The organism is Pseudomonas fluorescens (assembly GCF_004683905.1).
Taxonomy (GTDB): Bacteria; Pseudomonadota; Gammaproteobacteria; order Pseudomonadales; family Pseudomonadaceae; genus Aquipseudomonas; species Aquipseudomonas putida_A.
On record NZ_CP038438.1, the window covers coordinates 5,957,933 to 6,014,673 of the forward strand.

A 56,741-nucleotide genomic window follows, 5' to 3' on the forward strand; every position below is an offset into this window, starting at 1 on the left:
CTCACGTCAGCCCATTGCTCGACCGCTGGCTGCGTCACGGGCAGCAATACGGCCAAGTGTGAGCACCGTCGCAGTTTGTGCAGGATCGTTCCTACAGAGCTGGTTATACTCCTGCCATTGTTTCAAAAACGGATACAGACCATGACTGACGCAGCTCTCGCCCCCGAACTCCCGCACGCGCCGTCTGTAATTCGGCTGCTGCTCGGCAAGCTGGGGATCGCCTACGAAGAAGTGCTCGACCACCACGGCCTCAACGCTTCGCGCAAGGTACAAGCCGTGTTGCTGGACGATGCTGTCGGCGCGCTGATGGTGCTGTTTCCGCAGAGCCAGTTGCTGGACCTCAATCGCCTCGCCGAACTCACGGGCCGACGCCTGACCGCCGTGTCCACCGAGCGCCTGGAAAAGATGCTCGGCAAACACAGCCTGAGCCTGCTGCCGGGCCTGCCGGCGCTGACCAGCTCGCCGTGTCTCTACGAAGAAAGCCTGCTGCGCGAACAGAAGCTGCTGATCAACTCCGGCGAGCCGGGCCTGCTGCTGGAAATCACCAGCGAAGCCTTCAAGAGCATGCTGACCAAGGCCAGCGCCGCCAACTTCGGCGAAGCCCTGAGCAGCATCCGCCCGAACCTCGACCGCCCGGACGATGACCGCGAGGAAATCACCCAGGCCGTGCAGGCGTTCACTGCACGCCGGATTCAGCAGCGTCTGGAAGCGACCATCGAGATTCCGCCTCTGGCCGAGACGGCGCAAAAAATCATCAAGCTGCGCGTCGACCCCAACGCCACCATCGACGACATCACCGGCGTGGTCGAAACCGACCCAGCGCTGGCCGCACAGGTTGTGAGCTGGGCGGCGTCGCCGTACTACGCCTCGCCGGGCAAGATCCGCTCGGTGGAAGACGCGATCGTTCGCGTGCTCGGTTTCGATCTGGTGATCAACCTCGCCCTGGGCCTGGCCCTCGGCAAGACCCTGAGTCTGCCGAAAGACCACCCGCAACACACCACGCCTTACTGGCAGCAGTCGATCTACACCGCCGCCGTCATCGAAGGCCTGACCCGCGCCATGCCGCGCGCCCAGCGCCCGGAAGCCGGCCTGACCTACCTCGCCGGTCTGCTGCACAACTTCGGTTACCTGCTGCTGGCTCACGTGTTCCCGCCGCACTTCTCACTGATCTGCCGCCACCTGGAGGTCAACCCGCACCTGTGCCACAGCTACATCGAGCAGCACCTGTTGGGCATCAGCCGCGAACAGATCGGCTCGTGGCTGATGCGCTACTGGGACATGCCCGATGAACTGGCCACCGCCCTGCGCTTCCAGCACGACCCAAGCTACGACGGCGCCTACGCCGAATACCCGAATCTCGTCTGCCTGGCCGTGCGCCTGCTGCGCAGCCGCGGCATCGGCTCCGGCCCCGACGAAGACATCCCCGACGCCCTGCTCGAACGCGTCGGTCTGACCCGCGACAAAGCCAACGACGTGGTCAGCAAAGTCCTCGAAGCCGAAGTCCTGCTGCGCGAACTGGCCTCGCAATTCAGCCAGGCCTGAACCAAAACAGGCCCGCTCCCCCCAGGATTTATACAAATCCCTGTGGGAGCGAGCCTGCTCGCGAAGAATCCAACTCAATTTACCTGCCTGACACAAAACCTGTGGTGAGGGGATTTATCCCCGACCGACTGCGCAGCAGTCGCAAACCCAGCCAACAGGGTGTGTCAGTTATATCGAGGTCTCAGGTTTTGGGGCCGCTGCGCAGCCCATCGGGGATAAATCCCCTCGCCACGACAGCCCATCTTCTCAGGCCTTAGGCTTGGCCTTCCTCGGCTTCAAATACTTCATCAACCCCTGAAACCACATCACCAGCGCCGGATTCCCCTTCAGCTGAATCGACTTGTCCTGAATCCCCTGCATAAACGCCAGCTGCTTGTTCTTCGCCTGCATCGTGGCAAAGGCATAACCCGCATCCTTGAACGCAATCGCAAACGCCGGCTCCGCCACCACACCCGACTTGCTGGTAACGCGCTGATTCTTCACCACGAAATGCCGCGCCACTTTCCCGTCCAGCGTTTGCAGCTGAAACACCAGATCCTTGTCACCCAACTGCTGCTGGAACGCAGGATTTGTCCGGCTGGCCTTACCCATCAACAGACCCAGCATCCACAGAAGAAAACGAAATTTCATGCGCACAGCCTCAAAAGGAAAATGAACGGCCGGGGCAGTGTAAGGGATTCAGACGATAACGCCACTATCGGCCGCTATTGGAAGATGATGCAGACCATTTCCCGCACGATGACCGCCAAGTCACGCTTCTGCATCCCACTTCCTACACCTGTTGAAACACATCCCTGTAGGAGCTGCCGAAGGCTGCGATCTTTTGATCTTCCGGCCTGCAAACCTATGGGAAATTTCCTGCAAGGCGTGGTGTTGTGCGTGAACTAGGCAGGATGAGGGTTCATCGATAGCCTCAATAGGTCACCACGAATTGGTGATACGGACGTGCAAGTCCGGCGGGAGTCCACATTGGTTATGGCAATTCGCCGAGCGTTTTCCTATGCTCGCGGATCGTTATGGCTGCTGTGTATGGGAGGCCTTCGGGTCTGCCGGGTGACTCCACCGGTCTTGCACACCTATGCACAGCTGCCACCACTTTCGAAGTGCGAGCGAAACGGTGTCGGCTCCTGAAACTGGAGTAAGACCGAATGATCAAACCAACACCCAATCCCCCCGAAACCCCAGACATATCGCCCTACGAATCGCTTGAATCCAAGAAATTCCACGAAGCCGCCGAACGCGCCCTCGACCACCACTTCAAACCGCGCACCGAATCCCAACCCAAACGTGAAACCGGCCTCTTCAGCCTCACCCCAGGCACCGATGCCGAAGCCCTGATGGCCAACGCCTCCGAAGACCTCCTGTCCATCAGCGCCATCGCCTGCGACCTCGCCGACGACCTCCACGGCTCCCGCCGCTCGGTAGCACTGGCCCTGAGCAGAATGGCGGATGGGGTGCGATTGATGGTGGAAGGGACGCTCGACCATATTGAAGTGCGGAACCTGGCAGCCAAGTCCTAGCGAAATTTGCGGATGAAAAAAGGGGACGTTAAGTCCCCTTTCTGCACCTATCGGTAAAAAATCCAGACACAAAAAAACTGCCAATCAGGCAGCTTTTTCGAGAATCCGAAACCTTCAGCCGGCCAGTCGACCGACAGGCTCGAAATCACTGCCTTTGGACAGTGCGACATCCAGAAAGCGGCTGTGCTTACCGGAACGTTTGGCCAAAACCTCACGAGCTTCGGCCTGGAACCGGGCAGCCATCATAGGCTTGGGTTCATGTTTGGACTTTTTCATGGAAACCTCTCGGGTCTCGAAATTTGACTGGATAGTATTACCGCTCAACCCCAATAACAAGCCGGCCCGTCGGATCAAAGCCAAACCCTAAACTCTCATACAACGGTATAGCAGCGGCGGCTGGTTCTTGAACTTCAATTTCCGTACAACCTATTAAGATCGCGTAGTTTTCAATCGCGGTTAGCGCCAAAGCAGCCACGGTGCCTCGCAACGGATGAGATCTGTCCGGCTTGCCCTCCAGAATCACAATCTTGATGCACAGCTTGCTCTTGCGAGGTGAGGCATAACACAACCCACATAATTCCCGGTCGAACCAAAGCGAGACATCAAAGCCTCGGATGTCAGCCTGCTTCCATTGATGCACGTCATGCCATGGGTATAGCGTAGCCTCATCCCCCCACAGATCGGCGGCTTCAATGGCAGCAAGAGTAATGGGCTCATATCGAATTTGAGTTGTATCAATACCTCTGGTTATGAGGTTCTGGTTCTCGCGCGCCAGGGCTTCCGCTGCCTTACGCGCCTCAGATCTCCAGATCTGGTAGCGATACCCGTTCCCTCGACTCTTGGACATGGACAACCACTGGCAATTTTCAAGGTCGAGAGAGTAACGGCGTTTGAAAGCTTTTGAACATCAACAGAAATACCCTGACATTGATTATCTGGTCCGAGCAATCCGCGGCCCTTTAGCCTCAGCCCACTTACGCCATCGTTCATCGGCAGGACGGGTGAGATTGGTTACGCCGTAACGAGATTTGTGGATGTAAAAAAGGGGACGTTAGGTCCCCTTTCTTCAAGACTTTATCCCCACTGACAACCCGTCTCTGGGGAGGCCTCGATGCTGAAGTCTTCATCGAACGAATACTGTTTTCCGGATTTGTAATTCGTGTAACGCATTGAGTTCACCCGAGCGCCTTGCGTTGCAATGACATACTGCCCTGTCACTGCACCGTCTGAAACTTCCACCCAAGTCGTCGTGAATTCGTAGGGGCCGTCCTCCGTCATGACGTATTCTTCGGTTCGGTGATGAACCAGAGCAATGGCGTTCTTCGACTTGCTATACCTGACACTTGCGCCGCTCCATTTGGCGGCCGCGTCGTAATAGGTTCTGAATTCAAAATCGATATTTTTGCCTTCCAGCGAGCGGAAGCACCTTACCTGTGTAGAAACTTCACTGTGCGCAGCCAGTGGCATTAGAAGAAGCACAGAAATAAACGCAGGCAAAAATTTCAAACCGAACATTCCTTTAGCGGTTTCATGAGGTATCAGAAAACACATCTACAGCAACTCAACGAGCGTTGATCACGCCTCGGGCGCCAAAGCGCGGCGCTCACCCACCCTCGCCGGGATCTTCGAAGCCTTCCCCGCTTCAGACATTCGCGATGAGTATTGCTTGTATGCCGCCACCGCCCGCTCTTTATCGTTCAGGGCCCAATAACTGTCAGCGAGATTCAGATAAGCAACCGTCCTGTTTGGGTGGTTGGCAATCACTGCATTGAGCAACTCAATCGACTCAGCGTAGTAATCCGCCTCGCCCAGTAAAAACCCAAGGTCGTTGGACCAGCCGGGACGCTGCGGGTAGTAGTACTTTGCGACGATATAGCTTTCCGGGGGACAAGTGTCATGCGAGCCGCCGCCCATCAACGCGTAGCTCATCGTATCCTTGAAGGAAGAGTCATCACCCTTTCGGTAGGCTGCCAGCGCCATATCCAGCAAATCAGCCGAATCGACGGTCATCAATTTCTTTCTCACGCCCTTAATACTGCCAGTACGAGCAACCTGCAGCTTCTGCAGCGCTTCACGCCCATCGAAAGAAGCGAGAGTGATGGGGCCCAATGTCTGCACCGGCAACTCCACTACGCTGACAAGCGACCGGTCACAGGAGTCGTTGTTCGCCACTTCCAGGAGAGCTTTCAGCTCAAACTGCTTTGAACCTCTGTTGAAGGCGAACAACAGGTTGAAGTTATAAACCGCGTTATCTTCTTCGCTGGTTACTAGCGCGATGTAATCCCCAGCCTCAACGAACGGCTGCTTGACCACAGCTTCCTCAGCCTGTGGATCAATGACGGTCATGACGCCAGGGCGACCTTTGAGTACATGGACGCTGAAGACACCCTGAAGCGCAGACGAGTACTGACTCTTGATCAGAGGCAGCGCCTTCGACGTATCGAGCAATATGTCCTCATCACGTGCCTGTACCGGCGCAATCAACAACCGGTTAGAGGCCTCGTCCGCGTCTCCTGCCAGAACGAATATGTTCTGCCGTGATGCATCACCCAGCAAACTCGCAGGAATTTCCTTGAGGACTTGCGGGGTAGAAAATGCGTAGGAAGTGGATAAAAGCCCAAGGCTCAACACGATAAAGCGGAAGAACATATTCACTGTTTCATTCCCTGAATTTCAGATCGCTCAACGACGCGTTGCGAAATCTTCTGCGCTTTGCCGGCGGCACTCATCGCGTCGCGGTACTCGCGGTAATACCGCTGCGCTTCCTCTTGCCGATCAAGTCGCCACAGCGAATCAGCCATGTTCAGCATCAGCACTGTGCGTTTGCCGACAGCTTCAACGCCTCGATAAAACTTCATTGCCAACTCATCGTTACCGCCCTCGGCCAGATAAAAACCGAGGTCGTTGTAAGCCTGAACATTTTGCGCCGGGGGATGACACGCCATATAGGATTCCGGGCTTAAAAAGCTCAGGCTCCATTCGATGGACTCTGCTCGGGACTGCGCAGGCTTAATACTCGAAGAATTTTTCAGAAGGTCCTTTGGTGGCTTAGTCTCCAAGACAGGATTGAGTACCCCGCCCTCTTCAGAAACCCATTGATTACCCACCCATTTACCCTCACAAAACCGTTCGTAAGTCTCAGCAAGTACGCAACCGGTTTCCATCGAGATCACATCGCAATGTCCCTGTGATGTCGCTATTTCCTCGCCGTTCTCACCTATGACAACGCCGTACTCCACCGCAGTCGCCAGTAGAAATTTTTTGTCAGGGCTGAGCCACTCGGGATAGGCCTGAGCACCAATGCCGGCATGGAACAAGGGGAACGTTTGTCCATTCGCGGTGAACCAGGCGGTCGTAGATTCCACGACGGGCGTTGTCCATTTTTTTGCCTGGAACGTAACGGTGTTTCCGGCGGCTCCCACTATTGGCGGGTCAACGGCAAAGACATTGGCAGCGCTGAACAAACTGCCGATCATCAACACCCACTTAAGGCTGGCCATAGCTAATCCTTTTCGCCGTTAGCCGGCCTTTTGTTTTGTCAGGCACTTTGCATAGCCGTCCGCAAACTTGGCATCGAATGACAATGCCACTGGCTCCTCCAACTCCGCCGAGCTATTGAGCAATACACGGGTAGCCGGGGTGTATTTGATCCAGCCAATCGTGCCGGTGCCGTCGGTGTCGAAAAACAGCTGAGCGCGCACTACTTCACCGTCGTCCTCATCGATCAGCAAATTGACCTTGTCCTTGCCGACATAACGAAACGGAAAATCGCTGCTCCTGACAAGCTCAGTAAGGTAGCCGTAGCAACTCCCTTCGCTGGCAGTCGCGGTCAGTGAATGAGGTAATAGCGAAAGCGCAATCAGCACAGGCCGAATGAAAAACCGGTTCATCCACTCACTCCTCATCCATCGGCGGCGATTCCACGTCGGTCATGCTCAGCAGCCGAAACTCATTGTTCACAAACTCGTAGTAACGATCCCGATTACCACTTTCCAACGCATTCCCCTGCGCATCTTCTTCGCCGTCGAGCGTGATGCCGGAGACGATGATCAAGCGGCTATCTGGCTGGTAAACCATGCCAAAAGTGCTGCCGTCGTAAGCATTCGGCAGACCGCCAACTACTTCACCGGTCTGGGCGTCCAGCACTTCGCCGCAAATGGCGCTACCGCCACAGCCGAGCCTGTGCAGGATGTAATGGCCGGCGAAGTTGACCTTGCCTTTCAGGGCTTGTGCCCGCGCTTGGTCCATCATTGGGCTGCTGTTTTCTTGCGGCACCAGATTATGGTTGGGGCCGTTGAAAACTGGCGTGACGGTGTAATCCTTGAAGGTTGGATCTGCAGCGAAGGCCATGGCGGTTGAAATTGCCAAGAGACAGCCCGCTAACAGTGACAGCCAGTTCATACGCAACAACCGTCGTTTCACTTCGTATCCTTCGAATTCATCAATTCCAGTTCACCATCCCGATACAACACCTCACACCCCAACCACGCCGGATCCACCTGCGGCATCACCGCCGACGGCTTGCGCAACTCGCGCAACAACGTCGAACCATGGGACAACCGCCCGCCCATACGCGCAATCACCGCTCGTGCTGCTTGATAGTGCGCATGCCGCCCCGGATCTAGGGTGTCTTCCAACAAAATGTCCACGCCGAGAATGCCTTGCACTTGCCCCGGATAAATCATGAAACCGGTGGCCTGCTCCGCACCTTCGCGACCGTCCTGCCAGAAGCTGCCGTCGCGGGTGCGCACGTCGGGATGCGGCGCGAACCAATGTTCGCGATCCGCCATGGGCATGGCGTGGTGAAGACGGAAGAAGATGCGCATCAGGTTGTCGCGGTACCACTCGCGTACTTGCAGGTAGTAGCCGCGCAGGCCCGGCAGGCCGGTCGAATGCGCGAGGCGGATCAGCCCGGACCATTGCGGGAATGGCTGTAGCGGCAGTTCGCTCGACGCGGGTCGCGGGGTGGCCGGGTCGGTCTCCCACGGCAATCGATGCGGACTGTTTTCCAGATTGTCGTACGCGGTCGGCGGGCGGCCCAGCCAGTCGCCGCCACTGCTGGCCAGCGCCGTGGCGATGCACAGATTGCCTTGCACCACGAACACGTAGAACCGGGTGAACCAGTCCGCGAGTTGTTGGCCATTGGCACTTTGGGCGACCAGTTCGGCCAGCTCCCGATCGAAGCGCTGCAAACCGTTTTCAAGGTTCAGCAAATGCCCGCGAGCCTTGCGTTGCATACGCAAAAACAATGGCAACGAACGCAGTATCTTCAGCGGTTGCCATGGCAGATGTGGTGTCGCGCCACCGACTTCACCAGCGTAGTTACTCGCGCTGATGCCCCAGTCGGCCAACCGGGCGAGAAACAGATCGTTGTTGATGTAGGACGCGCCGCCGAACACAGCAGTGAACGGCTCGTTGTCCTGTAACACTCGCGCATCCCAGCGCGCCATGATCGCCGGGATACTCGCAGCGGCTCGGCGCTGGGCGTACTCGACCAGCACGCTCGGTTGCGGCGGCAGGATCTCGGCGATGTTCGCGGCGGTGAGGTGCCGGCGCCAGCCGTAATCGCTGATCGGCCGGTATTGCAGCAGCCAGAGTTGCGAGCCGTCCCAGGCCCATTCGACGTCGCCGGGCACGTAGTGGAACACGCGCAACACGTCTTGCAGAAAGCGCCACAGCAGGTCTTCGGTCAAGCCGTGGGACGGCGTGAACGTGCCGCTGCGCCACGCATCGCCGAGTCGCGAAAGCGTTGCTCGTGAGGGGCTGACGTGACCGTCGGCCAACGATTCGAGATGACCTTCAACCCATTCCAGTTCTACCGAGAGATGGCGCACGAACGAGATCCCGGAAACTACGGGGGTGATGAAGCGCTGCACCACCACTTCTTCGACGCCTTCGGCCGTCAGTTCGGCGATGCGTTTCGACACATTGGCGGTCGGCTCGCGCAGATAGGTTGTGCTCAAACCGGCATTTGCCGAATCGGCCTGATCCTCGCCATAACTGGAGGAGCGCACCGCCCAGGTCACGTCGGGTTGGGCAGCGAGAAATGCTGGCAGACGCGGATCATTGCAATCGTTGAGCGTCAGCGCCGCCGGCACCGCTTGCCGCGCCAGTTCAGCCAGGCGCAAACGCCCGCCCTTGGTGTGCGCAACAAACCCGCGCTCGCCCGACTCCAGCCATTGCGCGAACTGCGCGGGCGAGTCGATCCACGGGTAATGGCCCCAACCGGGTTTGAGGCTGATAGTCAGATCAGCGCGAGCGAGAATCGCCGACCACGCCGCCGCTTGCTCGATGCCGAGCACAGCGTCCTGATCGCCCCAGACCAGCTCGACCGGATCGGTGATCCACTCCAGCAATGGCAGCGCGGTGTCGGCACGGATCAGATCCCAGTGCGGCACAAACGCACGGCAGCGCGCATAACCGGCGCCCATGCGCTGGTACTGCGCGGGCGTCCAGGTCTGGTTGGAGAACTTGCGGGCGAACAGCGTGGGTTTGTTCGAGAGCAACCAGTGAATGGTCTTGCGAATCGGCAGCGGCGACATCAGTGCAGGCAACCGCCGCTGCCACAGAAACGCACCGACCGGCGCCAACAAAACGCTGCGGGAAAAGTGCCCCGGCCGACGTTGCAACGCATGCAACACCAGCAACGCATTGACCCCGACCGCCATGATCGCGCTGCCCTGCTGTGTCATCGCCAGCAAGGTCTGCGCGTAGTCCGCCAGATCCTCACAGGGCGGCTGCGGATTGGTGCCGAAACCCGGCAACTCCAGCGGCATGACGTCGTAGCGCTGAAAGTGCGGCAGCGCGTCATCCCACCAATCGGCGGCGCTGCCGTTGCCGGCCAACAGGTACATCAAGGGCTTGCTCATGAGCGATCCTCAGGTCAGGTCGCGCAGAGCGGCGTCGAGGGTTGGATAACGGAACGTGTAGCCAGCCTCGGTCAAACGCTGCGGCACCACGCGCTGACCGTCAAAGAACAACTGCGCCATCTCCCCTGCCAGCGCACGCACTGGCGCGGCGGGAATATGGAACCACACCGGACGCTTGAGGACCTTGCCGGCCTGCTCGGCGAACGCTGCCTGACTGACCGTTTCCGGCGCCACCATGTTGTAGGTACCGCGCAGACTGTCGTCATCGAAAGCCCTTGCGATCACCTGAAGCACATCATCGCGATGCACCCAACTCATGATCTGCCGACCATCGCCCATGCGCCCGCCGAAGCCCAAGCGGAACGGCAGCAGCAACGGCGTCAACGCGCCGCCCGGGCCGAAGACCACGCCGAGGCGTAGCACCACCTGACGCACGCCAAACTCAGTGGCCGGTTGCGCGGCGGCTTCCCAACGCGCGCAGAGTTCGGCCATGAAACCGTCGCCCTTGCTGGCGTGTTCATCGAGGCTTTCGCTGGCATCGCGCACGCCGTAGAAGCCGATGGCCGAGGCTTGAATCCACAGCGTTGGTTTTTGCTTGGTGTTCTTCAGCCAGGTCATCAACGCTTCGGTGGTGCCGACTCGGCTGGCGAGCAGTTGCGCCTGACGCTTGGGACTCCAGCGTGGGCCGGCGACGGGTGCTCCGGCGAGATTGATCACTACGTCGAAGGCTTCGTCGCGGCTGAGTTCGCTGAGCGAATGCACGCAGCGGACGCGGCCGTTGAATAGATTGGCCGCGTTCAACGGATCGCGTGTCAGGACGCTGACCGAGTGGCCCGCGTCGAGTAATTGATTGACCAAGGCTTCACCGATAAACCCGGTGCCGCCAGTGATCAGCACACGATTGAAAGCGCCGCCGGCAAACGGGTTGGATTGGCTCGGAGTCTTTACTGAAGGAGATTTTCGGCGGTCATGTCGATACAGCCAGAATAACGGCGGCACCAACACCAGCAATGCAAAACCATCTAGCCATAGATGCGACCAAACCTGTTGTTGCGCTGAGAGCCACATGTCCTGAGGCGCCCATAACAGGATGCCCGCGATCAACCAGCCCCAAACTGCCGGGGCTTTCAAGCGATTGCCCAAGTGCACCAGCGCGAGCATGTACAGCGAATAACTTTGCAGCGTCGCGCCGAACAGCGCGAGCCACCAGACTTGTTGTTCGTGGCCGGCAGCGGGTACTGCGTCGGCGCCCCAGAATGCGAGTTCGAGGGTGTGCAAATAGCCGTCGAGTAAACCGGAGTGACCGGCCCAAGTCAGGGTGAGGCCGGCGAGAATGTGCACGATTGAGGCGGCGTATAGCCAGAGTACTAACGCGGGGCGAAGGGAGATCGAGGGGGCTGGCATTCCGTGTCCTGAGCGCATTCCTTGGGGGTGGGGAGTTTAAAGGAAAATCGCGGTCGTCAGATGCTCAAGTATTAAACGTTCAAGCGCTGCGGATTCTGGCTCAGCGCATATGAAAACGCGTTAGCCATGGTGGTGGAACGCGTTTGATCACATCGAGGTGAAAAGGCGTCGGGCGCTATAAACGCCCTTCTTCACTTAACCGCACTAAAAGCAGCTGCTGGCCACTATCGGTTCGGCCACTTCGGACTGAAGTCGCTTAATCGCATTGATGCCCGAGTCGTTACCTTTGTCGGCAGCAAGCTGATAACAGGCCAAGGCGCGAGGAGTATCTTTCTTTCCTAGATCGCCGCTTTTCCAATAATCGCCTAACGAAACGAATGCGTGCGTTGATCCCATGGTGGTAGCACGAATCAACTCTTTTTCAACGTCCAGCGGGCGCTGGCAGGGTCCTGAACCGGCCAATTCATTGCCAAAACAATAGAAGCCAGCCAACGACTCAGCACCGCTCGGTGAATCAACGGCTGCTGCTTTGAAAAGAGCCTCAACTTTGCCGTATTCCAATTGCGGGGCCATACCCGACAGACTCAGCCCAGCCGCAGCCGAACTGGATATAGGATCGCCTGAAGCGGCCGCGCACAGGTAATTTTCCAAAGTCGCCTCAAAAAGTTCTCCTGTCAGCCGGTATTGCTCAAGGCCGCCCAAGCCAGCAAATCCTTGTCCGCGCTGCCAACAGAAATTCTCCGCACGACTCATTTTCCGCGTACTGGCTACAGAAAGCTCTTTATCAGGAATCGACCAGTCCTCAACCCCATCAAGCGTCCAGCAGGACTTCCGCGAAAAGTTGAAAATCTTGATATTGCTGTTGCCGGCGCGTTTATCCACAACGTTAACGTGGCGGTCATCCACCTTCTCGATCTCTATTCCTTCCACTTTCCCATCGGGCACAGCCACCATTAAGGGAAACGCCATATCGCGTCCCACCTCCGCAGTAACGTAAGTCACAATCCGCCCTATATCCGACGTCCCCTTTAATACCAGCAGCTTCACGGCCTGCGCAGTTAGTCGCTTCTGCGACTCGACATTAGCGGAGAATGCTGGAAGAAACTGTGCAAAGTCTTGCGTAGGGCACGAGCCACGTCCAATTGTCGGGCCACTCCCGGTATCGGACGCGATATTGTCCAAAAACACTGAACGGTCGCGACTCATACTGGCGATGCAATTGTTCACCGCTGACACATGCGCCGAAGAGCCCGGTTCCGTCTCCAACGCATCGACCTGGCAATCGGTATCGCGCAGTTTGATCCAGGCGCGCTGAGCCTCCTGAACCATTGACTTTTGGCTCGCCGCAAGAACTGGATCGGTTTGATACCCACCCTCGAGCCGAACCATCAGTTCTTGATAACTGGTATTCAACTGTTTATCTGCAGCAACCTTGGCACTCACAGAACATCTTTCCCTCTGAGAGTTCGTAGTGATATCGGCACATGCATCGTCAGCAAATGCATGTCCCCCCAACAGAGATAAACCACCAATCAGCACGGTGGGAAGCACCGGAATAAGATATTTACTCAAGGCAAATTCCAACAATATTTTGCGAAAGTGTATTTTAAAGTCGTGCTTATTCTTCAAGGGAGATAGCCATTTTCAGAGTAGATCCATTCAGATAAACGACTGCTTCGCGCCCATTAATATCGACAGGGGTAGGATTCTGGATCATTCCTTCATCACTAGCCTTCGCAATTTTTGTTAACGTCTTATCCGCAACATTGGCACGCCAAATAGTTTCATCACCATTCTTGAAATAAAACGTCGGCCGTGACTTGCTCCAAATCGGAGCATATATATTCCAACCAGCCTCGAGCCGACCAGCCTGCGCTATCGTTTCATACCCTGGGGTGTGCGAGTAGTACGCTTGCAATTTTCCATACTCACCACCCCAACCGAATGTCAAACCACTAACAGCATTTTCATCAGTATTTGGCCACTGCTGGAACAGCAAACTGCTTTCCAATGGCGGAGATTTTGAACCGAGCTTATAGACCATCCCCCGCAGCTGATTCTTGGAGAGCTGCTGTCGATAGTAAAACGCCCCATCCAAGATTCCCGCGAATCTTTTCCCTTCGTCGTTTGAACCCAAACTCAAAGCACCGTCAAAACCGATATCTTTCGCAATCGTGTGCAATACCGGCCTGTCGTTGCGATCAACGTACTCATATAAATTACCCCTGTACGCAATCATCGCCGCATCAAAATGCCCTTCAAACACGATGACATGCAACATGCCTGAAATTGTTTCTGCGGAGATCACAAATCGTTCGACAGCCCCTTTTTCATTGGGAAGCCATGCTAAATCAATGACCTTCCATGAGCGCTCAAACTGTGTGTACGGCTTATCACCCAACATTAACTTAATATCTTTCTGATTTTTCCTAGGCGCAATAGGAACCGGCGACAGAAAGCGTATCTGCCGAACATAAGAGTCCTCTAAACACTCCACTGACTCACAAGAGTTACGCTCTGACTCAAGCCATTCACTTTCGATTATTTGTAAAGCTCGCCGATTTTTTATCGGTTTGAAGACCTCACTGAGCTTTTCGTCCATTGCGGACAAAGAAGGAGAACTACAAATTTTCCTCTCTACGTTCGTCGAAGCTTTGCCACAGTCGAAACTCGCAGAAAATGCGACCGAACTGAATAGCAAAAAGGTTAACGATAAAAAGCAGGGGAGCGAATATAAATTTTTCAATGAATCAGCCATAGGAGAAATTTTCCCACCATCGAAACGGATACGTTTACGCTCCGCCTCAAAATCAAAGAATGTTGGCGCAACAAATAAATCCGCCCCCTCTCACAGTCAAGACATGCTGTCCATCAGCGCCATCGCCGCAAAACTAGCGGACGACATCGAAGGCTCGAAGCGCTCCGTAGCGGTGGTCCTTGCCCGAATTGCCGATGGTGCACAAATTATAGTGGAACGCGCTTTGGATCATTTGGAAAAATTGATAGCGGTGAGGCAGACAGTGAATACGTAAGAGGTACCTGTGGGACGGACTAAAAAATAAATCCGTCCCTTTTTCTTGCGTCCCTTTTCCTTAATAAAAAGATCCGTCCCTTTTATTCGTTTCTCTCACTTTCTCCCATCACAAAGTCTCACTTAAAATCTTCAGCACTTTTCGGGAGGAGAAAATAGGGGACAGACCACGTTTTTCGGATTCTACTAAAAGGTGGTCTGGCCCTATTTCACTACTCTTAACCACCAAGCTCAGCAATCAAAAAATCGGAATCTGAAAACGCATCCTTCCCATGCACCGATCTTTAGCTTCGCCGAATAACCGGGATGTTATCGCGCAGTTTTCTTCTGCATATCCTTTCCAAACCGGTCCAAAATCCTCGTTACCACCGACAAATTTCAAAGCTTCCGAATAATTCATAGCGGTGGCTTTTTCATTAACTAGCGATACGGCTTTATAAAAACCATCTCCTATGACCCCGGTGCGAAGATAAACAAGTTCGGCAACACGAAAACTCGTCAACTGTTTCTTACACGACAATTGCTCAATCGGAGACTCTCCGCCCTCTTCATCATCGTTTTTGCAGTATTCATCCCTAAGGGTTATCCATTTTTTTTGTGTAGAAAGCAGCGCCGCTTTATTTGATGAATCGAGCTCGGCAGACAAAGCTTTGTATTGCTCATTCAGAACTTTATCAATTTTTTCAAACGATTTCTGGGAACAGTTGACAATGTCAGGATTTGTTGAATTGACGGTGTTACAATCAATATCGGCCGACGCAACGCCGGCATAAAGAAATACCGTCGATAAAACAGAAAATATTTTCTTCGTCACTTCCAGCAATTGCATTTCAACGCCTCCTCAAAAAAAACCGCTTCTTTTTCACGTCTCGTGGCTACGCCGGCGGTATTAGGATCATTCTCCCAAAGCCGCTTCATGCTACGTAGCCGGGATGGAATCAGTTCGGGTTTATCGTTATCGAAATCTTCTTTTATCTGTTTCATCTCTAGCCGCTTCAATGCCTTAGCGGGCGTATTCCCTGATAACGAATTGCCTCGATTGACTACAAGAGAAAGTAATACACCCTGACAATCCGGATGCAAATTTATAGCTTTAGGGTATACGTCAACAACTTGTTGCGCATACCGTTTCTTCATAATTACAGCTAACTTTAAAGCGTTATCCTTACTAATGGATATCGAGCTGACGTTGTGCACATAGTCGCGCGCATCCTGACCTTTCTTGCCAAGAGCCCCTTTTAATCTTTCTATTTCTTCAGGGGTATACAGATCTTTAAGCTCTGCATCAACTCTCGCCGCTGTTTGCTGCCCCAGATCGTAACCATAACCTATCGTTATTCCACTGCTGGCATCGGACAAAGCATATGGATGTTCCCGATAAGCTTCGATTGCTAACAGAAATTCAAATAGCTTCTTGGACACCACATATGGCCCGACCGTTGTATCGAGGGTATAGACTTCGGCCTTGCACTTCTCAGGACAGCCGGACAAGAAACCGCCCAACAAACCAAGCAAATGAATATGCTGAACGTTATTATCACTGGTTATGCCATGTTTCCCAACCAGCTTATCCCACCAACTCAAGCGTTCAATTCTAAGTTTTTCTTCCACCCACTGCTGATGAGGATCCGAGACACTATGCCCCATCAGTTCGTCCAGCGAATCCCACTTTTCTCTTTTGAACTGCCACTCGCTTTCGTAACGCGTAACCATTTGAGATATCGGCTGAGAAAACCAAGGTTTGCTTAACACTTCCTTGATTTCTGCGGGTGTAAGTTTGTTGTCGCTGTTTTTATCGAGCATCTTGTACAGACGCTGCTTAGCGGGACCGTCATTGGCGTTTCCAATGTTTGGCAAATATGTCGCTCGCTCTTCCTCGGTCAAATTTTCCTGAGCATGGAGAGATGCCGCGAGGTGGTCCGCATTACTGACAGTTTCTTCGATGAAACTGAAACCTTCCCACTCAAAGGGTGAATGCCGCGATAACTTGGTATCTGGCTCTGCAAACCATCCATTGAGCTCATTCCCGTCGGCATCACCCAATAACCCGTCCAGGCGCCACCACAACGTATAGGTAGTGTTTCCTCCCATGACAACAGGAACCTTTATTTTTTTCTCGGCGGGTAGAGCCTCCAGCATTCCGACGGGAATCAGAAAATCATAGCCAACCGTTTTGTGTGGATCAGTCACTTTAGGTGGATTGGAAGGACCCATTCCTTCCATATGAGTAACCACCACGCTGCCTTTCGGAATTTTCACTAACGTTTTTTCAGCTGCTGGCAGTCCCGCAGCTTTCTCTTTGCTCTGCGCGGTAAAGGCTTTCACGTCTTCACAGCTGAACATCTCTACGTGCAGTAGATTTTTGGGGGCTGAATCGGAGTGATTCTGATACTTCCCTACATGTCCAATCAGACTGCCCGCGGTAATCGGGAATGGAGTCGCCAAGACATGCACGGCGTCCTTTTCGGCTGGCTCACTCTTGGCCTCAAGTAGCCCTTCCCAGACATATCCAAGCACCTCCCCCGCTGCCAGCGGCGGAACAGCGTTCCCACTGACGATCTCCAGCAGTTTCTGGTACTTACCACGCGTCCCGTCGTTTCCGATTTTAACTTGCGTACCGTGCGGCAAAATTGCTTTCACAGCGCCTGACTGGCTAGCAGAGGCGCGTACGACAAGACCTTTCTGTGGTGGAGTCATTGGGTCTTTGGCAGCGGCTCCAATGACATAAGTATTGGGCGTTGAACCTGCGGTCATCTCTCTTTTGAACACCCAGCCTGTACCTGGCGGCAGGGCGCCACTGGCTGGCGTGACGCTGACAACCTTGAGCCAACCATTGTGCTCTTCGCCTGTCTCGACAACCGTGCCGCGATTCAAAACTGTCAAGACCGTTGCATACCCGGGCTTTCCTCGTGGTTCCTGGCGGACACGCAAGCCCAGAAGTTCATCGTTGGCAGTCGCCTTGACCTGCAACGTACCGCCGCTCCAAAAGACCGGCCGCGGCAGTGCCGGGGTTTCTTCGTAGCTTTTCCATTGCAACAAATGCATATACAGGCTGAAAAAGGTAAGACTCGGGCCGGGAACGGGTGCTGCAGGAGGAGATCCCGCAGGTACCGCCGGCGCTGGCGGCATCGACACTTCCAATCGGTGTTTGACCAATACAAAGCCAGTGGAAAAGTCGGACTGGCTTGTACCGAAATTCGACTTGGGATAGATGCTATCGATTCGATAGGCAACCACTTCACCGTCCGCTATGCATCGGACTTCTGTCGAGTCCTGCACCAGACCCGAATCTTCATCGAAATGCACGCCGCCATGCCAAAGCCCATTGGCCCCCAGCGGATAGTAACCATCCTTCGCTTTGGCTAACGCCTTGTAGAACTGTTGCGGATCGGTCGCTTCGGCCGTCCCTACTTTCAAGGGATACGACCATTTTTCTACTTTCTTGGTTGTCTCTGTCATTACCAATTACCTGAATTCTGATCCCTGGTGGCTTGGATTGCCGTCGATGTCTTAGCCAGAAAAATTAAGCATCCGCTTCGGTTTGCGTTTGATCTTCTCTTCAGACGCATTCAACAACGCCTGATCCATCAAACTCCCCGCCTTATCCTTATCCGCCGCCCCCGGCAGTACCGGCGGTTTAATCCCGATCCCAGTCCCACTCCCCGGCGAGCCCCCGGCATTAATCTTCACCACCGGCCCAACCACCGTCACACCACCGCCATCGAGTTTGATAAAGCTCCCACCCCCAAGAATGGTCAGCTCCGTCCCCGCCTCGATAACAATCTTGTCCCCAGCCTTGAGGTGAATCTCTTTGCCCACGCTGGTCAGTTGCGCCGTGCCCAGTTTCACATGCTGGTTCTGCCCAACCGTGAGGTGATCATCCAGCTTCGCTTCAACTTTGCGGTCGGAAATCGTGGTGCGGTGTTCTTCAGCCTTGAGCTCGGTGTAAGTGTTCTTCACCACGGTGTCGTGACGTTCGTTGCCGACACGAATCTTCTGGTCGTGCTCGATGTTCTCGTCCCAGTCGCGCTGGGCGTGGATGTAGATCTGCTCCGCACCTTTCTTGTCTTCGATGCGCAGTTCGTTGTAACCGCCGCCACCCGGGGAGCTGAGGGTTTTGAAGACGCTGCGGGTTTTGTTTGCCGGCAGGGCGTACGGCACCGGGTTTTCCTTGTGGTACAGGCAGCCGGTGACGAGGGGTTGGTCGGGGTCGCCTTCGAGGAAGGTGACGAGGACTTCCATGCCGACGCGCGGAATGCTGATCGCACCGTAGCGGTCGCCGGCCCAGGAGCTGGAGACGCGTAGCCAGCAGCTGGTTTTGTCGTCGGCGAGGCCTTCGCGGTCCCAGTGGAACTGGACTTTGATGCGGCCGTATTGGTCGCAGTGGATTTCTTCGCCTTTGGGGCCGGTGACCATGGCGGTCTGGCTGCCGAGCACGCGTGGTTTCGGGTGTTCGAGGGCTGGACGGTAGAACACGTCCCACGGGGTGGCGAGGAAGGTGTTGCGATAGCCCTGGTGGAAGTCGTCCTTGTTGTCGGTGGTGTCGCTGGTCACGCCTTCTTCGAGGACTTGCGGCTGTTTGCCTTCGTGGAAGATTTCGGTGAGCAGCCACAGGTCGTTCCACTCGCTGCGCGGGTGGTCGGACAGGGCCATGAAGTGGCCGCTGACCAGTTTGGTCTGGTCGCCGCGACCTTCGGCCTGGCGGTAGTCGGCGCGGTGGCGTTCGAGGGCACGCTGGCTGAGGAACTTGCCGCGCGCACGGTCGATGAAGCGGCCCGGGTAGTCGTAGTCTTCGAGATCCGGTTCAGTGCTCTCGCCATCGGGTTTGTACGCGGCTTCCATTTGCAAGCGCGGTTTTTCAAAGTCGTAATCGCGGCGCGTGGTGCGGCTGGTGCGGGTTTCCAGGCGTAGCTTGAAGCCTTTGATCACCGGTTCTTCGGCGACCATGCCGCTGCCCTGTATGTAGGCGGTCGGCTGGCCGAGGTCGGGGAACACCGTCTGGTCGTCGCCGAACACCAGCAGGTGAGCTTTTTCGCTGTGCTGGAAGTGGTAGTGAATACCCTCCTCTTCGCATAGACGCTGGACGAAGTGCAGATCGGTTTCGTCGTACTGCACGCAGTAGTCGCGATCCGGGCACGGCTGGCTCAGCTGGAAGCTGTAGGCGTTGCCCTTGATCCCGTGTTCGTCGAGGATCAGCGCGATGATTTTCGGCGCCGACATCTGCTGGTAGATGCGCTGGTTGGTGCGGTGATGCAGGTATTGCAGTTGCGGCACCAGCGAGACCTTGTAGCGGGTCAGGCGCTTGCCGGCATCGCCCTGGGCGACGCGGTAGATCTGGCCGTGAATGCCCGAGCCCTGTGGATCGAATGCGAGAAACGCCTGTTTGTGCAGGAGCTTTTCCAGATCCAGATCGGGGTTTTCGCTGACCAGTTCGAGGTCGAAACGAAACGGCTGGCTGATGCCTTCAGTGCCGGTGAACGACAGCACTTGCAGGTCGCCCACGTAGTCTTCGACCTTGAGGCTGAAGTGGGTTTCGTTAGCTGGGTTGAACATAAAGCGCTCCCTGTTCGAATGTCGTCCGTTACGCCCGAAGTCGCAACCGTTGCAGCCAGGACGAAGTGGCGCCCAAGGCGTCACGCAATTGTTGGGCAGTGACGGTGCGTTCTGCCGCATTGAAGCTCAGCGCGGTTCGCAGCGCTGGCCAGCCGTGTTTCGGTAAGTTCGCCGGGGCTTGCAGCTCGCGCTCCAGGTGCTCGTCGCGGGCCTGGGTCGAGGGCAAGCGGCGGAACGGGTGTTTGCCGCTCGCCAGTTCATAGATCACGCAGGCCACGCCGTACACGTCCGCGCTGGCCGACAACGGTTGGCCCTCAAGCAGTTCGGGGGCGGCGTAGCCCGGGGTCCAGGCGTTGAAACGCTCGCGGCTCAGGTGCGGCAGGCCGGGCAACACGCCCTCGTCTGCCTGACCGAGACCGAAGTCGAACAGGCGCAGGCCGTCTTCGCTGAGCATGACGTTGCTCGGTTTCATGTCACCGTGCAGCACGCCGCGACGGTGGGCGTAGGCCAGCGTATCGAGCAGCGGCAGCGCGATGTCGCGCGTTTCTTTCCACGGCAGGCCGAGGGGCCGCTCGCAGAGCAATTTGTCCAGGGTCAGGCCACGCATGTATTCCATGGTGATGAAGGCCCGCTGGCAGTCGGTGTCGACTTCAAAAGTATGTGCACGCACGACGTTGTCGTGGCGCAGGCGTCGGGTCAGGGCGAACTCGCTGTAGAGCAAGGCACTGGCGTCCGGCGATTCGGCAAATTCTTCGCTGAGGATTTTCAGCGCAATGTAAGGGTCGGGATCGCCGAACTGTTCGTGCAGCAGATCTCGCGCCCGATAGACCGCGCCCATGCCGCCCGCCCCGAGCAGACGCTCGAGGTGGTAGCGGCCGGCGAGTACGTCCGGCAGTGCACCGATGCTGGCCTTGGTCGGCGCCAGCAGCGGCTCGGCGTTGTTTGCCTTGGCGAAGGCGAAGTAGGTCAGGTTGCTGGCCTGCTCTTCGCTCATCAGCAAATCATCGACTGAGGATTCGATTTCAGTCATTGGCGGATCACCACGGCAGTCAGGTTGTCCCGGGCGGCGCCACGCAGGGCGCCGTCGAACAGACGTTCCAGCGCCACGTGCGGCGCGCTGAGGCTGAGGGCGTTGCCGAGGGCATCGCTGCTCAGGCCCTGATACAAACCATCGCTGCACAACAAAAACGCATCGCCCGGATAGACCTCGAGTTCGAGGACATCCAGGGTCAGCTGTTCGGCCGCACCGACGGCTCGGGTCAAGGCCTGAGCCGCCGGGTGCGCTGCCGCCTGTTCGACGCTCATCTGTTGCTCGTCGATCAGTTGCTGTTGCAGCGAATGATCCTTGGACAGCTGATACAGCCGCTGCCCGCGCCACATATAGCAACGGCTGTCGCCAGCCCAGATGCAGGCCGCGCGATTGCCCTCCACCAGCAGCGCCACGACGGTGCTGCCCATGATGCTGTCGTGGCGTCCGGCGGTGACCGTCAACTCCTGCCCCAAGCGCCGGTTCAACCAGTGCAGGCACTGGCGGATGGCTTTGAGGCGTTCGTCGAAGTCCTCGTGCTGCGGCAGTTCAGCCAGGCTGGCGACGATCAGCTGGCTGGCGATGTCGCCACCCTGATGACCGCCCATGCCGTCCGCGACCACCCACAGCCCCTGCTGTGGCGAGTCGAGGAAGGCATCTTCGTTGCGCGCCCGCACCTTGCCCGGGTCGGTACGCGCCGCGCTGCGCCAGGGACTGGCCACCAGCATCAGAGCTGCACCGGCATACGGAAGGTACGCAGCACGCCCATGTCGAACGGGTTCGGCGTGCGCTGGCTGGTCAGCAGGTAGTTGGCACGCAGGCCACCCACGTCGGCTTTCAGCACCAGCACGTCGCGACCGGTCAGATACTCGGTCTGCATCAGGTCGAACAGACGGAACAGCGACCATGGGCCGGAGTTCTTCTCGATGCCGATCGGACGCCCCGCCATCTTGTCCATCACCAGGCTGGTGCGACCGTCTTCAGCATCGGTCGGCCACTTGAACGTCATTGGCAGGATCGGACCGTGGCGGTACTCCATGGTCTTGTCGCCGAACTTGAACTCGGAACGGCTCACCGCCGGATCGAGGGTGTACGGCTCCAGTTTGAACTGCACGGTCGGCTCGGCCGGGTTGATCGAGAAGAAGCTCTGGCGAATGGTCAGGGCTGCTGCCATCTGGTCGAGGTACATCTTCGACACCGGCAGGCTGTGACCGTCGACGCTGCGCATCCGGTAGTTGCCCGGATCACCGCTGACGAACGGACGCATGTAGCTGTCGAAGAAGCGATCGACGGTGCCTTGAGCGCGGAAGAACTCGCGGAAGTCGCTGATCGCCACGTCGCTGGTGCTGCTGGCGCTGAACGGATAACGCTTGCTGATGGTTTTGCCATACACGCTGTACAGCTCGTTCTGATAACGGCCGTTCAGGTATTGGTAAGCGTCGTTGAGCACCAGGCGCCACGAGTCTTCGGCCAGCACGTTGAACCACACGCTCAGCGGACGCGGCAGGCGACCCGAGGCCGCACGCAGGTTGGTCAGCGCATCACGCTGGCCGCTCATGCGGGTTTTCGCCATTTCGAACGCGGCTTGTTCCGGCGTGCTGGAACGGGCCAGACCGGACAGTTGCAGTTGCAGGTCGTTGAGCGCGCTGATGGCCGGGGTCAGGTCAGCGGCCGGGCCGTTGTTGTCATCGAGCAAACGGTGCAGCGGCTCGAAGCGGCGTTGCAGCGACTTCTTCGCGGTGTCCGGCAGGCTTTTCGCCACGGCCATCGCCGAAGCCTTGTCGGCGACAGCCGAGGCCAGTTTGCCGACCTTGCCCAGTTTGCCCTTCTGCCCGGCCAGTGCATCGGCGGCATCACCGGCCTCATCCACCGGATCGGCAGCGGCCGGGAAGCGCGTGTTCTCGCGCACTTCAGTGAGCAACGCCAGCACCGGCGAGTTGGCCGAAGTCAGGCCCGCCAGTTGCTCGGCGCCTTCACCGGCGTCGCTGATCGGCGGCAAGGCCACCTGGCCAACGGCTTCGCTCCAGTAGTTGGCGTAGTCGCGGAAGTACAGTTGCTCCAGCTCGACCATCAGGCGACGCAAGTCCATGTCGCTGATGCCCGCGCCTTCGCCCAGCACCCAGTTGTCACGCAGGATGTCGGTGACCAGCGCCGAACCCTGCACCGAGAAGTACTGCTGATAACCCTGCTGGGTGTAGAAGCCCGGGATCACGTATTCGGTGCCGATGAACAGCGAGCCTTGCGGGCCGAGGTGTTGGCTGAAACGGTACTCCGGCAGGTTGCGCGCCTGCTCGCGGAGCATGCGGTAAACCACGGTGGCCAGCGATTCGGCGCGCAGCACCTGACGTGCCTGAGTCACCAGTTGATCGTTCAGCGGGTAGATGAACGGCTGCTTCAGCAGGCGCTCAAGGTGAGTGTTCAGACCATTCTGCACCGCGGTGTTGCCGGTGTAGCGCTGCGACCAGTCAGTGGCGACCCAGTCCTTGAGCCACACCGCGTCACGACGGTCTTTCATGTTCAGCATCAGGTACGCACGCAGGCTGTTGAGCAGCTTGTCGCGGTCCTTCATGTTGGCGCGGATCTGCCCTTCGAGCATCGTCGCGACCCGTGGCAGCAATTGCGCTTCGAGCTCATGTTCGTAGGCTTGCTTGACCACCGGATTGACGTCTTCGCCCTGATACAGACCGCCACGCTCGTGGTACGAAACGTCGCCTTTCTTCGGGAACACCTGAGTTGCGGCATAGCTGGTGTCGAGGGTTTTCAGCACGCCCATCGCATCATCACGCGGGGTCAGCGCCGAACGCTGCTGAGTCCAGTTCTGCGCCAGCGTGCGCAGGTTTTCCAGACGCTCATAGTTGGCCGAGAAACCACCGGCCCAGAGCATGCCGAACAGCGCCAGTGCCGCCAGTGCGCCAACGTACAACGCACGCTGACCCCAATGGATACGGCTGCGTTCGCGCTTGTCGAGGCCGGCCAGATCCGACTCGGGGAAAATCACCCGACTGAACAGATGATGGATGAAGCGCGAACGGCCACTGCGCAGGGTTGGCAGCACACCGGCATTCATGCCGAGGTTGGCGCCGATGCCGGCGGTGGTTGCGTCCATTTCCTGCGTCAGGTGCGGAGCGCTGGTCAGGTAGAAACCCCGCAGCAGCGACGCGCGCTGATACCGGTTGCCAGTGAACGCCATGTCGACGAACAGGCACAGGCGCTCACCGATCTGCCCCAGTTGATGCGGGAAGTCGAGGATGCGGCCACGGCGCTGGGTATCGCGCTCGGAGTGCATGCGCATGATCACCTGATTGTTCAGGCGCCGCAGCAGCTCTTCGAATTCGCCGCGCAGTACCGCGACGTCGGTGCCGACCTGATCCTTGCGGAAACTGGTGCCCAGCACCTGATCGCTTTCTTCGCGGGTCAGTTGATCGAAGAACTCGTCGAAACCGAGCAGCTTGTCCGCCTTGCTCAGTACCAGATACACCGGCACATCGACGTGCAGTTTCTGATAGACGTCTTGCAGACGACCGCGCACCTGGCGCGCCAGGGTGTCGATGTCCTGCTCGCTGCCACCGATCAGGGATTCCACCGGAATGGTCACCAGCACACCGTTCAACGGACGCCCGCGACGACGCTTGCGCAGCAGTTCGAGCAGGGTGGTCCAGGCACTGCCGTCGACTTCCGCGTCCGGCTGGGTGGTGTAGCGCCCGGCGGTGTCGATCAGCACACCGTGATCGGCGAAGTACCAGTCGCAATGACGGGTGCCGAGGGTGTCACGGGTCAGCTTGCGGTCGATCTTGTTGATCGGGAATTCCAGCCCGGAGAAGTCCAGCAGACTGGTCTTGCCGGAAGCCTGCGGACCGATCAGCAGGTACCACGGCAAATCGTTGCGCCAGCGTTCGCTGCGGCCGCGATACAGGCTCGAAGTCTTCAGGGTTTTCAGCGCGTCCTTGAAGCGCGCCTTCAACTCTTTCTGCTCTTCTTCGATCAGCTCGTCACGACGGATGCGATCCTGGCCATCTTCGGTTTCTTCGACGGCTTTCTTGCGGATGCCCGCGCGCCAGCTGACGAAGACCATGGTCAGGCCCCAGATCAGGAACAGCACGGCGATGGTCAGCAGACGCGAGGTCGCGCTTTCCCAGAACTTGTAGTCATCCACCGCCAACAATGGGCCGACGAACCACACCAGCAGCGCCACGAACAGCACCAGCAGCAGAGTCCAGACCCAGGTCTGGTGCAGGAAGGCGCCGACTTTCTTGAAAAACTTTTTCATCACACGTCCCTGTTTACGGCTGCGACTGCGGTTGCACCGCGGCCGGATCAAGCGGCTGATAAGGTTGCAGAACGGTGTCGCGCTGCTCGCCCAGGACCCAGGCGAAGCCCGAATACATCACCACCAGGCAGACCAGCGTGAACAGCACCACCATCCACGCCGGCACGATGCGCACCAGGTTGCGGCGCTGGTCGTTGAGGCCTTCCCAGTGCGGCGACAACTCGCGCGGCACGTCGCCACGCAACTGACGGATCTGCCGGTACAGGGCGTCGCGGATGCCTTCAAGCTCAAGCATGCCACGGGCCTGCACGCGGTACTTGCCCTCGAAACCAAGGGACAGGCACAGGTACATCAGCTCGAGCATCGGCAGGTGTTTGACCGGGTTCTTCGACAGCCGATCGAGCAGCTGGAAGAACTTCTCGCCACCGAACGTCTCGTTATGGAAGCTGCTGAGCAGGCTCATCTGCGACCACTCGCTTTCGTTGCCCCACGGCGTGGTCACCACAGCTTCGTCGACCACGGTGCAGAGCACGTAACGCGCGGCCATCACCTGGCTGCTTTCGGCGCCGTTGTGCAACGCGCGCACTTCAAACAGCTTGAGCCCGGCGGTCAGGCGCTCGTTGAGCGCGTAGAGGTCTTCGCGGGTTTCGCTGTGCTTGAGGCGCACCACTTCCGAGAGCAGTTCGGACGACGCCGCCACCAGCGAATTCAGGCTGATGTTGAACGCCTCCGCCGGGCGCAGGCGCGCGGCGTAGATCATCCGTTCTTCCAGTTGCTCGAAGCGCGGCGGCGCGGCGAAGTCGGTCAGCGGACTGGCTGCCGGTCCGTGGCCCTGACGATCGAGCAGGACGGTTTTGTCGTCCTGGTTGTAATCCGTTTCCTTGATCATGTCGGTCAGTTCCTGATGGCCCAGAATTTCAGTTCAAGCTCGGCGAATTCGCCGGACACGTGGAACGCGAAGCCGCCGGAGCGCTCGAGTTGCGCCAGGTCTTCGGAACTGAGTTCGAGGATGAAGTAGGTTTTGTTCGAGTGGAACGCGATCTGCCGCGGGGCCACCGGCAACGGTTTGACCTTGATCCCCGGCAAGTGCAGGTTGACCAGTTGGCGGATACGCTCCACCGGGCCGACCTTGAGGTGCGCCGGCAAGCGGTGGCGCAGTTCTTCGGAGTCGCAGTTGGCACTTGCCGCCAGCACGAACGATGCCGAGCCGAGCAGTTTGTGGTCGTGCAACGGCGACACGATGATGCCGTACTGACGCGCTTGCAGGATCAACTCGATGGCGTGCTGTTCCAGCACCATCGACAGCACCTGACGAATCGCTTCCATCAGTTTGCGGAAGCTCGCGCCCTGATCGGCGTGGGAATAGCGGCTGTCCAGACGCGGGCGCTTGCTGTCGCTGGAGAAGGTCGCCAGATCACCGAGCATGGTCAGCAGCGTGCGGTACAACTCTTCCGGGTGCACCTGCTCCAGACCGAGGTAGTGGCGCAGCAGCAGTTCGGTACGGTTGATCAGTTGCAGCATCATGAAGTCACCGACTTCCGCGCCACCGACCTTGCCGTTGGAGCGGATCCGCTCGGCAATCGTGTCGCCCCGGTGGTTGAGCATGCTGATGACTTCTTTGAGGCACGACAGCAGATAGCTGGAAGCATGAGCCTGGATGTAGGTCGGCACGAAATCCGGATCGAGGCTGATCACGCCGTCCGGCGTGGTGTCGAGCACGTCGCAGATCTTCAGCTTCACGTAGGCCTGATCGCTCTGCTGCTCGCCGAGCAACAGTTTGAAGTCCGGGCGGCCACAGCTGACCTGGCTGGCGGAATCATCGCCGGCGTTGGAGTCGGCCACTTCGGCGTCGTACGCGGTGTAACGTGCGAGCACGTCGGACTGCTCCGGGCGGCGCGCTTCGATGTGGTTACCGGTGACCAACGGCAGCGCCAGGTAAATCGGCGTGTTACCGGTGTTCGGCGGCACGTCCAGCGCCAGCGGCTCGGTGTTGCCGCCGAGTTCGAACAGGCTGCCGTCCGGCAGGATCCCCGAGGCGGCACTGATCACCAGTTTGCCCATGTTGAGGAACTGCAGGTCGATCTCCAGATTGAGGAAACCCCAGGTGTAGCCACCCAGCAACTGGGTGCGGGTTTTCATCTGGTGATCGTAATAGCGATCGTTGTGCTGGAAGTGCTGCGGCCGCAGCAACATGCCTTCCTGCCAAATGACTTTATGGGTATTCATGTTCAGTCATCCGCCTTGGCGAGCGCTTCATGGGTGTTGCGGATACCGGCCTGATCGAGGGTCAGATCGGCCTCGGTCAGCTCCAGCGGGGTGACCTGAACGGTGTAGCGCCACTTGGTTTCCGGCAGATCGCGGTAGGCGGCGAGAACGCCGACGTAGCGGCTGCCCTCCTCCACGCTGAGTTTCATTTCCACGGTTTCACCCGGGCGCAGTTCGAGTTCTTCGCTGGCCACCAGATCCGGGTTGAGGGATTCCTTGGCGCGCTCGTAGAGGCTGAAGAAATCAGCGTTCTCGAAGGTCACCGGGTGCTTGAGCTCGAACAGGCGCACGACGATCGGCGAAGGACGGCCGTTGAGGTCCGGGTTGAGCTGATCGCTGCCGGTCAGCTTCAGATTGATCTTGGTCACTTTCGAGTACGGCGACAGCGACGAGCAACCGGCGAGCAGCACCAGCACGGTGAGCGCAGTCAGCGTCTTGAAAAAAGCGGTCGAGCGGCGAGACATGCGCATCATCCTTGGTGGTCGGTGTGGAGGGTGGAGATCAGGCGGATCTGTTCTTCGTAGGCCTGGGCGAAGTCGCGGGCCAGCAGACGCTCGCTCCAGTCATCGTCCTGACGCAGTGCCTGGTGGTAACGGCCGAACGCTCTCCAGCGTCCGCCCGAGGTGGCGATCAACGGTTTGTTGTCGCGCTCGAAACGCAGGGTCAGTTGCTCTGGCGAGAAGTGCTCCAGAGTGCCGCGTACGGCGGCCCGGCTGGCGGTGAGCAAAGCCACCTGATGCGCCTGCAGATCGCGGAACGCCCGAGAGATCGCCTGCTCGGCCGGCAGATGACCGGGCTTGTGCGGCTGTAGCAGAATCTGCAGCGCTTCGCTCGGATCGACGGCGAATTTCAGCGGGTTCTTGTTGGTGCCTTGCACGGTGGTCTGGGCCAGACGCAGTTCATTTTTCAGCTCCGAACGAGTGCGCAGGCTCTGCTGCAAACCGCCGATGCTCTGGCGCAGCAGACGCGCGGCGTTCAGCGCCAAGGCTTCGCGGGCGTCGTGATCCAGGCCTTTGACATCCACGCCCAGCGCCGCGCCGAAATGCTCCCAGAACCCTTCGCTCTGACGCTCGACGGCTTTCGGGGCCGGAGCTGGCTCGGGTTCAACCGGGGCGATCAGCTCGGGCACCATCAGGCTTTCCATGTCGATGCGCGCGTAGTCGGCACGCTGACGGGAGTCCTCGGGCTTGGCCATCGGCGCCAACAGTTCGTCGATTTCCGAATAGACGCGCTCCTGCTGTTCGATCGCGTTCAACGGATCGAGGTCGAGGAAGGCGTCGTCCGGAATGATGCTGCCGGCGGCACGCGGACGGCCAACTTCGCCGTCGAAGGTCGCCGGATCGCGCACCAGCCGTGCACGAATCTCGAAGTCACCGAGCACGTAGGTGCTGCCGTGCTCGATGCGCACCGGTTCGCCCTTGTGCAGGCGTGCGCCGCTGCCGCCGTCCTGGACGCCGTTGCTGCTGGTGTCGGTGAGGAAAAACGTGCCTTCGCGGTAGCTGACAATCGCGTGGTGATTGGACAGGTGACGCTTGCGGTCAGGAATGATCCAGTCGCAGTCCTCGCCCCGCCCGATCACGCCGCCAGCCTGTTTGAAGGTCTTCTGGCACAACTCGGTGGGCACGAACTGCTTGGTGTTCAGCATTTCGAAAACCAGTTCCATGTTTGATGCTCCTTGCGGTCACTTGCCGCGATTGACCGCTTGCGGATCACCCAACGGGCGATAGTCGTTGTCGTTGAATTTGTAATTGCCGCTACAGCCGCCAAGGCCGCATAGAACGACGAGGGTCAGCAGGACAGCGTGCCAGTGACGAACAGACATCAGAGGGTCTCCAGGGGTAGACAAAGCACAAAGCGCCGACCCTTGCGGGCGGCGCTGAAATTAATTCTTTGAGTGGTCTCTAAGGCTCTACATCGGGGCCTTGAGCCAGACCACCGAGGCGTACGCACCTCCTGTGGCAAGTGAGCAATTTGTGGCGAGGGGACTTGTCCCCGATGGGCTGCGAAGCAGCCCCAAAACCTGATTACCGGTTCTTTCAGGAGAACCGCGTTTGCTGGATTACGGCTGCTGCGCGGCCGATCGGGGATAAATCCCCTCGCCACAGAGAAGCCCTTCAAGACAGGAGTTGTGCAAACGGCAAGAGCCAGGTTCAGATCAACCATCGAAGTCACCCAAATTGATATTCAGGCGCCCGAGGCGGTAGAGCAGCGTGCGGCGTGGCAGGCCCAGTTCGCGGGCAGCGAGGGTCTGGTTGCCGTCGTTCTTGCGCAGGCAGTCGAGCAACAACGTGCGTTCGACTTTTTCCAGGCGTTCGCGCAGATTCAGGCCGCTGTGGTCTTCGGGCATCGGCTCCATGCGCAGGGAGAAATGCTCGGCCAGCAACTCGCCGCCCTCGCACAACAGCACCGCGCGTTCGACCAGTGCCTTGAGTTCGCGCACGTTGCCGGGGAAGGTGTAACCGGACAGGTGCTCCAGCGCCGCGCTCGACCAGCGCACCGGATCACGCTGCAAATACGCGCAGGTCTTCTCGGCGAAGTGCTGAGCCAGTTCGAGGATGTCGCCTTCGCGCTGACGCAGTGCCGGCAGCTCGATCGGAAACTGCGCCAGTCGGTAATACAGGTCCTCGCGGAATTTGCCTTCGCTGACCAGCGTCGACAGATCGCGGTGGGTCGCGGCGATGATGCGCACATCGATCTTGTGCGTGTCGTTGGAACCCAGCGGGCGAATCTCGCCCTCCTGCAACACCCGCAGAATCTTCGCTTGCAGCGACAGCGGCATGTCGCCGATCTCGTCGAGCAACAGCGTGCCGCCGTTGGCCGCATCGAACAGCCCCGCGCGGTCACGGTCAGCGCCGGTGAAGGCGCCTTTGCGATAGCCGAACAGCTCGCTTTCCAGCAGGTTTTCCGGGACGGCCGCGCAGTTCTGCACGATGAACGCCTGAGAGCGGCGCGGGCCGCAATCGTGAATCGCCCGGGCCACGACTTCCTTGCCGGTGCCGGTCTCGCCGCGCAGCAGCACGGTGTACGGGCTGTGCAGGACTTTGCTGATCAACGAATGGGTCTGGCGCATGGCGGCGCTTTTGCCGATCAGGCCATAGCCGTTGATGCTCGGCACACTGCGCGCCACCGTGGCCGATTCGGCCGGCGGCTGGCGCAGACGCTGCAGCAAGTGCAACTGACCAAGGACGAACGAGCCGAGCTGGCCGAGTGAATCGGCAAAACCCTGCAGGTCGACGTGACGACGACTGGCGCACAGCAGCAGGCCTTCAACCGCCTTCTGCTGATTGACCAGCGGCACGCACAGCAGCGATTGCCAGGCACCAGCGGTGGCCGGCAGGAAACTGGTTTCGTGCAGGCTGGCGCCCAGATCATCGAGGCAGACAACGCGGTTCTGGCACAGGGCAAACTGCAGCAGTTGCTCACCGTTGTAGTCCGCCGGCAGGCTGGTGGCGGCGCGCGGTTGCAGCGCGCCGTCGAGGCATTCGGCGTTCATCCCCAGGCAGGTGTGGGTGGCGTCGAGCAGGTACAGCTGGGTCAATTCGCAACCGCTCAGTTCGGCCAGCCCACGCACGAAGTCACCCAGCAGCGCAGCACCGTCCGCCGCGCGCGACAGGCTGGCGAACTGCGCCAGCAAGGCTTCGGCATAGACCAGTGGCTGCGGCACTTGAGTGAACATCACACCCACCTCAGGCGAACTCGCACGTCACGCTGGCGTTGCCGTCGAGCGTGGCATGCACACGCTTGAGGCTTTCACCGGTGGCCATCGCATCGAGCAAGCGGTCGGCCACCAGCGGCAGCACGTGCTGATCGAGCAGATGGTCGATCAGGCGCGCACCGCTTTCGCTTTGCGTGCAACGCTCGGACAGATGATCGACGAGGTTCTGGCACCAGCTGAAATCCAGTTGACGGCGGTTGAGGCGGTCGCCGAGACGACCGAGTTTGATCTCGATCAGCTCGCGCAACACCGGACCGCCCACCGGGTAGTACGGCACCACTTTCATCCGCGCCAGCAGCGCCGGTTTGAAGTGTTTGCTCAGCACCGGGCGAATGGTCTCTTCGAGCAGCTCGGCGGTCGGGCGGGCGCCGTCTTCGCAGAGGTCGCTGATCTTGTCGCTACCGAGGTTCGAGGTCATCAGGATCAAGGTGTTGCGGAAGTCGATCTCGCGACCTTCGCCGTCGTTGGCCACGCCCTTGTCGAAGATTTGGTAGAACAGGTTGAGCACGTCCGGATCGGCCTTCTCGACTTCATCGAGCAGCACCACCGAGTACGGTTTCTGGCGCACAGCTTCGGTGAGCATGCCGCCCTCGCCGTAACCGACGTAGCCCGGTGGCGCACCGATCAGACGCGATACGGTGTGTTTCTCTTGGAATTCGGACATATTGATGGTGGTGATGAAACGGTCGCCGCCGTACAGCAGGTCAGCCAGGGCCAGTGCGGTTTCGGTCTTGCCGACGCCGCTCGGGCCGACCAGCAGGAACACGCCGACCGGTGCGTCAGGCTTGTTCAGGCCGGCGGCAGTGGCGCGCATCGAGCGATCCAGCGCGTGCACGGCTTGTTCCTGACCACGGATGCGCGTGCGCAGGTCGGTGGCAAAACTCGCGACCTTGGCGTTGTGTTCGCGGGCCAGTTGCGCCAGCGGCACACCGGTCCAGGCGCTGATCACTTCGGCCACCAGACGCGGGCAGACTTCGAAGCTGACCAGACGTTCTTTGACTTGAGCAGCGGTCAGGGCGCTGTGGGTCTGGTGCAGTTCGGCTTCCAGCGCTTCGACGCTCTGGCCCTCCTCGACCTCGGCGGCGATGGTTTCGATCACGGTGCCTTCGGCGTCTTCTTCAACGCTGAGAGTCGGCTCGACGGCGGCAGCTTCGCGGGCCTTGGCCAGTTGCTGGCGCAGTTCCAGCAGGCGCTCGGCCAGTTGTTTCTGCTCGGTCCACAGACTTTCCAGCGCGACCATTTCGCTTTCGGCTTCGTCCAGCCGCGCTTCCAGCGCATCCAGCGCTTCGTGGTCGATCAGCAGACCGGCCTCGGCATCGCGACGCAGGGCCTGACGCTGACGGCCACCTTCGGCCAGTTCGCCACGCAGGCGTTCGAGGCTTTCCGGGGCAGCGGCGAGGCTGATGCGCACCCGAGCGCACGCAGTGTCGAGGACGTCGACGGCTTTGTCCGGCAGTTGGCGACCGGCCAGATAGCGGGCCGACAGCTCGGCAGCGGAGACCACCGCGTCATCCCGCAGGTAGATGCCGTGGCTCTTCTCGTAGACCTGCGCCAGCCCACGGAGGATGGTCACCGCTTCGCTGACAGTCGGCTCATGCAACTGCACCGGTTGGAAACGACGGGCCAGCGCCGGGTCCTTCTCGAAGTATTTCTTGTACTCGGCCCAGGTGGTGGCGGCGATGGTGCGCAGTTCACCACGGGCCAGCGCCGGTTTCAGCAGGTTGGCCGCGTCGGAACCACCGGCATTGCCGCCCGCGCCGATCAGGGTGTGGGCTTCGTCGATGAACAGGATGATCGGTTTCGGCGAGGCTTTGACTTCGTCGATCACGCCTTTGAGGCGACGCTCGAACTCACCTTTGACGCTGGCGCCAGCCTGCAGCAGGCCCATGTCCAGCGACAGCAGCTCGACGCCCTTGAGCACCTGCGGCACTTCACCGGCAGCGATGCGCGAGGCCAGGCCTTCGACGATGGCGGTCTTACCGACACCGGCCTCACCGACCACGATCGGGTTGTTCTTGCGGCGACGGGCGAGGATGTCGACCATCTGCCGAATCGCGCCATCGCGGCACAGCACCGGGTCGAGTTTGCCGTCACGCGCCTGCTGGGTCAGGTTGTGAGTGAAGCGCTGCAGCAGCGATTCGCCTTGAGCGGCCGGCTTGCCGTTAGCGGCCGGTTGCTCCTGTTGCGACAGGGCAAATTCTTTCAGGCGATCGATGTTCAATTTGGCGAGCAGCGGCTGGTAACGGCTGCCGGCATAGCGCATCGGGTTGCGCAGCAGCGCAAGGATCAGCGCGGCATCTTCGACCTGGGTCTGGCCCAGTTCGAGGTTGGCCACCAGCAGTGCGTCTTGCAGCCATTGCACCAGTTCCGGGGCGAACACCGGGTTGCGCGAGGCGCTGTGTTCAACGCGAGATTGCAGTGCGGCGCTCAGTTCACCGGCATCGACGTCGGCATCCTGCAACGCACGCGAGAGCAAGCCGTTCGGGCGCTCCAGCAGGCCCAGCAGCAAGTCTTCGACGAGGATCTTGCTGCCGCCACGGGCCACGCAACGTTCAGCCGAACGCTCCAGATCGCGACGGGTTTCGGCGTCCAGCGCCTGGATGAGTTGTTGCAGGTCTACGTTGATCATGGCTCACGTCCTTAATGAATTTTGCTGCCGAGGGTGACCACGCCGTCTGCTTTTTCGCAGCCCAGCCAACTGGTCCACCCCAGGCGACAGTCGTTCTTCTCACCAATGCGCAGTTCGCGGATTTCTTCCGGGCGCAGCACCAGGCGAATGTCGTAATCGAGCGGGTCACGCAAGGTGAACCGCACCAGCGCGCACAGCGGCTGGTAACCGAAACCGATCGGCAGAAATTCGTGGAATCGCTCCCAGTCGAGTTCGGTGATGTGAATGCGGAATTTGCCGCTGCGGTCGCGCACCTGTTCGCCCAGCACCAGGTCTTCACCGAGCAGGCTGTTGGCGCGACCGAGGCGGTTGCGCTGCTCGTCGAGGATCTCCACGCGACGCTCGATGCACTGCTCGATGACCAGGTCTTCGTGCTTGAAGTAATAACGCAGCACGGCTTCGATCAGCGCCGCCGAGTGCGCGCGCAAGCTGAGCAAACCGAGGTACGGCAGCAGGCGTTTCCAGTTCAGCTCCTTGGCCTTGCGGATCTCGTCGCCACCCAGACCGATCAGCGCGAACAGCTGCGAGGAGAACGGGTCGATCGCGCCGCTCTGGAAGCTGGCGCGATAGCGGTACTTGCGCCAGATCGGCAGCATCAGTCGTTGCAGGCGATGGTGGAACAGGTCGAGGAAGTTGCGCGTCGGGTTGCCGTCCTCGCTGTCGCCCAGAGCCTGCTCGCCGTAGAACGCCGGCAGCGGCGAACCGGAGCCGACCAGCCCGATCAGGTTGAAACGCATGCGTGCGCGCATCTGCCCGTGCTCTTCGAAAAACTCCACGCGATCAACGTCGCTGCGCGGAAAGCCCAGACTCGGGTTGGCCTGGAACTCCACCTGATCGTACAGATCGTCTTCGCTCAGGTACGGGTGCGCCTCGCGCAGCCGGTCGATCACCAGCAGCACGGCCTGAAACAGCGAGTACTCGCGTATTACCTTGGTCAGCCCGCTTAAAGCAGGGGCTGCAGGCCCATACGTGGTGTCCATTGGTACACCTCTCCCTGTGTGCTTTTTACCCGCAGCTCGTGGTACGAATTGAGACTGGCGTAAAGCGCGAAAAACTCGTTAAGAACCGAGGCGAAAACGAACAGGTCGCCTTCGCCGATATACCCTTCCGGGTCGATGGTCAGTTCGGTGCGCAGACCGCGTACCGGCAAGCCACGGTGCAGCCGGTCGACGTGGTGGTGCTTGATGTGCTTGAGGCCGCCGAGCAGGCGCTTGCTGACCTTCTCCGCGTGCTGGTCGTAGTAGCGCGGCAGGTCGTAGGTTTCGAGAATCACCTTCAACGCGTTGACGTCGGCCAGCGACAGATAGTTGAGCGACATGTTGCTGATCAGCTTCCACAGGAAGTCACGGTTCAGTGGTGGCGCAAAGCTCGACGTGGCCGGGGTGATGTTGCGGAAACTCAGGAACTCCGGCGTCTCTTCGCAGGCCATGCAGATGTCGCCGAGCTTGAGCTTGCGCGGCAGGTTCTGGTTGGTGCAGATCAGCTCGATCGACAGGGTTTCGTGGGCTTCGGTATGGCGGATGCCGAAGCTCAGGTAGGTGTCGAGGCCGTCGTGCAGCAACGACGAACGCTGGCGGATGCTGTAATGCGGACGGCTGTTGGGTACGTCGAAACTCGGGTCGTGCTCGAACGATTCGAACGGCACGTACTCTTGATAACCGAGGCCGCCGGGCTTCCAGCCGGTGACGGTTTCCACCGAAAACACGCCGCAGTTTTCCAGATCGTATTCCGCCGGCAGCAGCAGGTATTCATCCTGTTTGCCGTCGAGGCGGATCGGCAGCGCGTCATGCGCGAACAGGTTGGCAATCGGCGTGCAGAACAGCTTCACGTTATCCAGGGTCGGCCGCATGCGCATGATGCCGCTCTTGCGAATATCGAAACGCAACTCCAGGCCGCGCATCTGCTTGAGGGTGTCTTCCGGCAGCGCCTTGAGAATGTCCAGACCGTTGACGTCGACAAACAGGAACTTGTCCTGGAAGGCGAAGTATTCCTGCAGGTAGCGATAGCCACGGAAGGTGTTCAGCGGATACGGGATCAACGCTTCTTCTTCGGCAAAGCCCACTGGCTTGACCCGGTCACCGGGAATCTTGAACGCCATCGGTTTGCCGGCCACGCCATCGATTGGCTTGCCGGCGCCGTCGAGCGGGATCAGCTCGATGCCTTCCAGGTTGCGCAGCAGACTCAGGTAGAGCATCTGGCTGATGTAGCGCTCGCCGGCAAAATGCAGGCGCAGTTTGCTCAGTTCCAGCTCACCGAGGTGGCCGTCGGCGCTCATTTCCAAACGCAGACTGAGCAGCGAACCGTCGCCCTTCACCGAGTAGTTCAGCGCGGCCAGATCCAGCGGCAAGACTTCGGTCGGGTAGCAGGTGCGGAAGCGGCAACGCACGTCTTCGATCGGTTTGCTTTCGATCGGCGTATCGCGCTCGACCACCAGCGCCGGCCCCGAACGCTTCAGCGGATCAAACTGCAAAATGCTGAATGCCGGCAGCGGACGCATGTAGTTCGGCCACAGCAGTTGCATCAGCGAGTGGCTGAGCTCCGGCAGCTCGTCATCGAGCTTCTGCCGCAGCCGCCCGGTGAGGAACGCAAAACCTTCCAGCAACCGCTCCACATCCGGATCCCGCCCAGCCTGGCCCAGGAACGGCGCCAACGCCGGACTACGCTCGGCGAAACGGCGACCGAGTTGGCGCAGTGCGGTGAGTTCGCTTTGGTAGTAGTGGTTAAAGGACACGGGTTACCTGCCTGGTAGTGGAACTCATGGAATAACTGTCCTGCGGATTACGCTGGATGTCCGACCTGGTCATTGGATTGCACCTGCAGGCTGACTTGGCTGAATGCGACCTGCGATGTTTCGCAAAGCCCAACGCAACTCGATGACTTGAGTGGTGAGGATCGCCAGCAACGTGACGCAGCCTTGAGCTACGCCGTAAAACAGGGCTCTTAACGGGTTGTCGGGTAGCATCCAGAGCAGGATGAAGCCCACCATCAGAAAAAGGATGGCCAGCTTGGCGACCAGACTTGGAATCAGCGCAACGATCAGGTTGACGCCCAGAAAAATGTAAAACAGTGCGTAACTCGCAATGCCGATGGCGACACCATGGGAGGTAAATCCGCCGTTAAAAAGCCTGTAAGCATGCACAACCGCGTCATTCAAAAATGCATAAGCCACGCATCCGAGGGCGTGGATTAATAGGCATAGGGCGAGACGAACGTAGCTACTCATGCAAGCCTCAAATTCCCATACCACGAACCAAAGCCATGGATAGCAACAATGGCTACCAGAACTGAAAACGTCATCACACGGTGCAGGTGCGAATTCCGAGCAGCGGGAAAAATTGCTGCCGCGAGTAAAAAAAAGCTCAACAGGGCCAGCCAGCCGAACAGGTCGCTGTCGGCAACAAAGGCGAGGTAGCCTTGAATTTCACCTGCTTCAGATATTTTCATCAGCTTCCAACGTATACCCAAGAATGCCTTTCAATATTTGCTCATAGCTATTTCGCTTTAGCTTTTTCAGAACTTAGGACTTTGCGTTGCTGAAGATAAATAACACCTTCTCCTGAAAAGGCAATTACACTGTTAGATGTGAGTGGCTCGCTATTCTCGTCTCCAAACTTGAGCCATCCTTCATCCCACAACTCACCACTTTCATGCCTGACTTGAACGAAATAATATGGAGGTTCTGACTTAGTCACTTCAATGTATTGACCTCCATCAGCACCACCTCTCCAATGAGCATTTGGATATTCGCTGAGTACATGCGGCTTATCTTCTGAAAAATCCATAAAAAACATTACCCCGAATGCTATCAACAGAGACAGTGCACCAACGGCCATCAGAAAACGCTTCAACCAGATCAATCTTTTATCTCCAACGTATCGTTGCTGAATGTGTAATCCAGATCTGGCTTTGTTTCTTGGAAATCCTCCATATAATCTTTTGGTATCACTGCAAAATAGGATCTTTTAGGCGCACCGAGATCCAGACTATCAACTAAATCAGCCACAAACGTCATGCAGTTGTGGCTTCTTATGCTGTACGGTTCTCTATTCATGTTGTCGTTGTCTTTTTCTTTATTTTTAAGCCACGCTTCGGCCTGAGAAAAAGCGCCCCCCCTGAGTACAACCCCAGACACATTGCTCGACTGACCATAAGCTAAAGACATACTTCTCAACGTTTTTTTGAGTGATGACTCAGTAATCGCTCCGCCTTTGATCGTCACATTAGGAACAGGGCGTAACCTCACAATTCCCGGTGGACCTGCTCCTTCATAACGCCCGTACTCTCCGTACTTCGTCAGCCCCGTTTTACCGTTGACAATTAGTACACCTGCGTGGCCTAGGTCAGAGAACTTATGACTAATACCCAAAGCCTCCACATGAATTTTGTAGTCCGGAAACACAACAGGAATCACAAAATCATGATCACTTACCAAGTAAATTTGTACTGGGGTCTTATCCTTAGCAGGAGTGGTCGCTACAGTTGCGACTTTTACGGCTTGAGGCATTTCACTCCCCCCTAACCAACCAGTTTGGTATAGCCGAAATTTGTATATTTTGGACTTGAGCTTTTGAGCCCAGCGACTTGGATAGTCCGGTATCGTCTGTTACGCCTCGAATTTCCGAACCATCCTCAAGCGTAGCGGTGTATGCAATATTTTTAAGTGGGGCTCCCGATACTGGGTCCATTAACTGAACACGTACATCAAAGCCAAATATGTTCAACGGAATTGGCGGCACAAACGGCGCCGGCGAGTGCGAATTACCGATAATCACCGTCCCGGAACCTGCCGTGACTTTATTGCCGTGAGAACCAACCGAACCTACGGTCGCAGCTGGTTTGCCATTGATCAAAACGGTAGTCGCCAGATCGCCAACCAACGCACCACCACACGCCGAGGCATCGCCTTGGCGGGCGGCCGCGAGGCCGTCGAAGAACACGTCGCCGGAACCGGCGGCGATCGGGTTGGTACCGTGGCCAGGAAGTGGGCAAGCGGTGGGGTCGGATACGCGTGCTGCGGGTTTGCCAGACATCGGGAATCTCCTTAGGTGACCTTCACTTGACCGCTGCCATCCAGGCGCGCGGAAAAACTGACCTGACGCTTGAAACCCTCGACTTCCAGCAGGCCTTCGATGCTGAAGGCCAGCCGCAACTGGTCGTGGTCACGCGGCAGGGAAATGACACGCACATTGCTCAGGCGCGGCTCGTAGGCTTCGATGAAGTTTTCGATGGCCAGACGGGCCTGACTCAGGGAGTCGTGCAGGCTCAGACGCATGTCATTGAGATCGGGCAACCCGTAGTCGGCCAGCGTTTGCACGCTGCCGGCCCGGGTGCTGAGCATTTTGGCCAGATGGGCAGCCACTGACGCCATGGCACAAGCCTCAAGGCTGTTGCCCTTGCGTAGTTGCGCGTCGCCGTTGAGGCGCTCGAACAGGCTGCCGTATCCGTCCATGAGTCGCTCTTACTCTTTGTCCAGCTTGCCAACCAGCGACAGGGTGAAATCGGCACCCATGTACTTGAAGTGCGGACGCACGTTCAAGCTCACGCGGTACCAGCCCGGCTCGCCTTCAACGTCGCTGACGATCACTTGCGCAGCGCGCAGCGGACGACGGCCACGCACTTCGGCGCTCGGGTTTTCCTGGTCGGCGACGTACTGACGGATCCACTTGTTCAGTTCCAGCTCGAGGTCGGTACGCTCTTTCCACGAACCGAGTTGCTCGCGCTGCAGCACTTTCAAGTAGTGAGCCAGGCGGTTGACGATCATCATGTACGGCAGTTGGGTGCCGAGCTTGTAGTTCAGCTCTGCCGCCTTGCCTTCTGCGCTGATGCCGAAGAACTTCGGCTTCTGCACCGAGCTGGCGGAGAAGAACGCCGCGTTGTCGGAACCTTTGCGCATGGTCAGGGAGATGAAGCCTTCTTCGGCCAGTTCGTATTCACGACGGTCGGAGACCAGAACCTCGGTCGGGATCTTGGTTTCGATTTCGCCCATGCTTTCGAAGTGGTGCAACGGCAGATCTTCAACCGCGCCACCGCTCTGTGGGCCGATGATGTTCGGGCACCAGCGGAATTTGGCGAAGCTGTCGGTCAGCTTGGTGCCGAACGCGAACGCGGTGTTGCCCCACAGGTAGTGCTCGTGGCTGTTGGCAACGGTTTCCTTGTACACGAACGATTTCACCGGGTTTTCTTCCGGATCGTACGGGTTGCGCAGCAGGAAACGCGGCACGGTCAGACCAACGTAACGGGAGTCTTCCGAAGTACGGAAGCTCTGCCATTTGGCGAATTGCGGGCCTTCGAAGTGGTCTTTCAGATCTTTCAGATCCGGCAGGCCGGTGAAGCTTTCCAGACCGAAGAATTTCGGGCCGGCGGCAGCGATGAACGGCGCGTGGGACATGCACGAAACGCTGGCCACGTACTGCATCAGTTTCACGTCCGGCGAGCTTGGGGACATGAAGTAGTTGGCGATGATCGCACCCACCGGCTGACCACCGAACTGGCCGTATTCAGCGGTGTAGATGTGCTTGTACAGGCCCGACTGCATGACTTCCGGCGAGTCTTCGAAATCGTCCAGCAGGTCTTCTTTGGAGACGTTGAGGATTTCGATCTTGATGTTTTCGCGGAAGTTGGTGCGGTCCACCAGCAACTGCAGGCCACGCCACGACGATTCCAGTGCCTGGAAGTCCGGGTGGTGCAGGATTTCGTCCATCTGACGGCTGAGCTTGGCATCGATCTCAGCGATCATGCGGTCAACCATGGCCTTCTTGACCGGCTCACCGTTGTTCTGCGGCTTGAGCAGTTCTTCGATGAACGCCGACACGCCACGCTTGGCGATGTCGTAGGCTTCGTCGTCCGGAGTCAGACGGGTTTCGGCGATAATGCTGTCGAGAATGCTGTATTCGCCGCTTTCGGCGCTCTTCTCTTGTGCTGCGCTAGTGCTCATTGTGTTGGCTTCCTTGGCTGGAGTCTCAGGCGTCCGGGGCTGCGGCGTTCAGGCCCAGCTCACCGAGTACGCGACCGCGGGATTCGTCGTCGGCGAGCACGCCTTCGATCGCTTTACGGAACGCAGGTGCGTTACCCAGCGGGCCTTTGAGGGCCACCAGCGCATCGCGCAGTTCCATCAGTTTTTTCAGCTCAGGCACTTGCTCGACCAGGCTGGCCGGGTTGAAGTCCTTCATCGAATTGACGCGCAGTTGCACAGCCAGCTCGTCGGCCTCGCCATCTTCCTGCAGACGGTTCGGCACGCTCAGCGTCAGACCCAGCTCTTGCTTGGCCAACACTTCGTCGAAGGTCATCTTGTCGATGCTGATCGGCTTGCGATCTTCGATTTTGCGATCGTCCTTGCGGTGGGTGTAGTCACCGATTGCCAGCAGCTTCAGCGGCAGTTCAATCTCTTCCTGAGCACCGCCGGTGGCGGGTTTGAAGGTGACGTTGATGCGTTCCTTGGGGGCTACCGAGCCTTCTTTGGCCATGGCTTTTCTCCTTGCGGTTGTGGCCCTGGGGCCTATTCGAGTACCACTTCGAGATCGAGGTGGCACAGCCTGCGATAAATCTCTTCCTTGCGTTCACGCACTGCATGGTTCTGCGGCAACAGCTCGCAGCAACTGTGCAGCAGGTGCAGCACTTCCAATGCAAGATCGGGCTCCCAGGCGTGCAGGCCTGAGTCCTGTAATGTCTGATCGAGGGTTTCGAGCTGGTTCTTGGCCAGTTCGTACTTCTTGGCCATGAAGCACAGCCGGGCGAGGGCGAACTGCCAGAAGAACCGCTCGCGGCCACCGTGGGCCGACTGCAGCCCCTGCTTGAGGATTTGCACGGCAGGCTTGAGGCCTTCTTTGCGCAGCAGCGGCAGCACGTCCTGCAGGGCCTTTTCCCAGGCGGGCTGGGTTTCGACGTCGTCAGTTTCGACCTTGCGCGGCGCGCTGGCGCTCTGCAGGTGCGGCATGACATTGCCGGCGATCCACGCCCGGGTGGACGGATCGGCAAACGGCGCGCCGTCATGGAAACGACATTCGATGATGCCGGGCAGGCGCTGAACCAAAAGCGCGAAGTGGATTTCCACTTCGCGCATTGCCATCTCGGCGTTGAGGTTCTGGAGACATTCCCAGACCATCCTCTGGCCATCGAACCAGAACGGCGCCTTCGCCAGGCTCGCCTCCAGTTCCACCAGCAGGTCGGCGTATTTGCCCTGATCGAAGCGATCCTGATACTGCTTGAGTTTGTCCACCGGCAGGCCGCGCAGCACGGTGATCTGCTCGGCGTTGCGCTCGGGCACCGCGTCGATCGGCAGCCAGAGCAAAGTGCGGTTCAGACGCAAGGCGCGCAGGTCAGTGGCCTTCTGCTTGAGCCACCAGGCACACAACGGACGCGCGCTTTCCTGCTGGGCGCGCAGGGCCTTGTAAGCGTCTTTTTCGTTATCGATCGGCGCGCCGGGGGCCATTAACTGGCTCGCGGCCTGCTTGACCTGCGCCACCGCTGCGCCCACCACACCGGGGGCCGGCTGATTGTCGGCGGCACGCTGGATCATGGTTTTCAGGCGACGCGAGAGCGGCAGCAACAGCGGAGCGTCGTCGCCCAAGTGCTCGGTGCACGCGGCATCGAGCCCGGCCAGATGCTCGGACAACTGCCGAAACATCGGCAGCTGTTCCTTGATCGCGATGTTTTCGGTGAGCACCTGCTCCAGACGCGGCACCAGCCAGCCGATGGCGGCAGCGCGGGTGCGCGGTTTGAGCGGGTGAACGTCGGCCCAGTGGTTTTCCGACAGATGGTGCAGCAGACCGAGGCCGGCCAGCAGCCCGGGGAAGGATTCACGCTGGTACAACGACCAGGTCAGCCAGGCGCCGACGCGTAAATCCTTGGATTGGGTACGCAGCAGATTTTCGCTGTTTTCACGGATTTTCAGCCAGTCGATCTGCCCGCTTTCGTGCATCGACGAGGCTTTGGCCAGCTCGCTTTCCAGCGCCTCGAATTCGCTCGAAAAACGAACGTCTTCGCCCGCGAAATTCTCTTTGGAAACAGAGACTTTTGCGAGTTCGAGGTAATGGGCGGAAAGTTTGCTTGAGTAGGACATCCATGGCCTTTAATTAGGATTACAGTCATGCGCCTATTGGAGTTGCCGCGGCGCGGGACAGTATCGAAGAGCGGTGAAGCGACTCATCCAATTGAGATGTGCTCTTTCAAGTGGGCGCATCGTAATCACTATGATGGCCACTAGCAAGCATCTGATTAAACAACAAGACGAAGTGTTCATTGGGCCGTGTAGGAGATCGCCCTATATGTGGCAGGGGAATCCCTGATGGCGAATTATATTGTGAACATTTGCCCTGCGCCCTCAGAACCCTTGATCCAGAGCGGCCCGATCCAGCCTGCGCGAATCGCGTCGAACATCCGTCCTATTACACGGGGGCCAGCATGACAACTCTCGAAAAAAATAGAAGTAGGATTTTTCCGAGAACCCGCTGGAATTACAAACAATTCAGCGGCGACAACGCTCAACAAAAAAAGTGCCATCAATTTGATGGCAGTTCATTTTTCTGAAACTTTATTCATCTCGTGAATGCTGTACTTCAGTGCCAACTCAATAATTATCGAAGTGCGATCCAACAGTCTTTTCCACCACTTACGCAACACTTCCACGCCGAAAATACTCTGACAAATGTCAGGGATAATTCTTACATCGTTTTATTTCCCACGTTGCCAGCTTGCCTTGGTAAATTCTTTTCGACCGGCAATGTCAACCAGGCCGGCTGACTGTTGAGCCACGGTCCGAAGCCTGCATCTCATTCGGCTCCCGAGCCCGGAGCCGCCAAGGAGCTTTACCTCATGGAATTGAAAGCCATATTTTTCGCAGCACTTATTTGGTTGCCAACAACTCAAGCGTCAGCGGACACCCCGCCACTGGACGGTCATTACTATCTGACCGGTGCAATGGAGATGGGCGCCGAGTTGCTGCTGCGCAAGGACGGCACGTTTGACGCGGGCGTGTCGTACGGCAGCGCAGATGGCATTGCCAAGGGCACTTGGCAGGTGGAAAACAACACCGTGACGCTGAAGAGCGATACCCAACCGGCGTCGAACAGCGATTTGTCCGGCCTGTTTCAGGATCTGCAACTGGCAATCGAGCCGAACTGCCTGGCCGTGGATTTCGGCAACGGCAAGGCCTGCTTCCGACGTCAATAAGCCGATTGGCAGGCACAAAAAATGGGCACCCGACCGCAATCGGTGTGCCCATTTTTTATTGCAGTTCTCCCGCTTCTCAGGGAGTTCGCCGCAATTTAAGGATTGACGCTGTCTTTCAACGACTTGCCTGGCTTGAATGCCACGGTGTTGCTGGCCTTGATCTTCACCGGCTCACCGGTTTGCGGGTTCTTGCCGGTGCGGGCGCCGCGGTGGCGTTGCAGGAAGGTGCCGAAGCCCACCAGCGTGACGCTGTCCTTGCGGTGCAGAGCGCCGGTGATTTCTTCGAGGACGGCGTTGAGAACGCGGTTGGCCTGTTCTTTGGTCAGATCCGCTTTTTCAGCGATTGCAGCGGCGAGTTCTGGTTTACGCATTAGTGAAGCCCCTTTGACGGTTTTTTGTTGTTATGTCCGTGCTGTTCTCGTTGGAACAGCGCCCAAGGCGCCGCAGGCTCTACTCTGCGGCAGACGGGAGTGAGGATGGCACGCGGATACCGGCGGCGCCAGTCTCCCCGCGACCTTTGTGGGGGCAAAAGCGGGGTGATTCCGACAGAACGACCGGTATTTACGCCAGCAGGGGCGGAAGCTGTTTGTTCAGGGCGAGTTTTTCCATCACCGCCGCGCCAATCAGTGCATAGCCGAGCAACTGACCATCGGCACTGTGGCACAGGGCCTTGATGTCGGCGCCCTGCCCTTCGACGGTCCAGACGCCTTCGCTGCCCCGTGGCGGTGGCGAAACGACCAACGGGCATACCGGGGTTTTCACCGTGATCGGCATCGCGCCGTAGCTCACGGCCGTCGGATTGCCGGCCAGGGTTTGTGCCAGCGCACGCGCACAGCTCATGAGGGGCATCACGTACAACAAATTCAGCCCATCGACCTCGGCGCAGTCGCCCAGGGCGTAAATATTGGCGTGGGACGTCTTCAGATACCGGTCGACTACGACACCGCGATTGACCTGTACCCCGGCCGCCGCGGCCAGATCGATGCGCGGGCGCAGGCCGATGGCCGAAACCACCACATCGCAGGCAATCACCTGCCCGTCGGACAGATGCGCTTCCAGCCCGTCTGCGACTTTTTGCAGGCGGGTCAGCACCGGGCCGAGGTGAAAACGCGCGCCCAGGCTTTCCAGCCCGGCCTGCACGGCGGCCGCAGCGGCCGGGTGCAGCAGCATCGGCATCACTTGCTCGCACGGCGCCACCAGTTGCACCTCGTAGCCGCCGAGGATCAGGTCGTTGGCGAATTCACAGCCGATCAGCCCGGCGCCCAGCAGCAACACGCGGCGCTTGCCCGCAGCGGCTGCACGAAAGCGCGCGTAATCTTCGAGATCGTTGATCGGGAACACCAGATCAGCACCGTCACCTTCGATCGGCACTCGCACGGTTTCCGCACCCCAGGCGAGGATCAGATCGCGGTAGTACACCGCTTCTTCGCCGATCCACAGGCGCTTGTGGCCGGCGTCGATGCCGCTGATGCGCGTGTGGGTGCGCACTTCGGCCTTCAATTGCTCGGCCATGGCGCCGGGTTCGGCCATGCTCAGGCCATCGGCGTCCTTGTTCTTGCCGAAACCGGTGGAGAGCATCGGCTTGGAGTAAGAGCGCCCGTCATCGGCGGTAATCAGCAGCAGCGGGGTTTCGCCATCGAGTTTGCGAAACTCCCGGGCCAGGTTGTAACCCGCAAGCCCGGTGCCGACGATTACGACAGGTGCGTTCATGCCTTACTCCTTGGTTTTTCTCAGTTGATTTCGATCATTTCGAAGTCCGACTTGCCCACGCCGCAGTCCGGGCACAGCCAGTCTTCCGGCACGTCCTGCCACAGGGTGCCCGGCGCGATGCCGTCATCCGGCCAACCGTCAGCTTCGTTGTAGATCAGGCCGCAGACGATGCATTGCCACTTTTTCATTCAGGTACTTCCTCAGGATTCAGGCTTTTGTCGGCGCGGACGGTCGATGGTGGGAGCGCTGCCATCCGGCTCAGGGCGTTTTGTACTGAGGGTGCCGGGCAGATGCAAGCCTGTTCGGCGCAACGGCGCCCCGGATCCATCAAATTCGCAGCACGCCATGTTAAGCTCGCCGCCTCATTTGCGGCCAATAATGACTCATTGTGCAACATTCAAATGCCTGCCCGACCCCGCTCTGGCTGACTCAAAGCCGACTGACGTCCCTTCCCGATTCGTTGACCCTGAACTGGTTGTTCGACGAAGGCTCGCTGACCCGCCGCCTGACGCGGCTGTCGAATGACGGCTTCAGCGTCACACCGTTGTTCGAAGGCTGGGACACTTTGCGCAGCGACGAATGCGCGGCGCTGGATCTGGCCGAAGGCAGCGAAGGCTGGGTGCGCGAGGTGTATCTGCGCGGTTACGGCGAGGCCTGGGTGTTCGCCCGTAGCGTGGCGTCACGCGCCGCCCTGCAAGGCGACGGCCTGCACATGGACGAACTGGGCAGCCGCTCGCTGGGCGAACTGCTGTTTTGCGACCACGCCTTCCAGCGCCGCGCCATCGAGGTCTGTCACTACCCGCAAGACTGGTTGCCGCCAGCCTGCCGCGCGCCCGAGCTGTGGGGCCGGCGCTCGCGTTTCGACCGTGGCGCCTTGAGCGTACTGGTGGCGGAGATTTTCCTGCCGACGTTGTGGAGCGCCGCCCGCGCCCATCCGGAGAACTGCTGATGTACCAGAGCCTGCTCAAATCCCTGAACCGCTTGAACCCGCGCGCCTGGGATTTCATTCAGCTGACGCGCATGGACAAGCCGATCGGCATTTACTTGCTGCTGTGGCCGACGCTGTGGGCGCTATGGATTGCCGGTAAGGGCTCGCCGTCGCTGGCCAACATTGTGATTTTCGTCCTCGGTGTGGTGCTGACCCGCGCCGGTGGCTGTGTGATCAACGACTGGGCCGATCGCAAGGTCGACGGCCACGTTAAACGCACCGCGCAACGACCGCTGGCCAGCGGCAAGATCAGTTCGAAAGAGGCGCTGGTGTTCTTCGCGCTGCTGATGGGCGTGAGCTTCCTGCTGGTGCTGTGCACCAATGCGCCGACCATCTGGCTGTCGCTGGGCGGCCTGGCGCTGGCATTCACCTACCCGTTCATGAAGCGCTACACCTATTACCCGCAAGTGGTATTGGGCGCAGCGTTCTCGTGGGGCATGCCGATGGCATTCACCGCCGAAACCGGCGCCGTGCCCGCCGCCGCCTGGCTGCTGTGGATCGCCAATCTGCTGTGGACGGTGGGTTACGACACCTATTACGCGATGACCGATCGTGACGACGACCTGAAGATCGGCGTGAAATCCACGGCGATTCTGTTCGGCGATGCGGATCGGGTGATCATCCTGACGTTGCAGGCGCTGTCGCTGGGCTGCCTGTTGCTGGCCGGGTCGAAGTTCGAGCTGGGCATCTGGTTCCATCTCGGCCTGTTGGTGGCCGCTGGATGCTATGCGTGGGAGTTCTGGTACACCCGTGATCGCGACCGGATGCGTTGCTTCAAGGCGTTTTTGCACAACCACTGGGCCGGGTTGGCGATTTTCGTCGGGATTGTGCTGGATTACGCGCTGCGTTGATCCACAAAACCTGTGGGAGCGGGCTTGCTCGCGAAAGCGTTTTGCCAGTGGCCTCTTCGTCAACTGACACACCGCTTTCGCGAGCAAGCCCGCTCCCACAGGGGATTTGCGTTTACTTGGCCTTGGCGACGTGCCAGGCGCCGTCCATTTTGCCCTCACCGGTCATGTCACCAGCCTTCTTGTCCATGACGAAGGTGTACAGCGGTTTGCCCTCGTAAGCCCATTGCATCTTGCCGTCATCGCGCTTGATCACGGTCCAGTCGCCCATGGACTTGTCGCCGGCCGTAGCCATTAGCGGTGGCCAGTTCGCCGCACACTTGTCGTTGCACATGGACTTGCCCGCAGAGTCTTTGGCAAAGGTATACAGGGTCATGCCCTTGTGATCGGTAAACATGCCGTCCTTCTCCATCGCTGGCTCAGCAGCAAACGCCATGGTCGGTAAAGCAACGGCAGCAGCCATCAGCAGAGCTTTGAAAGAAGCAGTCATTTGAGTCATGGAAACCTTCTTTTGTGGTTGTCAGGATTCGGACTTAGAGCTTAGTCCAGGATCACGCCAACCGCCGGGCGACTAAAATACTGTCACACGACTGCAATAATTCCGTTATCTAATGCGGCGCAAGACAGTTAAATGACAAGAGGATTAAGGCATGGTTGGCAGGAGCATTCTGATCGTCGACGACGAAGCGCCCATTCGCGAAATGATCGCCGTTGCGTTGGAAATGGCCGGCTATGACTGCCTCGAGGCGGAGAACTCGCAGCAGGCACACGCCATCATCGTTGACCGCAAACCGGACCTGATCCTGCTCGACTGGATGCTGCCCGGCACCTCCGGCATCGAACTGGCCCGCCGCCTCAAGCGTGACGAGCTGACCGGGGACATCCCGATCATCATGCTCACCGCCAAGGGCGAAGAGGACAACAAGATTCAGGGTCTTGAAGTCGGCGCCGACGACTACATCACCAAACCGTTTTCTCCACGCGAACTGGTCGCACGCCTCAAGGCTGTGCTGCGCCGCGCCGGCCCGACCGATGGCGAAGCGCCAATCGAAGTCGGCGGCCTGCTGCTCGACCCGATCAGCCACCGCGTAACCATCGACGGCCGTCCGGCCGAGATGGGCCCGACCGAATACCGTCTGCTGCAATTCTTCATGACCCACCAGGAACGCGCCTACACGCGCGGGCAGTTGCTGGATCAGGTCTGGGGCGGCAACGTCTATGTTGAAGAGCGCACCGTCGACGTGCACATCCGCCGCCTGCGCAAGGCCCTCGGCGACGCCTACGAAAATCTGGTACAAACCGTGCGCGGCACCGGCTACCGGTTTTCCACCAAGGCCTGATCCGACCGCCAGACTCGCTGACAAGGACCGTATTTTCCGTGAATCAAAACTGGCATGGCACCCTGATTCGCCACATGCTGTTGCTGGTCACAGCGTGTCTGGTGATCGGCCTGATCACCGGCTACTACGGCTGGAGCCTCGCAGCAGGCCTGGGGATTTACCTGGCCTGGACGCTCAAGCAACTGCTGCGTCTGCACGAATGGCTGCGCCTGCACCAACCCGATGAAGCACCGCCCGACGGCTATGGCCTGTGGGGCGAGGTGTTCGACAGCATCTACCACCTGCAACGCCGCGATCAACGGGTACGCGGGCGCCTGCAAGCGGTGATCGACCGGGTGCAGGAGTCCACCGCCGCGCTCAAAGACGCGGTGATCATGCTCGACAGCGACGGCAACCTGGAATGGTGGAACCGCGCTGCCGAAACCCTGCTCGGCCTCAAGACCCCGCAAGACAGCGGCCAACCGGTAACCAACCTGGTACGGCATCCCCGCTTCAAGGAATACTTCGAGCAGGAAAGCTACGCCGAACCGCTGGAAATCCCTTCGCCGACCAATGATCGGGTGCGCATTCAGCTGTACCTTACGCGCTACGGCAACAACGAACACCTGATGCTGGTGCGCGACGTCACGCGCATCCATCAGCTGGAGCAGATGCGCAAAGACTTCATTGCCAACGTCTCCCACGAACTGCGCACGCCGCTGACGGTGATCTGTGGCTATCTGGAAACCCTGCTCGACAACGTCGAGGAAGTGAATCCGCGCTGGAGCCGCGCGCTGCAGCAGATGCAGCAACAGGGCGGGCGCATGCAGACGCTGCTCAACGACCTGCTGCTGTTAGCGAAACTGGAAGCCACCGATTACCCGTCGGACAACCAGCCAGTGCAGATCGACGCCCTGCTGCAGTCGATCAAGAGCGACGCCCAGCAGTTGTCCGGGCAGAAGAACCAGAAAATCACTCTCGAAGCCGATGCGCGCCTCCTGCTCAAGGGCAGCGAGGCGGAGCTGCGCAGTGCCTTCTCCAACCTGGTGTTCAACGCGGTGAAATACACCCCGGCCGAAGGCAATATCCGCATTCGCTGGTGGGGTGACGAGCAAGGCGCGCACCTGAGCGTGCAGGACTCCGGGATCGGCATCGACAGCAAGCACCTGCCGCGCTTGACCGAACGCTTCTACCGCGTCGACTCCAGCCGCAACTCCAACACCGGCGGCACCGGGCTCGGTCTGGCGATCGTCAAACACGTGTTGCTGCGCCACCGCGCGCGGATGGAGATCAGCAGCGTGCCCGGTCATGGCAGCACGTTCACCTGCCATTTCGTCCCGGCCCAGGTGGCCCAGGCACGGGCCATCAGCGCCGCCGAGTGATACCGGCCAGCACGCGCCACTAGGCAATCGCCATGTCAGCCGCTACATTGGCTGACTTGCGTCTGCCTTTCAGGCGCGATTTCTTCTCTCTTACGAATCACACGGAACCTGCAAAACTCCATCATGGACCCTTCCCCTGGCTTGTCCCTCGCTACGATTTTCGCCGATTTCGGCATGATTCTTTTCGCTCTGATCCTGGTTTTGCTCAACGGCTTCTTCGTTGCGGCGGAATTCGCCATGGTCAAACTGCGCTCGACCCGGGTCGAGGCCATCGCCGACAAGAACGGCTGGCGCGGGCACATCCTGCGCACCGTACACAGTCAGCTCGATGCGTACCTCTCGGCGTGTCAGCTCGGTATCACCCTCGCCTCCCTCGGCCTCGGCTGGGTCGGTGAGCCGGCATTCGCGCACATTCTCGAACCGCTGCTGAGCGCGGTCGGCGTGCAGTCGCCGGAAGTGGTCAAAGGCATTTCGTTCTTTACCGCGTTCTTCATCATTTCCTACCTGCACATCGTGGTCGGTGAGCTGGCGCCCAAGTCGTGGGCGATCCGCAAACCGGAGCTGCTGTCGCTGTGGACGGCGGTGCCGCTGTACCTGTTCTATTGGGCGATGTATCCGGCGATCTACCTGCTCAATGCCAGCGCCAACGCGATTCTGCGGATCGCCGGCCAGGGCGAACCCGGCCCGCACCACGAACACCATTACAGCCGCGAAGAACTGAAACTGATCCTGCACTCCAGCCGTGGTCAGGACCCGAGCGACCAAGGCATGCGCGTGCTGGCCTCGGCGGTGGAGATGGGCGAACTGGAAGTGGTCGACTGGGCCAACTCCCGCGAAGACCTGATCACCCTGGAATTCAACGCGCCGCTGAAAGAAATCCTCGCGATGTTCCGTCGCCACAAGTTCAGCCGGTATCCGGTGTACGACAGCGAACGTCAGGAGTTCGTCGGCCTGCTGCACATCAAGGACCTGCTGCTGGAGCTGGCGGCGCTGGACCACATTCCGGAGTCGTTCAACCTGGCTGAACTGACCCGTCCACTGGAGCGCGTGTCGCGGCACATGCCGCTGTCGCAGCTGCTGGAGCAGTTCCGCAAGGGCGGCTCGCACTTCGCCGTGGTGGAAGAAGCCGACGGCAACATCATCGGCTACCTGACCATGGAAGACGTGCTGGAAGTGCTGGTCGGCGACATCCAGGACGAACACCGCAAGGCCGAGCGCGGGATCCTCGCGTATCAGCCGGGCAAGCTGCTGGTGCGTGGTGATACGCCGCTGTTCAAGGTTGAACGCCTGCTCGGAATCGACCTGGATCACATCGAAGCCGAAACCCTCGCCGGTCTGGTCTACGAGACCCTGAAACGAGTGCCGGAAGAGGAAGAAGTGCTGGAAGTCGAAGGCCTGCGGATCATCATCAAGAAGATGAAAGGGCCGAAGATTGTGCTGGCGAAGGTGTTGATGCTGGATTGATGGGTGTTTTGGGAGACGCTTCTGTGGTGAGGGGATTTATCCCCGATGGGTCGCGGAGCGGCCCTGTAATCTGCAATCGCGTAACTCCTGACTCAATGCCTTCAATGATTTTGGGACGGCTGCGCCGTCCATCGGGGATAAATCCCCTCACCACAAAAGCCCCTCCACAGCGGCCCCCTAACGCTTCTACTGTTTGCCCAACGCAAAGTTGGGCAACGCCCCCAGTGGCTGGTTGAACTGATACGGAATCGACACCAGCCCCTGCCCGGTATTGCGCTGCACCACAAAGTGCAGGTGCGGGCCGCTGCTATTGCCGGTATTGCCGGACAGCGCCAGCGGGCTGCCAACCGTCACCCGCTGCCCCTCGCGTACGCTCACCGAACCTTGCTTGAGATGCAGGTAAACACCCATCGTGCCGTCGTCGTGCAGCACCCGGACGAAATTGCCGGACGCATCATTGCCGCGCCCGCTCTGTGAATTTTCGGTTTTCACCACCACACCGGCCCGTGCGGCAATGATCGGCGTGCCAACTGGCATGGCGATGTCCATCGCATACCGGTTCTTCGGCCCGTAGTGGCTGTACTGGCCGTTGGCGCCCTGACTGAGACGGAACGGCCCGCCCCGCCACGGCAACGGATAGCGATAGCTCTGCGCAGCGCCTGCGGGGTCACCCAGCGAATACTGGAATTGCGGCGAATACACCAGCGGCTGACCCCGGCTGATCGCCGTCAGCAACGCCAACCGGGTATTGCTGCGCGCCGGCAGCACCCGGCGAATCGTCTGCGCCGGAGCGCCACGCACATTGCTCAGGCCGGTAAACGCCAGTGCAATCTCGACCGGCGCATACAGATCGTTGCGCACGAACACCACGTCGCTGCCCTTCTGTTTCTTGATGTCGAGGTACACCTGACGTTCGAGGTGCTCGACCATGCGGTCCTGAAACACGAACACCTGCGAGCCTTTGCTCGGCCGGTCGCTGTACGAGACCACTCCGTTGGCATCGGTGGATTTGTAGATGGTCATGGCCACAGTCGAGGTGGAGGCCAGGAAAAGACCACAGAAAAACAGCAGGCGCGCGAGCATGGGCAAAGAGTCTGTCGAAGGAAGGCCTGGAAATGAGCCTAGCAGCTGAGACAGACCAGGCTAGTCGACAGATGTTTCAAATTGGGCAGTCTGGAAAATGGACGTCGTCAGTGATGACCCCTTCGCGAGCAAGCCCGCTCCCACCTTGGAATGCATTTCAAAGGTGGGAGCGGGCTTGCTCGCGAAGGCGGTGTGTCAGGCGACGAGGATCAAGCGCCCGGAACGAAGTGCTTCTGCGCCGTGCCGCGGGCGATCAGGCGGGAGATGTAATCGAGCTTCTGCGCATCCTGGTCGACGAAACGGAAAGTCAGTTGCAGCCAGTCGCTGTCGGCTTTCTGCTCGTGGGCAACGATGGCGTGCAGGTAGCCGTTGAGGCGGGCGATTTCGGCGTTGTCGCCCTGCTCCAGGTCGAGCACGGCGCTGTCGAGGATCTGCGGCAGGGTGTCAGTGCGTTTCACTACCAGCAGCGCTTCCTTGATGCTCAGGGCCTTGATCACGCATTGCTGGGTGCCACTTGGCAGGCGCAACTGGCCCTGGCCACGACCACCGACTGGCGCTTTCGAGGCAGCCGGTGCCTGCACCGGCGGGCTGTTAAGCAAACCGCGCGACGGCGCAGCAGCTGGCGTTGGCGCGACAACAGCCGGTTTGGCAAACGGATTGACCGCAGCAGCGGCCGCCGGCGCAGCACCGACCACGGCAGGCTTGCCGCCGGTCAATGCGCTCAGGGAATCGTTGCCGAACGCCGAGTTCATCTTGGTCGGCGCGCTGTTCATCAGGGTGTCGAGCTTGCCAACCTTGTTCAGCGCCTGCTTGACCTTGGTCAGCAGTTGTTCGTTGGTGAACGGCTTGCTGACGTAGCCGGAAACCCCGGCCTGGATCGCCTGTACCACGTTCTCTTTATCGCCACGGCTGGTGACCATGACGAACGGCATGGTCTTGAGATTGTCCTGCTCGCGGCACCAGGTCAGCAGCTCGAGGCCGGACATTTCCGGCATTTCCCAGTCGCACAGCACCAGGTCAAACGCTTCCCTGGCCAGCATGGCCTGGGCCTTTTTGCCGTTGACGGCGTCCTCGGTGCGGATCCCCGGGAAGTAATTACGCAGGCACTTTTTCACCAGGTCACGAATGAACGAAGCATCGTCCACGACCAACACACTGATCTTGCTCATCCAACACCCCTATAAAAATCCCGGCAAGCATACCGCTTTTACTGATGGCACATTGCCAACAATCTTCAGTCACGCCGGGACTTTTCGTTCGCGGGTGCTGCTTTTTAATTCGATTTCCTGATTCAGGCGCCCTAAACAAAAACGCCCGGCCAAAGGGCCGGGCGCTTTTCTCAGGCAATCTTACTTATCGTCAGCATTGCCCGGAACATTAGCGGTTTCGCCGCTTGTACCTTCAACTTCTTCTTTCATGCGTTTGAGGCCCAGGTGACGCACGTCGGTGCCGCGCACCAGGTAGATCACCAGTTCCGAGATGTTGCGCGCATGATCGCCGATGCGTTCCAGCGAACGCAGCACCCAGATGATGCTCAGAACCCGCGAGATAGAGCGCGGGTCTTCCATCATGTAGGTCGCCAGCTCGCGCAGGGCGGTCTTGTATTCGCGGTCGATGACCTTGTCGTATTGCGCCACCGACAAGGCTAGATCGGCATCGAAGCGGGCAAACGCGTCCAGCGCATCGCGAACCATGTTGCGCACCTGATCGCCGATGTGACGGACCTCGACGTAACCACGCGGCGCTTCACCTTCTTCGCACAGCTGAATGGCGCGACGGGCGATCTTGGTCGCTTCGTCGCCGATGCGCTCCAGATCGATCACCGACTTGGAGATGCTGATGATCAGCCGCAGGTCGGACGCCGCCGGCTGACGACGGGCAAGAATGCGCAGGCATTCTTCGTCGATGTTGCGTTCCATCTGGTTGATCTGGTCGTCGATCTCGCGCACCTGCTGAGCCAGGCCAGAGTCGGCCTCGATCAGCGCGGTGACCGCGTCGTTGACCTGCTTCTCGACCAGCCCGCCCATGGCCAGGAGGTGGCTGCGCACTTCCTCAAGCTCGGCGTTGAACTGCGCGGAGATGTGGTGGGTAAGGCCTTCTTTACTAATCATGGTGGCGTCCTTGGAGCGTCCGGTAAGGTGCGGTGGGCCGCAGCGTCAATTCTGTGAATAACCGCAACTGTCAGCCATAACGACCGGTGATGTAGTCTTCGGTCTGTTTCTTCGCCGGATTGGTGAACAGGGTGTCGGTGTCGCCGAATTCCACCAGTTTGCCCATGTACATGAACGCCGTGTAGTCGGAAACCCGCGCGGCCTGCTGCATGTTGTGGGTCACGATGACGATGGTGAACTTGGACTTCAGCTCGTAGATCAGCTCTTCGACTTTCAGGGTCGAGATCGGATCGAGGGCCGAGCACGGTTCGTCGAGCAGCAACACTTCCGGTTCAACGGCGATGGTGCGCGCGATCACCAGACGCTGCTGCTGACCACCGGACAGGCCGAGTGCCGAGTCGTGCAGACGGTCTTTGACTTCGTCCCACAGTGCCGCGCCTTTCAATGCCCACTCGACCGCTTCGTCGAGAATGCGCTTCTTGTTGATGCCCTGGATGCGCAGCCCGTAGACCACGTTTTCGTAGATGGTTTTGGGGAACGGGTTGGGCTTCTGGAACACCATGCCGACGCGGCGACGCAGCTCGGCAACGTCTTCACCCTTGCGGTAGATGTTGTTGCCGTACAGGTTGATCGCACCTTCGACACGGCAACCGTCAACCAGGTCGTTCATACGATTGAAGGTACGCAGCAGCGTGGACTTGCCGCAGCCGGACGGGCCGATAAACGCGGTCACGCGCTGTTTCGGGATGTTCATGCTGACGTCGAACAGCGCCTGCTTCTCGCCGTAGAACAGGCTCAGGCCCGGGACTTCGATGGCCACGGTTTCCTGCTCAAGGCTCAGGCTCTGCTTGTCGCGACCCAGGGCCGACATGTTGATGCCGTGGGTATGTGTTTCGTGCTGCATGGGAGGCTCCCTGTGCTAACAAATTCGGTTCGGAACACTGCTTGTTGCAGCTTCCATCAATATTGCGGTGGCCGCGGATCAATGTGGGAGCGAGCTTGCTCGCGAAGGGGCCCTTAAGACCGCCAAAAGCTTCGCGAGCAAGCTCGCTCCCACAGGGTTCGCGCCGTCCTTAGCTATCCAGCGCTTTGTATTTTTCGCGCAGGTGGTTACGAATCCACACCGCCGACAGGTTCAACGTAGCGATCACCAGCACCAGCAGCAGCGCCGTGGCGTACACCAGTGGTCGTGCCGCTTCGACGTTCGGGCTCTGGAAGCCGACGTCATAGATGTGGAAGCCCAGGTGCATGATCTTCTGGTCCAGGTGCAGGTATGGGTAGTTGCCGTCCACCGGCAGCGACGGCGCCAGCTTCACCACACCCACCAGCATCAGCGGCGCCACTTCACCGGCGGCGCGGGCCACGGCGAGGATCATGCCGGTCATCATCGCCGGGCTGGCCATAGGCAGGACGATCTTCCACAGCGTTTCCGCCTTGGTCGCGCCCAGCGCCAGCGAGCCTTCACGGACGGTGCGCGGGATACGCGCCAGACCTTCCTCGGTCGCCACGATCACCACCGGCACCGCCAGCAGCGCCAGGGTCAGCGAGGCCCAGAGCAGACCCGGAGTACCGAACGTCGGCGCCGGCAGTGCTTCGGGGAAGAACAAACGGTCGACCGAACCACCCAGCACGTAGACGAAGAAGCCCAGACCGAATACGCCGTAGACGATCGCCGGAACGCCGGCGAGGTTGTTCACGGCGATGCGGATGATCCGGGTCAGGGCGTTCTGCTTGGCGTATTCACGCAGGTAGACCGCCGCCAGCACGCCGAACGGAGTCACGATCATCGCCATGATCAGGGTCATCAT

General features: G+C 59.0%; 55 protein-coding genes (2 of these 55 running past the window's edge). 10 read left to right on the forward strand and 45 right to left on the reverse strand.

Annotation, left to right across the window (positions count from 1 at the left end):
- Positions 1-62 carry the final stretch of an ATP-dependent DNA helicase RecG gene (gene recG / locus E4T63_RS27645; RefSeq protein WP_135296839.1) on the forward strand. It extends 2,014 nt beyond the left edge of the window, so 62 of the gene's 2,076 nt are visible here — the last part of the coding sequence; the start codon falls outside the window, past its left edge; its stop codon occupies positions 60-62.
- A 79-nt stretch (positions 63-141) separates the two neighbouring features.
- Complete coding sequence (locus E4T63_RS27650; RefSeq protein WP_135296840.1) at positions 142-1,542, forward strand: aminoacyl-tRNA deacylase and HDOD domain-containing protein; 1,401 nt, start codon at positions 142-144, stop codon at positions 1,540-1,542.
- Positions 1,543-1,788: 246 nt separating this feature from the next.
- Here E4T63_RS27650 and E4T63_RS27655 read toward each other — a convergent pair whose 3' ends face one another.
- The gene (locus tag E4T63_RS27655) at positions 1,789-2,172 is read right to left on the reverse strand and encodes a helicase (RefSeq protein ID WP_135296841.1); all 384 of its coding nucleotides are present in this window, start codon (positions 2,170-2,172) and stop codon (positions 1,789-1,791) included.
- 518 nt (positions 2,173-2,690) lie between these two features.
- Here E4T63_RS27655 and E4T63_RS27660 point away from each other — a divergent pair.
- Positions 2,691-3,062, forward strand: a complete 372-nt coding sequence (locus E4T63_RS27660; protein WP_027610398.1) for a DUF6124 family protein — start codon at positions 2,691-2,693, stop codon at positions 3,060-3,062.
- A 114-nt stretch (positions 3,063-3,176) separates the two neighbouring features.
- Here E4T63_RS27660 and E4T63_RS28595 read toward each other — a convergent pair whose 3' ends face one another.
- The 11 genes from E4T63_RS28595 to E4T63_RS27710 all read right to left on the reverse strand — a co-directional run bounded on the left by E4T63_RS28595 (position 3,177) and on the right by E4T63_RS27710 (position 13,739).
- Complete coding sequence (locus E4T63_RS28595) at positions 3,177-3,338, reverse strand: hypothetical protein (protein ID WP_167797088.1); 162 nt, start codon at positions 3,336-3,338, stop codon at positions 3,177-3,179.
- Positions 3,339-3,375: 37 nt separating this feature from the next.
- Positions 3,376-3,909 (reverse strand): N-acetyltransferase, encoded by a 534-nt coding sequence (locus E4T63_RS27665; RefSeq protein WP_064589829.1) that lies wholly within the window; start codon positions 3,907-3,909, stop codon positions 3,376-3,378.
- A 227-nt stretch (positions 3,910-4,136) separates the two neighbouring features.
- Positions 4,137-4,577 (reverse strand): hypothetical protein, encoded by a 441-nt coding sequence (locus tag E4T63_RS27670; RefSeq protein WP_102356290.1) that lies wholly within the window; start codon positions 4,575-4,577, stop codon positions 4,137-4,139.
- A 60-nt stretch (positions 4,578-4,637) separates the two neighbouring features.
- Positions 4,638-5,711 carry a tetratricopeptide repeat protein gene (locus E4T63_RS27675; RefSeq protein ID WP_135296960.1) on the reverse strand — a complete coding sequence of 358 codons (1,074 nt, stop codon included), beginning with the start codon at positions 5,709-5,711 and terminating at the stop codon, positions 4,638-4,640.
- A gap of 2 nt (positions 5,712-5,713) precedes the next feature.
- A complete protein-coding gene (locus E4T63_RS27680; RefSeq protein ID WP_135296842.1) occupies positions 5,714-6,562 on the reverse strand; it encodes a tetratricopeptide repeat protein in 849 nt (282 codons plus the stop codon).
- Between the two features lie 18 nt (positions 6,563-6,580).
- Positions 6,581-6,952, reverse strand: a complete 372-nt coding sequence (locus E4T63_RS27685; RefSeq protein WP_135296843.1) for a hypothetical protein — start codon at positions 6,950-6,952, stop codon at positions 6,581-6,583.
- A 4-nt stretch (positions 6,953-6,956) separates the two neighbouring features.
- On the reverse strand, positions 6,957-7,412 hold the full coding sequence (locus tag E4T63_RS27690; RefSeq protein WP_167797108.1) for a hypothetical protein: 456 nt from the start codon (positions 7,410-7,412) through the stop codon (positions 6,957-6,959).
- A 68-nt stretch (positions 7,413-7,480) separates the two neighbouring features.
- Positions 7,481-9,931: an alpha/beta fold hydrolase gene (locus E4T63_RS27695; RefSeq protein ID WP_135296844.1), complete on the reverse strand. Its 2,451-nt coding sequence runs from the start codon at positions 9,929-9,931 to the stop codon at positions 7,481-7,483.
- A 9-nt stretch (positions 9,932-9,940) separates the two neighbouring features.
- Positions 9,941-11,335, reverse strand: coding sequence for a TIGR01777 family oxidoreductase (locus E4T63_RS27700; RefSeq protein ID WP_135296845.1), 1,395 nt, complete (start codon positions 11,333-11,335; stop codon positions 9,941-9,943).
- Between the two features lie 204 nt (positions 11,336-11,539).
- Positions 11,540-12,907: a lysozyme inhibitor LprI family protein gene (locus E4T63_RS27705; protein WP_135296962.1), complete on the reverse strand. Its 1,368-nt coding sequence runs from the start codon at positions 12,905-12,907 to the stop codon at positions 11,540-11,542.
- Between the two features lie 46 nt (positions 12,908-12,953).
- The gene (locus E4T63_RS27710) at positions 12,954-13,739 is read right to left on the reverse strand and encodes a hypothetical protein (RefSeq protein WP_245223411.1); all 786 of its coding nucleotides are present in this window, start codon (positions 13,737-13,739) and stop codon (positions 12,954-12,956) included.
- A 169-nt stretch (positions 13,740-13,908) separates the two neighbouring features.
- Here E4T63_RS27710 and E4T63_RS28780 point away from each other — a divergent pair, with 169 nt between their 5' ends.
- Positions 13,909-14,367 (forward strand): DUF6124 family protein, encoded by a 459-nt coding sequence (locus E4T63_RS28780; RefSeq protein WP_245223413.1) that lies wholly within the window; start codon positions 13,909-13,911, stop codon positions 14,365-14,367.
- Between the two features lie 237 nt (positions 14,368-14,604).
- Here E4T63_RS28780 and E4T63_RS27720 read toward each other — a convergent pair whose 3' ends face one another.
- The 24 genes from E4T63_RS27720 to tssA all read right to left on the reverse strand — a co-directional run bounded on the left by E4T63_RS27720 (position 14,605) and on the right by tssA (position 42,919).
- Positions 14,605-15,195: a lysozyme inhibitor LprI family protein gene (locus E4T63_RS27720; RefSeq protein WP_135296847.1), complete on the reverse strand. Its 591-nt coding sequence runs from the start codon at positions 15,193-15,195 to the stop codon at positions 14,605-14,607.
- Positions 15,177-17,825 carry a pesticin C-terminus-like muramidase gene (locus E4T63_RS27725; RefSeq protein WP_135296848.1) on the reverse strand — a complete coding sequence of 883 codons (2,649 nt, stop codon included), beginning with the start codon at positions 17,823-17,825 and terminating at the stop codon, positions 15,177-15,179. Before E4T63_RS27725 ends, E4T63_RS27720 begins: the two co-directional genes overlap by 19 nt.
- Positions 17,826-17,876: 51 nt before the next feature.
- A complete protein-coding gene (locus E4T63_RS27730; protein WP_135296849.1) occupies positions 17,877-19,919 on the reverse strand; it encodes a type VI secretion system tip protein VgrG in 2,043 nt (680 codons plus the stop codon).
- Positions 19,920-19,947: 28 nt separating this feature from the next.
- Positions 19,948-20,949, reverse strand: coding sequence for a serine/threonine-protein kinase (locus tag E4T63_RS27735; RefSeq protein ID WP_098966298.1), 1,002 nt, complete (start codon positions 20,947-20,949; stop codon positions 19,948-19,950).
- Complete coding sequence (locus E4T63_RS27740; protein WP_027610389.1) at positions 20,946-21,674, reverse strand: PP2C family protein-serine/threonine phosphatase; 729 nt, start codon at positions 21,672-21,674, stop codon at positions 20,946-20,948. Before E4T63_RS27740 ends, E4T63_RS27735 begins: the two co-directional genes overlap by 4 nt.
- Entirely contained in the window at positions 21,674-25,213 is a 3,540-nt protein-coding gene (tssM, locus tag E4T63_RS27745) for a type VI secretion system membrane subunit TssM (protein WP_135296850.1), read from the reverse strand. The genes E4T63_RS27740 and tssM overlap by 1 nt, the downstream gene beginning before the upstream one ends.
- Before the next feature lie 13 nt (positions 25,214-25,226).
- Positions 25,227-26,102: a type IVB secretion system protein IcmH/DotU gene (gene icmH / locus E4T63_RS27750; protein ID WP_003229559.1), complete on the reverse strand. Its 876-nt coding sequence runs from the start codon at positions 26,100-26,102 to the stop codon at positions 25,227-25,229.
- 5 nt (positions 26,103-26,107) lie between these two features.
- Positions 26,108-27,439 carry a type VI secretion system baseplate subunit TssK gene (tssK, locus tag E4T63_RS27755; RefSeq protein ID WP_007962327.1) on the reverse strand — a complete coding sequence of 444 codons (1,332 nt, stop codon included), beginning with the start codon at positions 27,437-27,439 and terminating at the stop codon, positions 26,108-26,110.
- A gap of 2 nt (positions 27,440-27,441) precedes the next feature.
- The gene (gene tssJ, locus E4T63_RS27760; protein ID WP_007962325.1) at positions 27,442-27,942 is read right to left on the reverse strand and encodes a type VI secretion system lipoprotein TssJ; all 501 of its coding nucleotides are present in this window, start codon (positions 27,940-27,942) and stop codon (positions 27,442-27,444) included.
- Between the two features lie 5 nt (positions 27,943-27,947).
- On the reverse strand, positions 27,948-29,141 hold the full coding sequence (gene tagH / locus E4T63_RS27765) for a type VI secretion system-associated FHA domain protein TagH (protein WP_135296851.1): 1,194 nt from the start codon (positions 29,139-29,141) through the stop codon (positions 27,948-27,950).
- Positions 29,142-29,159: 18 nt separating this feature from the next.
- On the reverse strand, positions 29,160-29,300 hold the full coding sequence (locus tag E4T63_RS27770; protein WP_003229566.1) for a hypothetical protein: 141 nt from the start codon (positions 29,298-29,300) through the stop codon (positions 29,160-29,162).
- 333 nt (positions 29,301-29,633) lie between these two features.
- Positions 29,634-31,154, reverse strand: coding sequence for a sigma-54 interaction domain-containing protein (locus E4T63_RS27780; RefSeq protein ID WP_097089472.1), 1,521 nt, complete (start codon positions 31,152-31,154; stop codon positions 29,634-29,636).
- Positions 31,155-31,164: 10 nt separating this feature from the next.
- Positions 31,165-33,822 carry a type VI secretion system ATPase TssH gene (tssH, locus tag E4T63_RS27785; RefSeq protein WP_135296852.1) on the reverse strand — a complete coding sequence of 886 codons (2,658 nt, stop codon included), beginning with the start codon at positions 33,820-33,822 and terminating at the stop codon, positions 31,165-31,167.
- A gap of 11 nt (positions 33,823-33,833) precedes the next feature.
- Positions 33,834-34,841, reverse strand: a complete 1,008-nt coding sequence (gene tssG, locus E4T63_RS27790) for a type VI secretion system baseplate subunit TssG (protein ID WP_003229570.1) — start codon at positions 34,839-34,841, stop codon at positions 33,834-33,836.
- Positions 34,805-36,592, reverse strand: a complete 1,788-nt coding sequence (gene tssF, locus E4T63_RS27795; protein WP_007962320.1) for a type VI secretion system baseplate subunit TssF — start codon at positions 36,590-36,592, stop codon at positions 34,805-34,807. Before tssF ends, tssG begins: the two co-directional genes overlap by 37 nt.
- 69 nt (positions 36,593-36,661) lie before the next feature.
- Positions 36,662-37,084, reverse strand: coding sequence for a hypothetical protein (locus tag E4T63_RS27800; RefSeq protein ID WP_134785011.1), 423 nt, complete (start codon positions 37,082-37,084; stop codon positions 36,662-36,664).
- Complete coding sequence (locus E4T63_RS27805; protein ID WP_134785012.1) at positions 37,081-37,305, reverse strand: hypothetical protein; 225 nt, start codon at positions 37,303-37,305, stop codon at positions 37,081-37,083. Before E4T63_RS27805 ends, E4T63_RS27800 begins: the two co-directional genes overlap by 4 nt.
- Before the next feature lie 47 nt (positions 37,306-37,352).
- The gene (locus E4T63_RS27810) at positions 37,353-37,709 is read right to left on the reverse strand and encodes a hypothetical protein (RefSeq protein ID WP_225136803.1); all 357 of its coding nucleotides are present in this window, start codon (positions 37,707-37,709) and stop codon (positions 37,353-37,355) included.
- 5 nt (positions 37,710-37,714) lie between these two features.
- Positions 37,715-38,365: a hypothetical protein gene (locus tag E4T63_RS27815; RefSeq protein WP_135296853.1), complete on the reverse strand. Its 651-nt coding sequence runs from the start codon at positions 38,363-38,365 to the stop codon at positions 37,715-37,717.
- 1 nt (position 38,366) lies between these two features.
- On the reverse strand, positions 38,367-38,891 hold the full coding sequence (locus E4T63_RS27820) for a PAAR domain-containing protein (protein ID WP_098966311.1): 525 nt from the start codon (positions 38,889-38,891) through the stop codon (positions 38,367-38,369).
- Between the two features lie 11 nt (positions 38,892-38,902).
- Positions 38,903-39,310, reverse strand: coding sequence for a type VI secretion system baseplate subunit TssE (gene tssE, locus E4T63_RS27825; RefSeq protein ID WP_007920274.1), 408 nt, complete (start codon positions 39,308-39,310; stop codon positions 38,903-38,905).
- Between the two features lie 9 nt (positions 39,311-39,319).
- Positions 39,320-40,795, reverse strand: a complete 1,476-nt coding sequence (gene tssC, locus E4T63_RS27830) for a type VI secretion system contractile sheath large subunit (protein WP_003229584.1) — start codon at positions 40,793-40,795, stop codon at positions 39,320-39,322.
- A gap of 25 nt (positions 40,796-40,820) precedes the next feature.
- The gene (gene tssB, locus E4T63_RS27835) at positions 40,821-41,324 is read right to left on the reverse strand and encodes a type VI secretion system contractile sheath small subunit (RefSeq protein WP_003229587.1); all 504 of its coding nucleotides are present in this window, start codon (positions 41,322-41,324) and stop codon (positions 40,821-40,823) included.
- Positions 41,325-41,356: 32 nt separating this feature from the next.
- Complete coding sequence (gene tssA / locus E4T63_RS27840) at positions 41,357-42,919, reverse strand: type VI secretion system protein TssA (RefSeq protein WP_135296854.1); 1,563 nt, start codon at positions 42,917-42,919, stop codon at positions 41,357-41,359.
- 752 nt (positions 42,920-43,671) lie between these two features.
- Here tssA and E4T63_RS27845 point away from each other — a divergent pair.
- Positions 43,672-44,028, forward strand: a complete 357-nt coding sequence (locus tag E4T63_RS27845; protein ID WP_135296855.1) for a hypothetical protein — start codon at positions 43,672-43,674, stop codon at positions 44,026-44,028.
- A 95-nt stretch (positions 44,029-44,123) separates the two neighbouring features.
- Here the strand turns inward: E4T63_RS27845 and E4T63_RS27850 are convergent, their stop codons facing one another.
- The 3 genes from E4T63_RS27850 to E4T63_RS27860 form a co-directional block, all read right to left on the reverse strand.
- Positions 44,124-44,399 (reverse strand): HU family DNA-binding protein, encoded by a 276-nt coding sequence (locus E4T63_RS27850; RefSeq protein WP_003213368.1) that lies wholly within the window; start codon positions 44,397-44,399, stop codon positions 44,124-44,126.
- A 190-nt stretch (positions 44,400-44,589) separates the two neighbouring features.
- Complete coding sequence (locus E4T63_RS27855) at positions 44,590-45,738, reverse strand: NAD(P)/FAD-dependent oxidoreductase (RefSeq protein ID WP_135296856.1); 1,149 nt, start codon at positions 45,736-45,738, stop codon at positions 44,590-44,592.
- Positions 45,739-45,758: 20 nt separating this feature from the next.
- Positions 45,759-45,926, reverse strand: coding sequence for a rubredoxin (locus E4T63_RS27860; protein WP_003229600.1), 168 nt, complete (start codon positions 45,924-45,926; stop codon positions 45,759-45,761).
- 200 nt (positions 45,927-46,126) lie between these two features.
- On the opposite strand from E4T63_RS27860, the gene E4T63_RS27865 reads away from it, so the two are divergent.
- Positions 46,127-46,687: a chorismate--pyruvate lyase family protein gene (locus E4T63_RS27865; protein ID WP_134785016.1), complete on the forward strand. Its 561-nt coding sequence runs from the start codon at positions 46,127-46,129 to the stop codon at positions 46,685-46,687.
- A complete protein-coding gene (gene ubiA, locus E4T63_RS27870) occupies positions 46,687-47,577 on the forward strand; it encodes a 4-hydroxybenzoate octaprenyltransferase (protein WP_134785017.1) in 891 nt (296 codons plus the stop codon). The genes E4T63_RS27865 and ubiA overlap by 1 nt, the downstream gene beginning before the upstream one ends.
- A gap of 112 nt (positions 47,578-47,689) precedes the next feature.
- On the opposite strand, the gene E4T63_RS27880 is transcribed toward ubiA, so the two are convergent.
- Positions 47,690-48,073 (reverse strand): COG4315 family predicted lipoprotein, encoded by a 384-nt coding sequence (locus tag E4T63_RS27880; RefSeq protein ID WP_027610374.1) that lies wholly within the window; start codon positions 48,071-48,073, stop codon positions 47,690-47,692.
- A 151-nt stretch (positions 48,074-48,224) separates the two neighbouring features.
- Between E4T63_RS27880 and phoB the strand changes: the two genes are divergently transcribed.
- The 3 genes from phoB (at position 48,225) to E4T63_RS27895 (ending at position 51,739) form a co-directional block, all read left to right on the forward strand.
- Entirely contained in the window at positions 48,225-48,914 is a 690-nt protein-coding gene (phoB, locus tag E4T63_RS27885) for a phosphate regulon transcriptional regulator PhoB (RefSeq protein WP_003229608.1), read from the forward strand.
- 74 nt (positions 48,915-48,988) lie between these two features.
- Complete coding sequence (gene phoR, locus E4T63_RS27890) at positions 48,989-50,275, forward strand: phosphate regulon sensor histidine kinase PhoR (protein ID WP_245223478.1); 1,287 nt, start codon at positions 48,989-48,991, stop codon at positions 50,273-50,275.
- 123 nt (positions 50,276-50,398) lie between these two features.
- On the forward strand, positions 50,399-51,739 hold the full coding sequence (locus E4T63_RS27895) for a hemolysin family protein (RefSeq protein WP_003229612.1): 1,341 nt from the start codon (positions 50,399-50,401) through the stop codon (positions 51,737-51,739).
- 186 nt (positions 51,740-51,925) lie between these two features.
- On the opposite strand, the gene E4T63_RS27900 is transcribed toward E4T63_RS27895, so the two are convergent.
- From E4T63_RS27900 to pstA, 5 genes are all read right to left on the reverse strand, one after another.
- Positions 51,926-52,822, reverse strand: a complete 897-nt coding sequence (locus E4T63_RS27900; protein WP_027610372.1) for a peptidoglycan DD-metalloendopeptidase family protein — start codon at positions 52,820-52,822, stop codon at positions 51,926-51,928.
- Positions 52,823-53,031: 209 nt separating this feature from the next.
- The gene (locus E4T63_RS27905; protein ID WP_027610371.1) at positions 53,032-53,991 is read right to left on the reverse strand and encodes a response regulator; all 960 of its coding nucleotides are present in this window, start codon (positions 53,989-53,991) and stop codon (positions 53,032-53,034) included.
- 180 nt (positions 53,992-54,171) lie between these two features.
- Positions 54,172-54,933: a phosphate signaling complex protein PhoU gene (phoU, locus tag E4T63_RS27910; protein ID WP_003229617.1), complete on the reverse strand. Its 762-nt coding sequence runs from the start codon at positions 54,931-54,933 to the stop codon at positions 54,172-54,174.
- A 70-nt stretch (positions 54,934-55,003) separates the two neighbouring features.
- On the reverse strand, positions 55,004-55,837 hold the full coding sequence (gene pstB / locus E4T63_RS27915) for a phosphate ABC transporter ATP-binding protein PstB (protein ID WP_007962289.1): 834 nt from the start codon (positions 55,835-55,837) through the stop codon (positions 55,004-55,006).
- 169 nt (positions 55,838-56,006) lie between these two features.
- Positions 56,007-56,741, reverse strand: partial view of a phosphate ABC transporter permease PstA gene (pstA, locus tag E4T63_RS27920; protein WP_007962288.1) — the final stretch only. Its footprint extends 936 nt past the window's final position; the window shows 735 of its 1,671 coding nt (coding positions 937-1,671); its start codon lies beyond the right edge, outside the window; it ends in the stop codon at positions 56,007-56,009.

What these genes read in the sequence shown, in the direction of transcription:
- E4T63_RS27650 (WP_135296840.1), top strand. Translation starts at nt 142, where the DNA reads ATGACTGACGCAGCTCTCGCCCCCGAACTCCCGCACGCGCCGTCTGTA.
- E4T63_RS27655 (WP_135296841.1), bottom strand. Translation starts at nt 2,172, where the DNA reads ATGAAATTTCGTTTTCTTCTGTGGATGCTGGGTCTGTTGATGGGTAAG.
- E4T63_RS27660 (WP_027610398.1), top strand. Translation starts at nt 2,691, where the DNA reads ATGATCAAACCAACACCCAATCCCCCCGAAACCCCAGACATATCGCCC.
- E4T63_RS28595 (WP_167797088.1), bottom strand. Translation starts at nt 3,338, where the DNA reads ATGAAAAAGTCCAAACATGAACCCAAGCCTATGATGGCTGCCCGGTTC.
- E4T63_RS27665 (WP_064589829.1), bottom strand. Translation starts at nt 3,909, where the DNA reads ATGTCCAAGAGTCGAGGGAACGGGTATCGCTACCAGATCTGGAGATCT.
- E4T63_RS27670 (WP_102356290.1), bottom strand. Translation starts at nt 4,577, where the DNA reads ATGTTCGGTTTGAAATTTTTGCCTGCGTTTATTTCTGTGCTTCTTCTA.
- E4T63_RS27675 (WP_135296960.1), bottom strand. Translation starts at nt 5,711, where the DNA reads ATGTTCTTCCGCTTTATCGTGTTGAGCCTTGGGCTTTTATCCACTTCC.
- E4T63_RS27680 (WP_135296842.1), bottom strand. Translation starts at nt 6,562, where the DNA reads ATGGCCAGCCTTAAGTGGGTGTTGATGATCGGCAGTTTGTTCAGCGCT.
- E4T63_RS27685 (WP_135296843.1), bottom strand. Translation starts at nt 6,952, where the DNA reads ATGAACCGGTTTTTCATTCGGCCTGTGCTGATTGCGCTTTCGCTATTA.
- E4T63_RS27690 (WP_167797108.1), bottom strand. Translation starts at nt 7,412, where the DNA reads ATGGCCTTCGCTGCAGATCCAACCTTCAAGGATTACACCGTCACGCCA.
- E4T63_RS27695 (WP_135296844.1), bottom strand. Translation starts at nt 9,931, where the DNA reads ATGAGCAAGCCCTTGATGTACCTGTTGGCCGGCAACGGCAGCGCCGCC.
- E4T63_RS27700 (WP_135296845.1), bottom strand. Translation starts at nt 11,335, where the DNA reads ATGCCAGCCCCCTCGATCTCCCTTCGCCCCGCGTTAGTACTCTGGCTA.
- E4T63_RS27710 (WP_245223411.1), bottom strand. Translation starts at nt 13,739, where the DNA reads ATGTTGGGTGATAAGCCGTACACACAGTTTGAGCGCTCATGGAAGGTC.
- E4T63_RS27720 (WP_135296847.1), bottom strand. Translation starts at nt 15,195, where the DNA reads ATGCAATTGCTGGAAGTGACGAAGAAAATATTTTCTGTTTTATCGACG.
- E4T63_RS27725 (WP_135296848.1), bottom strand. Translation starts at nt 17,825, where the DNA reads ATGACAGAGACAACCAAGAAAGTAGAAAAATGGTCGTATCCCTTGAAA.
- E4T63_RS27730 (WP_135296849.1), bottom strand. Translation starts at nt 19,919, where the DNA reads ATGTTCAACCCAGCTAACGAAACCCACTTCAGCCTCAAGGTCGAAGAC.
- E4T63_RS27735 (WP_098966298.1), bottom strand. Translation starts at nt 20,949, where the DNA reads ATGACTGAAATCGAATCCTCAGTCGATGATTTGCTGATGAGCGAAGAG.
- E4T63_RS27740 (WP_027610389.1), bottom strand. Translation starts at nt 21,674, where the DNA reads ATGCTGGTGGCCAGTCCCTGGCGCAGCGCGGCGCGTACCGACCCGGGC.
- tssM (WP_135296850.1), bottom strand. Translation starts at nt 25,213, where the DNA reads ATGAAAAAGTTTTTCAAGAAAGTCGGCGCCTTCCTGCACCAGACCTGG.
- icmH (WP_003229559.1), bottom strand. Translation starts at nt 26,102, where the DNA reads ATGATCAAGGAAACGGATTACAACCAGGACGACAAAACCGTCCTGCTC.
- tssK (WP_007962327.1), bottom strand. Translation starts at nt 27,439, where the DNA reads ATGAATACCCATAAAGTCATTTGGCAGGAAGGCATGTTGCTGCGGCCG.
- tssJ (WP_007962325.1), bottom strand. Translation starts at nt 27,942, where the DNA reads ATGTCTCGCCGCTCGACCGCTTTTTTCAAGACGCTGACTGCGCTCACC.
- tagH (WP_135296851.1), bottom strand. Translation starts at nt 29,141, where the DNA reads ATGGAACTGGTTTTCGAAATGCTGAACACCAAGCAGTTCGTGCCCACC.
- E4T63_RS27770 (WP_003229566.1), bottom strand. Translation starts at nt 29,300, where the DNA reads ATGTCTGTTCGTCACTGGCACGCTGTCCTGCTGACCCTCGTCGTTCTA.
- E4T63_RS27780 (WP_097089472.1), bottom strand. Translation starts at nt 31,154, where the DNA reads ATGTTCACTCAAGTGCCGCAGCCACTGGTCTATGCCGAAGCCTTGCTG.
- tssH (WP_135296852.1), bottom strand. Translation starts at nt 33,822, where the DNA reads ATGATCAACGTAGACCTGCAACAACTCATCCAGGCGCTGGACGCCGAA.
- tssG (WP_003229570.1), bottom strand. Translation starts at nt 34,841, where the DNA reads ATGGACACCACGTATGGGCCTGCAGCCCCTGCTTTAAGCGGGCTGACC.
- E4T63_RS27800 (WP_134785011.1), bottom strand. Translation starts at nt 37,084, where the DNA reads ATGAGTAGCTACGTTCGTCTCGCCCTATGCCTATTAATCCACGCCCTC.
- E4T63_RS27805 (WP_134785012.1), bottom strand. Translation starts at nt 37,305, where the DNA reads ATGAAAATATCTGAAGCAGGTGAAATTCAAGGCTACCTCGCCTTTGTT.
- E4T63_RS27815 (WP_135296853.1), bottom strand. Translation starts at nt 38,365, where the DNA reads ATGCCTCAAGCCGTAAAAGTCGCAACTGTAGCGACCACTCCTGCTAAG.
- E4T63_RS27820 (WP_098966311.1), bottom strand. Translation starts at nt 38,891, where the DNA reads ATGTCTGGCAAACCCGCAGCACGCGTATCCGACCCCACCGCTTGCCCA.
- tssE (WP_007920274.1), bottom strand. Translation starts at nt 39,310, where the DNA reads ATGGACGGATACGGCAGCCTGTTCGAGCGCCTCAACGGCGACGCGCAA.
- tssC (WP_003229584.1), bottom strand. Translation starts at nt 40,795, where the DNA reads ATGAGCACTAGCGCAGCACAAGAGAAGAGCGCCGAAAGCGGCGAATAC.
- tssB (WP_003229587.1), bottom strand. Translation starts at nt 41,324, where the DNA reads ATGGCCAAAGAAGGCTCGGTAGCCCCCAAGGAACGCATCAACGTCACC.
- tssA (WP_135296854.1), bottom strand. Translation starts at nt 42,919, where the DNA reads ATGTCCTACTCAAGCAAACTTTCCGCCCATTACCTCGAACTCGCAAAA.
- E4T63_RS27845 (WP_135296855.1), top strand. Translation starts at nt 43,672, where the DNA reads ATGGAATTGAAAGCCATATTTTTCGCAGCACTTATTTGGTTGCCAACA.
- E4T63_RS27850 (WP_003213368.1), bottom strand. Translation starts at nt 44,399, where the DNA reads ATGCGTAAACCAGAACTCGCCGCTGCAATCGCTGAAAAAGCGGATCTG.
- E4T63_RS27855 (WP_135296856.1), bottom strand. Translation starts at nt 45,738, where the DNA reads ATGAACGCACCTGTCGTAATCGTCGGCACCGGGCTTGCGGGTTACAAC.
- E4T63_RS27860 (WP_003229600.1), bottom strand. Translation starts at nt 45,926, where the DNA reads ATGAAAAAGTGGCAATGCATCGTCTGCGGCCTGATCTACAACGAAGCT.
- ubiA (WP_134785017.1), top strand. Translation starts at nt 46,687, where the DNA reads ATGTACCAGAGCCTGCTCAAATCCCTGAACCGCTTGAACCCGCGCGCC.
- E4T63_RS27880 (WP_027610374.1), bottom strand. Translation starts at nt 48,073, where the DNA reads ATGACTCAAATGACTGCTTCTTTCAAAGCTCTGCTGATGGCTGCTGCC.
- phoB (WP_003229608.1), top strand. Translation starts at nt 48,225, where the DNA reads ATGGTTGGCAGGAGCATTCTGATCGTCGACGACGAAGCGCCCATTCGC.
- phoR (WP_245223478.1), top strand. Translation starts at nt 48,989, where the DNA reads ATGCTGTTGCTGGTCACAGCGTGTCTGGTGATCGGCCTGATCACCGGC.
- E4T63_RS27895 (WP_003229612.1), top strand. Translation starts at nt 50,399, where the DNA reads ATGGACCCTTCCCCTGGCTTGTCCCTCGCTACGATTTTCGCCGATTTC.
- E4T63_RS27900 (WP_027610372.1), bottom strand. Translation starts at nt 52,822, where the DNA reads ATGCTCGCGCGCCTGCTGTTTTTCTGTGGTCTTTTCCTGGCCTCCACC.
- E4T63_RS27905 (WP_027610371.1), bottom strand. Translation starts at nt 53,991, where the DNA reads ATGAGCAAGATCAGTGTGTTGGTCGTGGACGATGCTTCGTTCATTCGT.
- phoU (WP_003229617.1), bottom strand. Translation starts at nt 54,933, where the DNA reads ATGATTAGTAAAGAAGGCCTTACCCACCACATCTCCGCGCAGTTCAAC.
- pstB (WP_007962289.1), bottom strand. Translation starts at nt 55,837, where the DNA reads ATGCAGCACGAAACACATACCCACGGCATCAACATGTCGGCCCTGGGT.